Raw genomic sequence first — 56,906 nt, 5'->3', positions numbered from 1 at the left:
GTGTTCGGCTATCATGCGCTGCAACTCGGCCTGCCGCAGCTCGACGCGTTGCGCGAGAACCGCATGCCGTGCCGCGGCCTCGTGCTCGACGCGGCGAGCGGCGCGAGCGCGCCGTACACGTATCCGCGCTGGGCACGTCGTGGCAGCGTAAGCGGCATCAGCAGCGCGGGCAACGCTGGCGACGCTGGCGACGACAACCCCTCGAACGCCGCGCGAGGCGCCCCTGGTCTGCACGCGCCGGCCGGGCGCAGCGCGGTCTGGTGCGACCTGCTCGATCTGCCGTTCGAAGCGCAAAGCGTCGACCTGCTCGTGATGCCGCATACGCTCGAATTCACCAGCGACCCGCATCGGCTGTTGCGCGAAGCCGAACGCGTGCTGGTGCCTGAAGGCCAACTGATCATCCTCGGCTTCAACTCGTTGTCGCTGTGGGGAGTACGGCAGTCGATCGGCAAGATGACAGGCCGCCCGTTCGTGCCCTCCGCCGTCGATCTGATCGCGTTCACGCGCCTGAAGGACTGGATCAAGCTGCTCGGCTTCGACCTTGAACGCGGGCGCTTCGGCTGCTATCGTCCGCCGCTCGCGAGCGATCAATGGCTCGCGCGTTACGGCTTCATGGAAGCCGCCGGCGACCGCTGGTGGCCGATTTTCGGCGCCACCTACATGATCAAGGCGATCAAACGCGTGCGCGGCATGCGTCTCGTCGGGCCGCTCAAAGTGAAAAAGCCCGTGCTCGCGGCAGGCCTCGCGCCCGCCGCCACCCCGAACACACGAAACCACACCGAATGACTCCAGATCACATCGACATCTATACCGACGGCGCCTGCAAGGGCAATCCCGGCCCTGGCGGCTGGGGCGCGTTGCTGCGCTTCGGCAGCCAGGAAAAAGAACTGTTCGGCGGCGAGGCCAACACGACCAACAATCGCATGGAGCTGATGGGCGTGATTTCCGCGCTCGAGGCGTTGAAGCGCCCGTGCAAGGCGATCGTGCACACCGACTCGCAGTACGTACAGAAAGGCATCAGCGAGTGGATTCACGGCTGGAAGAAGAAAGGCTGGGTCACCGCGGCGAAACAGCCGGTCAAGAACGCCGATCTGTGGAAGCGGCTCGATGCGCTCGTCGCGCAACACGAGATTGAATGGCGCTGGGTGCGCGGCCACAATGGCCACCCGGAAAACGAGCGCGCCGATCAGTTGGCCAATCGCGGCGTGGCATCGCTCGCCGAGATGTAAAGAGCGTGCGCGCATCGGCAACACCGCGCGCCGCCCTCCCCGCTTTTTTCCGCAATTTTTTCGAAGCAGGCTAATCCGACATGCGTCAACTGATCCTCGATACCGAAACTACCGGCCTGAACGCCCGCGGCGGCGACCGGATTCTCGAACTCGGTTGCGTCGAGCTCGTGAACCGCCGGCTGACCGGCAACAACCTGCACTTCTATATCAACCCCGAGCGCGACAGCGATCCGGGCGCGCTTGCGGTGCACGGCCTCACCACGGAATTTTTGAGCGATAAGCCGAAGTTCGCGGAGATCATCGACCAGTTCCGCGATTTCATCCAGGACGCGGACCTGATCATCCACAACGCGCCATTCGACATCGGCTTTCTCGACGCCGAGTTCGCGCTGCTCGGTCTGCCGCCAGTGAGCATGCACTGCGGCGAGATTATCGACACGCTCGCGCAAGCCAAGCAGATGTTCCCCGGCAAGCGCAATTCGCTCGATGCGCTGTGCGACCGCTTCGGCATCAGCAATGCGCACCGTACGCTGCACGGCGCGCTGCTCGACTCGGAACTGCTCGCCGAGGTCTATCTGGCGATGACGCGCGGTCAGGAAAGCCTCGTCATCGACATGCTCGGCGAAGCGCAGGCCGGCGGCGATACGCATGCGCCGCGCGTCGCACTCGACTCGCTGGAGCTGGTCGTGATCGCTGCGAGCGATGACGAAAGCACCGCGCACGAAGCCGTACTCGACGATCTCGACAAGGCGCTCAAAGGCGCGAGCGTATGGCGTCTTGAACCCGCGCCGGCAACTGATGAGCAAACTGCTTAAAAAAGACTAGACGAACCCTAAATTCCCTGACATAATTTCGATCTCTTCGGGTGGTTAGCTCAGCGGTAGAGCACTGCCTTCACACGGCAGGGGTCACTGGTTCGATCCCAGTACTACCCACCAGATTCTTGGTGTGTCGATCACCGAAGACAAAAGGGCTTACGCAGCAATGCGTAAGCCCTTTTTCTATTTGCCGGCAAATAACGTCGCGTGCGCCATACGAGATATCGTTGGCTATAGAACCACGTCGTTCCGTAGGTTGGCGAGCGCCCCGCACTATTGCTATATTCGGCAAACGGGCATTCGCCCGGTCCGGCTCCGTCCGGTTTCTCCATCTTGAACCATCTCAGGGAAGCGCCACATGTTTGCAGTGCATCGCGCGCTCCCCCGCATGGTTCCACGACCGCCGGCCCGTCCGCCACGACCGATGCGACCTTGAAGCCGCAGCGTTGTCGCTGATGCGCCGCCGCCTCGGCAGGCGCACCGCGTTCATTCCAGACAGTCCGTTGTTCCGTTGCCGTTGTTTGCCGTCGTATTTTTTCGCGCCTTGCCGCGCGGATTCCGGCATCCGCTGGCTGTCTACCCCTTTTTCGCTTCTGACTGGAATCTCGGCGCGCTCGTGCTTCGCCGGGCCCAAAGCAAATGGCCAACAGAAAACTCGACTTTCGCGGACAAGCCTTCAAGGATGTCCTCGGCTTCACCTTCCGTCACTGGGCGCAACAGCCGGGGCGCATCGTCGTGATCGCGGCGCTCGCGCTGTTCACGGCGGGCGCGGACATCCTGACGCCGGTCTTCGCCGGACGTCTCGTCGACGCGATCGCGGCCGGTCCGGCGTCGTCGGCGCCCGTCTGGCATCACGCGCTCGCGGCCTTCGGCGCGCTCGCCGCGCTCGGCCTCACCGCGACGCTGCTGCGCCAGGGCGTGTACTTCAACATCATCCGCTTCACGCTGAAGATGATGAGCGAGATCGCCGCGCGCGCGTTTCATCGCGTGCAGCGCTTTTCGACCGACTGGCACGCGAACAGCTTCGCCGGCTCGACCGTGCGCAAGATCACGCGCGGCATGTGGGCGCTCGACCTGCTGAATGACACGCTGCTGATCGCGCTGCTGCCATCGCTGGCGATGCTGATCGGCGCGACCCTGCTGCTCGGCTCGCGCTGGCTCATGATGGGCATCGTCGTCGGCATCGGCTCGCTGCTGTATATCGGCGTGACCGTGACGGTGTCGCTGGGCTTCGTCGCGCCGTCCGCGCGTCTCGCGAACGCGTGGGACACACGCATGGGCGGCGCGCTCGCCGATGCGGTCAGCTGCAACGGCGTCGTCAAGGCATTCGGCGCGGAAGCGCGCGAGGAAGCGCGCCTCGCGCACGTGATCGGCAAATGGCGGCAACGCACACGCCGCACGTGGGTGCGCGGCACGCTCAACGGCGGCCTCCAGGGCGGCATGCTGGCCGCGATCCAGGCGGCGATTCTCGGCGTGGCGCTACTGCTGTGGGCACGCGGCGAAGCGAGCGTCGGCGACATCACGTTCGCGCTGACGATGTTCTTCATGCTGCAAGGCTATCTGCGTGACATCGGCATGCACATCCGTAACCTGCAGCGCTCGGTCAACGACATGGAGGAACTGGTGTCGCTCGAGAGTCAGCCGCTCGGCGTCGAGGATCGTCCCGGCGCCGGCGCCATCGCGATCCGCGACGGCGAGATCCGCTTCGAGCAGGTGTCGTTTCACTATGGCGCGCACAGCCGGCCGCTCTACGACGACTTTTCCATCCGCATCGCGGCGGGCGAGCGCGTCGGGCTGGTCGGTCATTCCGGCTCGGGCAAGACGACCTTCATCAAGCTGATCCAGCGCCTTCACGACATTTCGGGCGGGCGGATCACGATCGACGGCCAGGACATCGCGCAGGTCCAGCAAGCGTCGCTGCGCAGCCAGATCGCGATCGTCCAGCAGGAGCCGCTACTGTTTCACCGCTCGCTTGCCGAGAACATCGCGTATGGACGGCCCGGCGCGAGCCGCGCCGACATCGAGCGGGCCGCGCGGCTCGCGAGCGCGCACGACTTCATCGCCGCGCTGCCGAACGGCTACGACACGCTGGTCGGCGAACGCGGCATCAAGCTATCGGGCGGCGAGCGTCAACGCGTCGCGATCGCGCGGGCTTTTCTCGCCGACGCGCCGATCCTGATTCTGGACGAAGCCACGTCGAGCCTCGACAGCGAAAGCGAAGTGCTGATCCAGCGCGCGATGGAGCGGCTGATGCAGGGGCGCACGACGCTGGTGGTCGCGCATCGGCTGTCGACGGTGCGCGCGCTCGACCGGCTCCTCGTGCTCGACAAGGGCAAGGTGATCGAGGAAGGCAGCCACGACGCGCTGATCAAACGCGACAACGGCTTGTACCGTCGCTTGTTCGAGCGTCAGGCGCTGGAGCTGATCAAGGGTCTCGGCGAGCCGGAGCTTGTGCACGAGTCGGCAAAGGTCAAAGCCGACCGGGTCGACGATTCTGGCTTATTGGTCGGCTAGCGCGACGCAGGCATGCACCAGGCTTCACGGCAAACGATGCCACGCCCGGCGCCACCAGCCCTTGGCAATAGAAGACCCGCCGCGCTACACCGCGCCGGCGGGCAACCCGATGCCGCGCGCCATTCCGGTCGCGGCAAACACCATCAGAACCAGCAGCACGGTCTGGATCACGCTGAAATGCGCGTAAGATCGCGCCTTCTTCAGATTCGGCGCCGCGCCGCTGCGGATCGACGCGCGCCAGCGCATCAGGCCGAGCATCGTGGGCACTTCGAGGATCAGGATCAGCACCAGCAACGTCATCTTCACGTGAAAGAGCGGCTGGTGCAGGTAGTAGTCGGCGCCCTTCTCATAGCTACCGAACATGCGCATCAGGCCGGTCACGATCAGCACCAGCGCGGCGATGCCCCAGCCTGAATCGGCGCGGAACACCGAACGCAACGCGGCGGGCACCGACGCGCGACGCAGCGACCACGTGCGTCTGAGAATCGACGCGAGCGCAAAACCATACGCGAGCAGATGAAGGGCGGCAAGCAACCAGCGAACCAGCATGGCGACTCCTGCGTAAGACGCAATATGATCGATGAGTGTCCCACTCGCCCGCCTGCAGGCCGGGCGCCTTGATTGCATTATCGACGAAGCTTCGCTTCGGGATGCGTGCATCGGCCACGCGATGTGACCGATAGCACAAAACATGCAGCGTCAGACCTGGCGCAGCGTCGTGTCGAGCGCGCGGGCGGCGACGCGATCGCCTTCGGTCGTCAGCGCGGCGCGGAAAACGGTCTGCCGGTTATGACCCGCGGCGGCCGGCGAATCCCACAGCAACTCGACCTTCGGACGTACGCCGAACGCGCTGCGCGCAAGCGAGGGCGCCGCGACCGACCCTATCGGCGCCGCTGACGCGCCGGCCTTGCCCGCCGCGCCGAACGCGACCGCGGGCGCCGGCGTCGCGCGCGCATTGGAACCGCTCGCCCAGCGCACCGACAATTCGCGCGCATCGTATTGCCCCACCTTGCGCCGCTCAGCCCACACGACGACGGTGCGGGTCAGCGGATCGAGCGACACCGCATAGCGGCCGATCGCAAAGCGCCGCGCCGCAACATTGGTGCGCCCACAACGGCAGCGGCCGGCAGATCCACAAGACGATCGCATACAGCACCGGCGCCGCGACGAGCCAACCGTTGCTGGCCGCGACCGCCTGCATCGCGCGACGCCAGCCTGCGCTCGCGACGAACGCGCCGACCGACCACAGCGCAAACAGAAACCCGAGGAACGCGAACAGGCGCAGCGCCTGACGCAGCCATTGCGGCAACGGATGGAACGGACGCTCCGCGACGGCGCGCGCGCCCGGCAGGAAGATCAGCAGGAACAGAAAAACGAGGTTGATACATGCCCACGGTGAAGACGCCATCGCGGTCAGCGCGGTGGTCAGCTTCATCTCGGACATCGAGAAAAACCAGCGGGCGGCGAGCACGAGACCGATGGCGCGCAACGTAAAAATCGTTCCGGCGCCGGGCGCGGCGTTCGCGCGCGTCTCTTTCGTTCTCGCCAAGGCATCCTCCTGTCGTCGGCGGCACCGCAGCCCAATTTGCGGCACGGCAATTATAGGGATATTACCGAGACTGGCTCGTTCGCGCCGCGCGGAAACCCGTATTTTCAGTTGTGCACCGACGAAAAACGCAGCGCGCATGCAACAACGCCCCGCCGGCGACGTGCCGGCGGGGCGTTCAGAGCAACGAAGGAAGCGTGCAACGAGTTGCTGCCGACAGCGTTTTATCTACCGCGAAACAACCGCGGCGGAACAATCGCCAATCAGCCCGCGTTGACTTCGCGCAGCACCGTGCGATGTTTGCGACGCAGCAGTTCTTCATAGGTGGCGACGTAGTTCTGCGCCATCACCTTCGACGAGAAGCGCGCCTCGAACGCCTTGCGCACGCCAGCGCGGGGCAGCGTGTGCAGACGTTTGACGGCGGCGACCGCGCTGATTTCGTCCTCGACGACGAAACCCGACATGCCGTTTTCGATCACTTCCGGCACCGAACCGCGATTGAACGCGATCACCGGCGTGCCGCAAGCCATCGCCTCGATCATCACGAGACCGAAGGGCTCCGGCCAGTCGATCGGGAACACCAGTGCGTGCGCATTGCCGAGAAACTCGCGCTTTTCAGCTTCGCCGATTTCGCCGATGTACTCGATGTGCGACAACGACATCAGCGGCTTGATGACTTCTTCGTAGTAGGCACGGTCGGCCTTGTCGATCTTGGCGGCGACCTTGAGCTTCATGCCTGCCTGCCCGGCGATGCGAATCGCCCTGTCAAGCCCCTTCTCCGGCGAGACGCGGCCCAGGAATGCGAGGTAGCCGGGCTCGACGTTGGGAATCGGCTTGAGCACGTCTTCCGGCAAACCGTGATAGACGGTTTGCAGCCAGTGCGCCTGCGGCAGCGGAATGCGCTGGTTGTCCGAGATCGACACGACCGGCACGTCATTGAACGTGTTGAAGATCGGCTGCAGTTCAGGCAGATCGAGACGGCCGTGCAGCGTCGTGACGAACGGCACAGGCTGACGCGCGAACAGCGAGAACGGGTAGTAGTCGATGTGGAAATGCAGCACGTCGAATTCGTCCGCGCGGCGGCGCACTTCTTCGAGCAGCAGCATGTGCGGCGCCATCACGTCGCGGATCGTCGGGTCGAGGCGCAGCGCCTGCGGCCAGAAAACTTCGAGCTTCGCCGAAGTTTGCGAATCACCGCTTGCAAACAGCGTGACGTCGTGGCCCTGCTCGACCAGCGCCTCGGTCAGATAGGACACCACGCGTTCCGTACCACCGTACAGCTTGGGAGGAACCGCCTCGTGCAGCGGAGCGATTTGAGCGATTCGCATATTGACGAACTCCTAGTAAAAAATCAGGCAAAAGTACTGCATTTGGAAAAAGCGACTCGCTTGCTCGCCAGGGCAGTCTGGCCGGAAATGCCGGCGCGGGCCTGATTCTTTTGAGAAATCCTGCGATGGATCGCTTGGTAACGAGCCCGGACAAGTGGATCAGCGACTGGGCATGTGCGAGTAAACGCGCCCGTTGCACCGACGTTGACAAACTGTCAGAAAAATTGCCGGGCTAACGAGCACGCATTATCGATGCCCGGATTGTTGCAGCACCGCAGCATTTCAAAGTCTTTACGTTGTTACAAACGCGAAACACTTTGCAAACCCTTGTTTTCAAAGATAGTTCTACAGTATCCACGAGGTTTCGGGAGGCGCGGCGGTACCGTGTCTGCGAGTTCTCGCCCATCAACGTTGCCGGTAGGAATTGCAAAATTGCCGCAGCGCGGTTGAATGCAATCTGTAATTATATCTCGAAATTTTCCGCAATCTGCCTGAATGGCCCGTCGGCTGGTGTGTTGGGACGACGCAGATCGCGGGGGTCCATCGCGAAATCAATCGCGTCAAAGCCCGGATACACAGGGCGCAATCGCCTTTGCATGTTTACAATGCGAAACATCGGCTTCACGGAGAGCCATGCTTGTCCGTGTGGTCCGCGCATTGCATGCACAACCCGCAACACATCGATCTCAGCTCAATTGGAACACTTGACCATCGCCCAGCGTAACGCCCAGAACGCCAAGCTCGCGAGCTATGCGCACCGGCCACTTGCGTTTCTCTTCCGCTTTATCCGCCGCCATCCGCTCGCGCATGCGATCGTGTTGTGCAGCGTGTTTGCGGCCGTGGGCTGCGCACTCGCTTCGCAGTACGCGATCAAACATCTGATCGACGTGCTCGGCGGCGGCAGGCATCATCCGGGACCGCTGTGGGGCGCGTTCGCGATCCTCGTCGGCCTGATCGCTGCCGACAACCTGTTGTGGCGGATCGGCGGCTGGTTCGCCGCGCACACGTTCGTCGCCGTGACGGGCGATTTGCGGCGCGACCTGTTTCAGTACCTGAGCGGCCACTCGCCGACCTACTACGCCGAAAAGCAGCCCGGCATGCTGGCAAGCCGGATCACCGCGACCTCGAACGCCGTCTACACCGCCGAAAACACCACCGCGTGGAACGTGCTGCCGCCGTGCATCGCGGTGCTCGGCGCGATCGTGATGATCATCGCGGTGAACCCGCTGATGGCCGCCGGCCTGATGCTGTGCTCGGCGATCCTGTCGGTCGTGCTGTACAAGCTCGCGGGCCGCGGTTCCGCGCGTCACCATAATTTCGCGACCAAGGCGGCATCGGTCGACGGCGAGCTTGTCGACGTGATCAGCAATATGGGGCTCGTGCGCGCGTTCGGCATGACGTTCCGCGAACAGCACCGCTTTGCTTCGACGGTCAAGTCGGAAATGGACGCGCGCCAGCAAAGCCTGCTGTACCTGGAAAAGCTGCGTCTGCTGCACGCCGTGGTCACCGCGCTGCTGTCGGCCGGCCTGCTCGGCTGGGCGCTATGGCTGTGGGACCAGGGCCGCGCGACCTCGGGCGACATCGTGCTCGTCAGCTCGCTCGGCTTCACGATCCTGCACGGCACGCGCGATCTCGCCGTCGCGCTCGTCGACGTCACGCAGCACGTCGCGCGACTCGCAGAGGCCGTGCGCACGCTGCTCGAACCGCACGGCATGCCCGATCGCGACGACGCGACCGAACTCGTGCCGCAGGGCGGCCGCGTCACGTTCGACGGCGTCACGTTCGCCTATCCGCGCCGCCGGCCGATTCTCGATCACTTCGACCTCGATATCGAACCGGGTCAGCGCGTCGGGCTGATCGGCAAGTCGGGCGCCGGCAAATCGACCGTGCTCGCGCTGTTGCAGCGCTTCTACGAGACCCAGGGTGGCGCGATCAAGATCGACGGCCAGGACATCGCGTCGATTACCCAGGACAGCCTGCGCCACGCGATTGCGCTGGTGCCCCAGGACATCTCGCTGTTCCATCGCACGGTGTACGAGAACATCGCGTACGGCCGCCCGGACGCGAGCCGCGAGGAAGTGCTCGCTGCCGCGCGCGAGGCGCGTTGCGCGGACTTTATCGAAGCGATGCCGGAAGGCTACGACACGATCGTCGGCGACCGCGGCGTGAAGCTGTCGGGCGGTCAGCGCCAGCGCATCGCAATCGCGCGCGCGATTCTGAAAAACGCGCCGATCCTGCTGCTCGACGAAGCCACGTCCGCGCTCGACAGCGCGTCCGAGGAAGCGATCCAGAAGGCGCTCGACCGCTTGATGGTCGGCCGCACCGTGATCGCGATCGCGCACCGTCTGTCGACGCTGAACAACTTCGACCGGATCATCGTGATGAGCGCCGGCAAGGTCATCGACGACGGCACGCCGGAAGAACTGCGCCAGCGTCCGGGCCTCTATCGCGACCTGCTCTCGAAGCAGTATGGCAAGGGCCAGACGCTGCATATCGGCGGCAAGAAGGTCGACGAACAGCACGTAGCCTGACGCACGCCTGGTCCACGCGCTGCGCATCGCATCGCTTGAAAAAAAGCCGCTCCCTGGAGCGGCTTTTTGCTGTCTGTCTCGCGGCCCGGCTTGGCTTAGCCGGTCACGCTCTCGCGCGCCGCCCTCTTCCGCGCGGCGCGCGCAGCACCCGTGGCCGCGCGCGCTTTCCCGCTTCTGGCGCGCTTCGCGCCCTCGACGCTCTGCAGATCGCGCATGAAGTTATCGCGCCACACCGACACGTTGTTCTCGCGCAGCTGCGCCATCATGTCGCGATAGCGCCCCTGGCGCTCGGCGAGCGGCATGTCGAGCGCCCGCGCGAGCGCTTCGGCCATGCCGTCGATATCGACCGGATTGACGATCAGCGCGCCGTCGAGCTCCTGCGCCGCGCCCGCGAAGCGCGACAGCACCAGCACGCCGGGATTCTCCGGATCCTGCGCCGACACGTATTCCTTCGCAACGAGGTTCATGCCGTCGCGCAACGGCGTCACATAGCCGACGTGCGCGGTACGGAACAGCGCCGCCAGCACCGAGCGCTCGTACTGCTTGTGGATGTATAGGATCGGCGTCCAGTCCAGCTCGGCGAAACGTCCGTTGATCCGTCCCGACTCGCCTTCGAGCTGTAGCCGGATGTCTTGATACGCGTGCAGGTCGGCGCGCGTCGGCGGGGCGATCTGCAGGAACGACACCTTGTTGCGCTGCGCGGCCGTATGCTCGAGCAGGCGCTCGAACGCACGGAACCGCTCGACCAGCCCCTTCGAATAATCGAGCCGGTCGACGCTCATGATCAGCTTGCGCGAATGCAGGGTCGCCTTCATCGTGCGCACCGGCTTGCCGCGTTCGCCCGCCTTCGCGAGCCCGGCGATCTCGTCCGGATAGACGCCGATCGGATACGCAGAGGCGCGCAACGTGCGGCCGAACGCATGCACACTCAGCGGTCCTTTCGCCGACGCGTCGATCGAGCCGCCCCCCTCGTTGATCACGTAGTCGCAGAACGCGCGCAGATCGGGACCGGTCTGGAAGCCGAGCAGGTCGAACGAACACAGCGCCTCGACGAGCTCGCGATGCGGCGGCACCGTCAGCAGCACCTGCGCGGCCGGAAACGGAATGTGCAGAAAAAAACCGATGCGGTTGTTCACGCCTGCCGAGCGCAGCGCCTGAGCGAACGGAATCAGGTGATAGTCGTGCACCCAGATCACGTCGTCTTCGCGCAGGAGCGGCACGAGTTGCTGCGCGAGCCACGCGTTGACGCGGCAGTAGCCTTCGAAGTCGTGCCGGTCGTAATGCAGCAGGTCGGATCGATAGTGGAACGCGGGCCACAGCGTCGCGTTCGAGAAACCACGGTAGTACTGGTCGTAATCGCGCCGCATCAGCGGGACGGTCGCGAAGGTCACCGGACCCCGCTCCTCGAGCTTGATCTGCGGCTGGCCGGAGGTCAGCACGTCGCCGCTCCAGCCGAACCACATGCCGCCGGTCTCCTTCAGCGCGTCGTACACGCCGACCGCCAGACCGCCCGCCGCCGGACCGCCCTCCGAAATAGGCGCCACCCGGTTCGAAACAATGATCAGTCGGCTCATGAAGCGCGATTCCCGATGCAGTATGTTGTTTTCGTTGAACGGGGCCGCCGGCGTCATGCGCCGCGCGCCGCCGCGACGATGGTTTCGAGCCAGTCGAGCAGTGACGACACCGATTCGACGCGCGTGTGCGCCATCGTTTCGCCCGCGCCGACCTTGATCGACAGACCGCCGCGCTCGTTGACGACCGCGAAGCCCTTCTCGTCGGTCAGATCGTCGCCGGCGAATATCGGCGTGCGGCCGGTGAACGGCAGCTCGTCGAGGAACGCGCGCGTCGCGCGGCCCTTGTCGACGTCCTTCGGCTTGATCTCGTAGACCATCTTGCCGGGCTGCAGCACGTAAGAAGCGGGGTAATCGGCGACGAGCCGCTCGGTCGCCTCGCGCGCGACCGGCTCGCGGTCCGGCGCGTTGCGGTAGTGCAGCGCGAGCGCCGCGCCCTTGATCTCGAGCAGCATGCCCGGATGTTCGTTGACGACCTGCGCGAGCACCTGCTCCATGCGCAACAGGCGCTCGTCGTGAAAGCCGATGCGCTGCGTGTCGCCATTCGCATCGCGCCGCTCGGCGCCGTGCAGACCCGCGACCGGCAGATCGGGCATGCCGAGAAAACTGTCGATGCTGTCGATGCCGCGCCCCGACACCACCGCGACCGCGCCATTCGTCAGACTGCGCAGTTCGCGCAGCAGGTCGATCACGCGCGGCTGCACCAGCACGCCGTCCGGTGTGGGGGCGAGTTCGACGAGCGTGCCATCGAAGTCGAAGAAAAATGCCGTCTCGCTCGGAGACAGAACAGCCGGAAGTGCTTGCATCGCCTGGGTTCGCCTTTCAGCCATCTATGGCCGGAAAAGTGTGCGCATCTTACCGCGCATCCGTCAATTTTTCGAGAAAGTAAGCTGGGACTCAAGCCCGATGGGCGATCTATCATCCGCTTCTGTCGATTGCGTTCAAAAGCGCAACGATCGGGCTTCAACCGGCTTTCAGCAAGCTGCGTCAAATTGACTCGCAAATCGTGCGCCCGGCGCGCTGCGCGACGCTGGCGCCAATTTTGCGCTACAGTCGCTGCCACGCGGACCGTCGGTGTGATGGACATCGTTGCATGCTCTCAATCAATCGCGTGTCGCGCGCGAATCTTGCGCGGCATGATCGGGCGGCGGTGCGGCCCCCTGCTCCATCGATTCGCGTTGCCTGCTCTTCAATCGAGTCATTGAACCCTGCTTTGTTCCCGATCCTGCCACCCCAGCGCCAGCGGCCGAACCGGTCCCGCTCACGACCCAAGCGACTCACGCACCGCTTGATGCACGGGTTGGCACGCCGGCTTGCGGCGGCAACTGCGCTGGGCACGCTGGTCGCGCTCGCCGCGCTGACCGGTTGCACACAGCGCGCCGAGCCGTGGCAGTTGACCAACGTGACCGGCCACCTGCCGGATCTGGACTTCACCTTGACCGACGACACCGGCCGTCCCGTCAACGCCGCGTCGTTCAGGGGCCGCACGTCGCTGGTTTACTTCGGCTACACGCATTGCCCGGACGTCTGTCCCGAAACGATGGGCCGTCTGATGCAGGTGCTCGGCAAGCTCGGTCCCGATGCGCAGAAAGTGCGCATTCTGTTCATCACCGTCGATCCCGCGCGCGACACGCCGCAGGCCTTGCACGACTATGTCGGCGCGTTCGACGCACAGCACGCCGAAGGGCTGAGCGGCACCGACTGGCAGATCGAGTCGCTGGCCAAGCGTTATCGTGTCGCTTATCAGATGGAAAAGCGCGACCCGAACGGCAACTACGAGGTCACGCACAGCTCCGCCGTCTATGTGTTCGACAGCCGGGGCCGCGCGCGCCTGCTCGCCACCGATCACGACACGCCCGATGCGATCGCGCAGGACCTGCGCCGCATCATCGATGACCCATCCTGATTCTTCTTTGATCCCACTCCATTCCATCATGACGATCAAGCTCAAACCAATCGCTTCCCTCGCCTGCGCGCTCGCGCTGTCACTCGGCGCCGCGTCGGCCGCGCAAGCGGCCGATGCTCACGCGATCAGCATCAAGGACGCGTGGGTGCGCTGGCTGCCGAACAACCTGCCCGCGGCCGGCTATGCGACGCTCGTCAACGCGAGCGACAAGCCGATCGACCTCGTCGATGTATCGAGCGACGACTACGGCGATGCGATGCTGCATCAAACCGTATCGAACGGTTCGACGCAGAAGATGGTGATGGTCGACAAGCTGACGGTGCCCGCGCATGGCCAGGTCGCGATCGCGCCGGGCGGCTATCACGTGATGCTCGAGGACGCGAAGCACAAGGTCGCGCCGGGCGACACCGTGCGTCTGACGCTGAAGTTCTCCGACGGCGAAACAGTGAGCGCGCCGTTCGCGGTCAAGTCGCCGGGCCAGACCAGGTAAGCGGCACGACGGGCCGCCGCCACCGCACGCGCCATCGCCATGAACCTGCTCTACTGGCTCGATCCCTGGGAGTTTTCGCCGACCGTCGTGATCGCGTTGCTGATCCCCGCGATCCTGTTCGTGCGCGGCGCGCGCAAGGCGCGGCTGTCGTTCGCGCGGCGTCTGTCATTCTGGCTCGGACTGGTCGCGCTGTATGTCGTGCTGCATACGCGGCTCGATTATTTCTTCGAGCATGAATTCTTCATGCATCGCTTGCAGCATCTGGTGCTGCATCATCTCGGGCCGTTCTTCATTGCGCTGTCGTATCCGGGCGCGGCGTTGCGCGCGGGAATTCCGTTGCGCTGGCGACAGCGCTTCGTGCGGCCCGCGCTGCAAACACCGCTCGTGCGCACGGCGCTCGACGTCGTCATGCACCCGGTCGTCGCGCTCACGCTATTCGTCGGGCTGATCTATTTCTGGCTGCTGTCGCCGATCCATTTCGTCGCGATGCTCGACTGGCGGCTCTATCGCGTAATGAACTGGAGCATGGCGATCGACGGCCTGCTGTTCTGGTGGCTCGTACTCGATCCGCGTCCGGCGCCGCCCGCGCGTCTGTCTCCGGGCAAGCGCGTGCTCGTCGTGATCGCGGCGATTCCGCCGCAGATCGTTCTCGGCGCATTCATCTTTTTTACGACGCACGAGTTGTATCCGATCTACTCGATCTGCGGCCGGGCGTTCACGTGGCTGAGCCCGATGCGCGATCAGCAGATCGGCGGGCTCCTGCTATGGATTCCGGGTTCGATGATGAGCGTGGTCGGCGCGCTGATCGCGCTGCGCCACTGGATGCGGCTGTCGTCTCGCGGACGCCTGCGCGCCGAGCGGCATGCAAAAGCGGCGCGCGGGCTCACGCATGCGGCGTCGACGACCACGAACGTGCCCCGCTGACCCGTTCGCGTTCACAGCGCGCGCATCCACACATGCGGGATGCCGTCTTCGTCGTGAACCTCCGAGACCGGCTCGAAGCCGAACGCACCGTAAAAGCCTTGCAGATGCGCCTGCGCGTGCAGACGGATCGGCGTATCGGGCCACTGCGCACGGATTTGCGCGAGCGAGCGTTCGAGCATCGCCTTGCCGAGACAGATGCCGCGAAACGGCGCGGTCGTCAACACCCGGCCGATGCGCACATCGGCATCCGCCGCATCGGGCAACAACACGCGCAGATAGCCGGCCAACGGCGGCCGCGCCGCACCGTCGCCGGTGCCATACGCAAGCAGATGCCAGGCTTCGACGTCGAGCCCATCGATATCGCCATACACGCAGTTCTGTTCGACGACGAACACCGCGCTGCGGGCGGCCAGCATCTCATAGACTTCGACGCTCGTGAGGTTCCCGAACGGCTTCCAGCGCCATTCGAGCTGGGCGAGCCGCGCGGCGGCGGTGTGTTGCGGTTCAGTCATCGGTAGCTTTCAGGGTCAATGCGCGACAGCGCGGGCAACGATCCGCAATTATGCCGCGCGCCTCGTCATCGAGCATGCGCAGGCCTGGCATCCGGGCGGTCGACACGGCTGTATTCAGTCGCGAAAGCCGCGCACGCGTTCAGAACACCGCTTGCACGGGTCGCGCGAGACAGTCGGGGAGATTGCCGGGGCCGCATAGATGCAGCGCGCCGACGACCACCAGCGTGCGCTCGCGAACGTCCAGCAACTCGCTCAGCCGCGCGGCCCACGCGCGATTGCGCACGTCGAGAATCGCCTGACGGATGCCGGCCAGATTGAACATCGGCGCTTCGACGGCGATTTGCTGTATCGCGTGCAGATCGCCCTCCAGCCACGCCGCGTGCATCCGTTCGAGCGTGCGCTGCGGTTCGCCGCGGTCGGCCATCAGCATGTCGAGCGCCGCGGCAATGGCTTCGAGCGGAATCGATTCGAGCGCGACTGCGACGTCCCGCGCGGACTCGAGATAGCGATACGGCTTCGCCTGCGCGAGCGCCGAGCGCAACATGCGCGGCTCGACACCCTCGACGACCTGCTGCAGCAGCGTCGGCGCGACGATCAGCGCGGCCCACGGACGCAGTGTTTCAAGCGGCGCGAGCAGGCCATCGGTCGGCCACAGCGCCTGCAGTTGCGTCCAGGCTTCGTCGCGCATCCGGGGCCGCAGTTGCGCGGCGTCGGGGTGTGCGTCGGCTTTGAGAAACGGCAGGATCGTTGCTGGGTCGGACTCGAATACGAGCGCGTCGGCCCAGTCATAGGCTTCGGCGACCCATGGCGGCGTTCGACGGCTCGTCGCGGGAAACAGATGCATCGAGCCGAGCAGGCGGACCTGAGTGCCGGTGAGTTGGAAATACATGCGGCTTCAATGAAAACGGGCGATGACAGTGGTGCGATTCTATCGCCCGGCCTGGATAAGGCGCGCCGGCGTGCGTTGCCCTTCCCGTGCGCGCGCCGGACACGCCGTTGAGCGGAATGCGCTGCCCCAATGAATGCGCGAACGCATCAAACGCCTGAACCCGATTATTGCCCGCTCTTTTTAAACGACTCGAGTTCGGTCGTATAGCGCTCGTTTCTCACGCCATTGCTGCCGTAATACTCTTCCACCGATTTCACCCAACGGCCGACTTCCGGCACATACCAAAACGCTTTTATACGTGCGTCCCGTCGCCTGAACAGGACCGAGTTTCTGCGCATGCGTGATCATCGCGGTGTCGCCGTGCTCGACCTGGGTGGCTTGCGTGACCGTCTGCCGCGGCTCGAGTTGCGCGACCCAGTCGCCTTCGGCTTCGATCTTGATCGCCTGGAATTTGCCGGCGGGCACTTCGACGGTTTCCGTTCCGACCACCCGATACTGCGAGTTCCACTTCTGCGAAGCGAATACCCGGTTCGGATGCTGCCCGGCGTATTCGACCGTCCAGCTCTTACCCGGCGACAACGGAAACGCGAACGGCCGGTTCACGACTGTATCGGTGCCGTTCACGCTGCGCTCGCGGCTCCGGTCCGCTCCGGCGATCACTTCGCGTGGCGCCTGCGTCGAACCCGAGATCTTCGATTCGAAATAGATGTGCGATGGCGTCGCCCGCAGCACCGTCACCTGCTCGTGCGTCTGGTTCCAGCCCGATGGCCCTCTCTCGCTGGTCGATGTATATGTCCGGCGGTACGCCGCAAGAGAACTACTGCTTCCTGAACACCGCTGCCGTGCAGTCGATTAAATCCGCGCTCAATTTCTGATCGATTCGGAGGAACGTCTGCGGCACGCAGTCGGATCGACCGCTCCGCTCACCTTGATGACGACGATCGACAAGGCTGGCGAAGAGAGGAACAGAAAAACGAAAAGCCCCGACAAGTCGGGGCTTTCGCTTTACATCAAAGACTGGAGGCGCGAGCCGGAGTCGAACCGGCCTAAACGGCTTTGCAGGCCGCTGCATAACCGCTTTGCTATCGCGCCACAAGCGGACTGGAACCTGGACACGGGTTCGCAGATTTATCTGGTGATAACCAGAAGAACCGAAGCTCTGGAAGTTCAGAACGAGCGGCCTTCCAAACAAAAAGGGAAGCGCTGCTTCCCCTGATGTATGGAGCGGGAGACGAGGCTCGAACTCGCGACCTCAACCTTGGCAAGGTTGCGCTCTACCAACTGAGCTACTCCCGCATTGAACTGCTTCACCGCGCTGCCTTTTTTACTTCGCCAAACAACGCGATGCTTCGAATACTGGAGCGGGAAACGAGGCTCGAACTCGCGACCTCAACCTTGGCAAGGTTGCGCTCTACCAACTGAGCTATTCCCGCGTTGTGCTGCATTTACCGCTAGTGCTTTACTGCGTCTCCGGTGTTTCACGTTGCGTGCATCGGAGAAACGAGATTATGGAGAATCGACTGAAACGTGTCAACCCCTTTGCCCGTCTGCTTTAAAGAAAATATTTCTCTCATAGTAGTGCGGGGTTCGAACACACTTTTGCGCCCCCCGTGCTCTTCTATTCACACCGTCACGCAATGCCGCCGCGCTCGCGAATCTGCGGCCACGCGAGCTTCATGTAGTACAGCATCGACCAGATCGTCAGGAACGCAGCCAGATAGATCAGCCACAGGCCCCACACGCGCGTGTCGACCGTCACGCCGCCACCGAGCGGCAGCGGGCCATAGAACAGCAGCATCGGAATCGCGACCATCTGGCAAGCGGTCTTGAACTTGCCGAGCGAGTTCACCGCGACGCTCTTCGACGCACCGATCTGCGCCATCCATTCGCGCAGGGCCGAGATCGCGATTTCACGTCCGACGATCACGAGCGCGATCGCGGAATCGATCCGCGTGAGTTGCACGAGCACGAGCAGCGCCGCGGTCACCATCAGCTTGTCGGCGACCGGATCGAGAAACGCGCCGAATGCCGAGGTCTGATTCCATTTGCGGGCCAGAAAGCCGTCGAACCAGTCGGTGAGCGCCGCCAGGATGAAGATCGTCGCGGCCGCGAGATTGCGGTGCGCGGGGCTCATCATCATGTCGGGCAAATAGAACACACCGACGACGAGCGGAATCAGCACGATCCGCAGCCAGGTCAGGAATATCGGGAAATTAAACGGCATGGGGCAGGCGCAGCGTCTGACGAGTGAGTTGCAATTGTGCCGTGTCACAGGGCCTGCCACAAGCAAGCGCGCCCAGGCATGGCCGCGCGGGGGCGGCAAGCGAGCCGCCCCCGCGCGTGGTTCGCAGCCAGCGCATCCGCAGCGCGACGCCGCGGGTCCGACGAACCGTCGTTCCGATCACGGCGCGGCGCGGCCCGCCAATTCAATGCAGTTGCCGGTAGATCTGCTCGGCGAGCGCCTGCGAAATGCCTTCGACGCTCGCGAGATCCTCGACGCTCGCGGCCACCACGCCGCGCAAGCCGCCAAAGCGCGCCAGCAGGCGCTGACGCCGCTTCGCCCCTACGCCTTCGAGTTCTTCGAGCCGCGAGGTCTGGCGCGTCTTGCCGCGTTTGGCGCGCATGCCGGTGATCGCGAAACGATGCGCTTCGTCGCGGATCTGCGCGACCAGCATCAGCGCGGCGCTTTCCTTGCCGAGTTCGAGCGGCGTGCGGCCGTCCGCGAAAATCAGCGTCTCGAGACCGACCTTGCGCCCCTCGCCCTTCGCGACGCCGACGAGCATGCCAGTATCGAGCCCCAACTCCGTGAACACCTGCCGCGCGATCTCCACCTGCCCCTTGCCGCCGTCGATCAGCACGATGGTCGGCAGCACGCCGCCGGCCGCGGCCGGCTCGGCGGCATCGGCGGCGAGCGCGGGATCGGCGGCCGCGTCACTTTGCGATTCGGCGGCTTCGTCGCTCGCATTCGCGGCGGCCTGCGCGACCATCTTTTCGTAGCGGCGCGTGAGCACCTGGCGCATCGCCGCGTAATCGTCACCGGGCGTGATGCCGGCGATGTTGTAGCGGCGATACTCGGACGACTGCATCTTGTGGTGGTGAAAGACGACGCAGGACGCCTGCGTCGCCTCGCCCATCGTGTGACTGATGTCGAAGCATTCGATGCGCAGATGCGCGAGGTCGTCGCACTCCATGCCGAGCGTGTCGGTCAACGCGCGCGTGCGCGCCTGCTGCGAGCCCTGCTCGGAGAGCAGGCGCGCGAGCGCGAGCCGCGCGTTCTGCTCGGCCATCGCGAGCCACGCGCGCCGCTGTCCTTGCGGTTGACGCAGTACGGTCACCTTGTGGCCCGCCTGCTCGATCAGCACGTCGACGAGTTCGCGCGCCGGCGCGTGGCTGACCACCAGCACCGGCGGCACGCGATTGCCGAGGTAATGCTGCGCGATGAACGCTTCGAGCACTTCGGATTCGATGCCGCCTGGCGCGCGGCTTTTGCGGCGCTTCGCCGCGGGGCCGGACTCTGCGTTCCCGTCGGTGCCTTCGTCCGCGCCTTCGTCGCTGACGGCGTCCGGGGTCGCTTCGGCAACCTCGTCGATCGCGTCTTCTTCACTACCATCGGCGTCCTCGTCTTCCGACGGCATGTCCTGAGCGATCGCGAGCGCATCGGCCGAGGCGCTCGCCGCCGCGGCCGATGGCGCGACCGCTCGCGCATCCGCCGATGCATCGTCCTGATCGCCGTCTTCTTCGAGCCCGCCTTCCTCCGCCGTCAACGCGCTCTCCACGTGCGTGGGAAAGTACGCCTTGTCGCCGAGATGTCGTCCGCCGCGCACCATTGCGAGATTCACGCACACGCGGCCGCCCAGCGCGACTACCGCGAGAATGTCGACGTCGCTGTCGCTGCCGACTTCGATTGCCTGCTGATGCAGCACCGTCGACAGCGAACTCATCTGGTTGCGCACCGCCGCGGCCTGCTCGAACTTCAGCTCGCTCGCGAACGCATGCATCTTCTGCTCGAGCTCCTTCATCACCTCGCCCTGACGGCCGAGCAGAAAGCGCGACGCGTTGGCGACGTCGCGCGCGTAATCCTCCTCGCTGATGTTCGCGACGCACGGCGCCGTGCAACGGCCGATCTGATGCAGCAGACACGGCCGCGTGCGGTTGTTGAACACCGAGTCTTCGCAGGTGCGCAGCTGGAACACGCGCTGCAGGATCTGGATGCTCTCGCGCACCGCCCAGGCGCTCGGGAACGGGCCGAAGTACTGGTTCTTGCGATCGACCGAGCCGCGGTAATAGGCCATGCGCGGAAACTTGTGGCCGGTCAGCTTCAGATAGGGATACGACTTGTCGTCGCGAAACAGGATGTTGTAACGCGGCGTGAGCGCCTTGATCAGATTGTTTTCGAGCAGCAGCGCCTCGGCCTCGGAACGCGTGACCGTGGTCTCGATGCGCGCGATGCGCGTGACCATCATCGCGATACGCGGCGACAGCTGCGTCTTCGTGAAGTAGCTCGATACGCGCTTCTTCAGATCGCGCGCCTTGCCGACGTAGAGCACCGCGCCACTCGTGTCGTAATAGCGGTAGACGCCGGGCAGATGCGGCAGTTGGGCGAGCACTGTTTTCGGCTCGAAGGTGTCGGGGGCGTCGCTGGCTTCGGGTTCGGTCATGCGGGATCGATTGGGGTGGGACTGTCTCGCGCTGCCTCGCCGCTTGCACCGCTCGCACCGATTGCACCGATTGCACCGCCGGGTGCCCGGCATCGTGCACCGGGGGTCATGTCGCGTGTCGTCGATGCGGCCCGCATGGCGGACAAAGGGCGCGCGCGATCGCGAGCGAGGCTTTAGAATCGCCAGTTTAGAACATTCCGCGTTCGTTCGAACCCGCTCCGTTCGCCGGAGTCACCGAGCCAGCCGAGCCGCCATGTCCTCCGTCGCGCCCGATTCCGGATCACCCGCCGCCCCTGCCAACCCGATCGCCTGCGATATCTTCTGCGCGGTGATCGACAACTTCGGCGACATCGGCGTGTGCTGGCGCCTTGCGCGCCAACTCGCGCGCGAGCACGACTGGCAGGTGCGCGTGTTCGTCGACGATCTGCATGCGTTCAGGAGGCTGTGCCCGTCGCTCGAGCTTGAGCGTGCGCGGCAGACGCTCGACGGCATCGTCGTCGAGCATTGGCACGAGCCGTCCCATGTTGGCGATACGCTCGAAGTCGCCGACGTCGTGATCGAGGCGTTCGGCTGCGAACTGCCGCCCGTCTATATCGCGGCGATGGCAGAGCGAACGAGCGTGCCGCTCTGGTTCAACCTCGAATATCTGAGCGCCGAGGACTGGATCGCCGATTTTCATCTGCGGCCGTCGCCGCATCCGCGCTACGCACTCAGCAAGACCTTCTTTTTCCCCGGACTCGGCCCCGGCACCGGTGGCGTCCTGAAGGAGCGCGATCTCGACGCGGCGCGCGCCGCGTTCGAAGCATCGCCCGCCGCGCGCACCGACTGGTGGCGCAACGTCACGGGCCACGCGCCGCCGCCCGCCGACGCGACGGTCGTGTCGCTGTTCGCCTACGAAAACCCGGCCGTCGACAGCCTGCTCGAACAATGGCGCGACAACGCAAGCCCGATCGTGCTGCTGGTGCCCGAAGGACGCATTTCCGGCGCGCTGGCGCGCTTTTTCGGCCTACCGTCGTTTGCAGCGGGCACCCATGCGACGCTCGGCAACCTCAGCGCGCACGCGCTCGCGTTCACCGAACAGCCTGGCTACGACGCACTGCTCTGGGCGAGCGACGTCAATTTCGTACGCGGCGAGGACTCGTTCGTGCGCGCGCAGTGGGCCGCCAAGCCGTTCGTCTGGCACATCTACCCGCAGGCCGACGACGCCCATCTGCCAAAGCTCGACGCCGCACTTGCGCACTACACCCGCACGCTCCCAACTGACGCGCGCACCGCGCTCGAGCGCTTCTGGCACGCGTGGAACGGCGCTGGTCAGCCGGACTGGGCGGAATTCCAGCGCCACTATCCGGCCCTGAAACGGCGCGCCGCTGGCTGGGCGGTCGAACTCGCGCAAGTCGGCGATCTCGCCGGAAATCTGACCTCGTTCGCAAAAACTCAGTTAAAATAAGCGGTTATCCAACGGCCGACGACGCAAGCGCGGCCCGATTAGACCAACTACCCCATGGTCAGCCCCGTCTGACCGGTCCCCTCGAAAAACACAGCACGCGTCCCAATCTTCCGGTCGGGCACGCGAATGTCAAAAAAGGGACGTATGTTTGGGCGTGTTGCAGATCGGCGCCACTCGTGTACACGCCCGAACAGGGTAAAAATCAGGTAACGGACAGGTGGAACGCCGAGGCATCACGCCCCCGGGTTTTCGCCGCGAGCCGGTCCCGTTTCACGCATCCGGGCTGCGCGGCCGCTTCCCGCGGCGCGCGGCAGGCGGTGGGCGAAACGCCGAAGCCGCTTGCGCCGTATGCCGTTGAGCAACAGTTAAGCTATTTATCTCGTACAGGACAGTTTTATGAAGACCGCACAGGAACTCCGCACCGGCAACGTCGTGATGATCGGCGCAGACGCAATGGTCGTGCAAAAGGCCGAATACAACAAATCGGGCCGTAACTCCGCCGTCGTCAAGATGAAGTTCAAGAACCTGCTGACCGGCGCAGGCATGGAAACCGTGTACAAGGCGGACGACAAGTTCGACGTCGTCGTGCTCGAGCGCAAGGAAGTGACGTACTCGTACTTCGCCGACCCGATGTACGTGTTCATGGACGCCGACTACAACCAGTACGAAGTCGAAGCCGAAATGATGGGCGACGCGATGCACTACCTCGAAGACGGCATGGCTTGCGAAGTCGTGTTCTACAACGAGAAGGCGATCTCGGTCGAACTGCCGACCACGCTGGTTCGCGAAATCATCTACACGGAACCGGCCGTCAAGGGCGATACGTCGTCGGGCAAGGTGCTGAAGAACGCCAAGCTGAACACCGGCTTCGAACTGCAAGTGCCGCTCTTCTGCAACATCGGCGACAAGATCGAAATCGACACGCGTACGCACGAGTACCGCAGCCGCGCCTAAGCGCCCGCCTACGTCACCCCGCCAGCGCCGGCGCCCTGCCGGCCTGCACAAAACGCGCTCAATTTTTGGGCGCTTTTTCTTTTCTGTCGCACCGTGTATGGTTTAGGAAAACTTTACCGGCAAATTTCTCAAAATTACCATCGCGACATCCGGATTTCGCGTTGGGCGCGCGGCAGCCCTTGATCGATTTCGTCCACGCTCTTTGGCACGATCTCTGCTAGGTGGAGAGAGTTACGCGAGTATCGCTCATTTTCCACTCCTGGGAGAGGCACCATGAACAACGACATCGCTGAAGGTAAATGGAGACAGATGATCGGCAAGGCGAAGACCGCATGGGGCGAACTGACGGACGACGAGTTGACCAAGGCCGAAGGCCGGGCCGACAAGCTCGCTGGTCTGATTCAGGAACGCTATGGCAAAACCCGTGAACAGGCGGAACTCGAAGTGCGCCGGTTTTTCGATAGCAACCGGGATTTCTGACAGGACCAGTGAAGGAACTACAGGCGCCGGCCCGCGTGACTCAAGGCGCAGTGCCGGCGGCTGTCGTTTTTTCATCGCCCAAGGACCGTTCGTTTAGCCCTGTCATCGAGCCCCCAGAGTCCGCGGTGCGCGCCATCAGCGTTGGCGGCGCACCGGGCATTCAACCCATTCATAAAATTGCGCTCGCCATGCCACACGCCCTGATTGTTGAAGACGATCCCAATAGCCTGTCCGGTCTGTCGGCAATCCTCGCCGCCGACGGCTTTTCAGTCGACACCGCGACCACGCTCGCCGAGGCCCGCGGCGCATTGACGCGCTTCATCCCTGACGTCGTGCTCGTCGACCTGAATCTGCCGGACGGCAGCGGCCTCGATCTGTTGCAGCATCTGCCCGCGCATCCGCCGGGCGGCGCGCTTCCGGTGATCGTGATGACCGGCAATGCGACCGTCGAGAGTGCGATCGAGGGCTTGCGGCACGGTATCTGGGACTATCTGCTGAAGCCGGTCAACATTCCGCGCCTGCGCAGCCTGCTCGCGCGCATTCCGCGGCCTTATGAGCTGACCGAGGAGGTCCAGGCGCTGCGCGCGGCGCTGCGTCAGCTTGGGCGCTTCGGCTCGATGCTCGGTCGCAGCGGCGCCATTCAGCACGTGTACGACACGATCGAGCGTCTCGCGCCGACAGAAGCCGCGGTGCTGATCTCCGGCGAGGCTGGCACCGGCAAGCAGATCGCCGCGCGCACGCTGCACGACATGAGCCGCCGCCGCAAAGGCCCGTTCGTCACGTTCGATTGCCGCGGCGCGACCGCGGGCGGGCTCAATCGCTCGCTCGACAGCATGCTGTTCGGTCACGAACGCGGAGCGTTCGGCGGCGCCGAGCAGCGCGAGCCGGGCCTCTTCGAACAGGCGAGCGGCGGCACGTTGTTCATCAACGAAATGACCGAGCTGCCGCGCACGCAGCAGGAAGCGCTGTTGCGCGCGCTCGATTCGCAGACCTTCATGCGCGTGGGCGGTACCAGCCAGATCGTGACCGACTTCCGGCTCATCGCGTCGACGCGCAAGTCGCCGCGCGCGGCGGTCGCGGACGGCTCGCTGCATCAGGACCTCGCGCTGCGCCTCGAAGCCGCCGCGGTCATGCTGCCGCCGCTGCGCGAGCGTGGTGAAGATCCGCTGCTGATTGCGCAGGCAGCCGTCGACGAACTGAATGTGGAAGCGACCGCGCGCGGTACGGCCGAGGTCGCGAAGCAGGCGGCGCCGAATTTCCTGCGCGAATGCCTCGCGTACGACTGGCCGGGCAACGTGCGCGAACTGCAGGAGCGCGTGCGGCGCGCTTATCAGGCATCGGGCGACGTGATCGAGTCGTTGCGCGCCGACGAAGCCAGCACGGCGAACGGCCGCGATCTGAACGGCAGTCGCGTGCAGGTGACCGTCGGTACGCCCCTCGCGGACGTCGAAGAAATGCTGATTCGCGCAACGCTCGACGCGGTCGGCGGCACGCGGCATCGCGCGGCGTCGTTGCTGGGAATCAGCCCGAAGACGCTGTACAACAAGTTGCAGCGCATGCGCTTGAACTGAGCGATCGGATCGCGCGTGCTGCGGTTGTCAAGCAAAGCTTGACGGCGGCTCGCACCGTTCGAAGCTGATAAAAAATGGCGCCTTGAATTGCTTCAAGGCGCCATTTCCTTTTATGCAAACGTACTGCGCAGCAGCCTCTGCGCTTCGGCGTACCGTGGCTCGGCCATCAGCTTGCTCCATGTGAGCGCTTTACCGCGCGGCCGCATGCGCTTCAGCCGCCGCGGCGATTCCCTCGACGGCTTGACGCGCAGCGCGTCGAGCACCTTCTCCGCTTCGTCCGGCTGGTTGCAGATCAGCACCATGTCGCAGCCGGCCTCCAGGGCCGCTTGCGCACCTTCGGTCAGCGTGCCGCCCTGGCGCGCGGCTTCCATCGACAGATCGTCGCTGAAGATCGCGCCTTCGAAGCCAAGCTTGCCGCGCAGGATGTCCTGCAACCAGATGCGCGAGAAGCCGGCCGGCTTCGCATCGACCCGCGGATAGACGACGTGCGCGGGCAGCACCGCGCCAAGCGACAGACCGAGCCAGTCGTACGGCGCGACGTCGTTGCCGAGGATTTCTTCGATCGGGCGTTCGTCGACGGGCATCGCGACGTGCGAATCTGCCTGCGCGAATCCGTGCCCTGGAAAATGCTTGCCGCAATTGCTCATGCCGGCGAGCGCGAGGCCGTGGTTCAAACTCTTCGCGAGCAGCGCGACCACGCGCGCATCGCGATGGAACGCGCGATCGCCGATCACCTGCGAGTGTCCATAGTCGAGGTCGAGCACCGGCGTGAAGCTCATGTCGATACCGCACGCGCGCAGTTCCGCGGCGAGGATATAGCCGACCGCGGTCGTCACCTTGGTCGCGTGCAGCACGTCCTGGTCCCACAGCGCGCCGAGCTTACCCATCGACGGCAGCACCGTGAAGCCGTCGGTGCGAAAGCGCTGCACGCGGCCGCCTTCGTGATCGACGGCGATCAGCAGATCCGGGCGAATCGCGCGGATGGCATCGGTCAGCCCGACCAGTTGCGCGCGGCTCTCGTAGTGGCGCGCGAACAGGATCACGCCGCCGGTCATCGGGTGAGCGAGACGCCTTTTGTCATCGCGGTTCAGCGTTTTGCCGACCACGTCGAGCATCACCGGTCCGGGTGTGGTTTTCATCGAATTCCGCTGGAAAACTGTGAGACAACACAAACGCGACCGCCAGCGGCCGCGCTCAACCTTTTCATTCTGTGGCGGAACGGGCGGACGAAGCCCGCGACGCCGACGCCGCCAACGAAGCTTCCGTATCGCCCGGCCGCTGCGTCTCCGCGATCACGAACGACACCGCGTAGTCGCGCTCGTCGCTGATCGTCACGCGCGCCGTGATGCCGCGCGCGTCGAGCCAGTCGGCCAGCTCGCCAGAGGCGACCACCATCGGCTCGCCGCTCGGCCGGTTCAGCGTTTGCAGCGCGCGCCAGCTCATCGGCCAGTGCATGCCGAGGCCGATTGCCTTCGAGAACGCCTCTTTTGCCGAGAAGCGCGTCGCGAGAAACGCGAGACCGCGCGCCGCCGAACGGGCGTGGCGCGCGTGGTACACGCGTAGTTCGTCGGGACCGAGCACCTTCTCCGCGAAACGGCCATTGGTGCGAGTCATCACCGCTGCTACGCGGCTGACCTGAACGATGTCGGTGCCGATTCCGTAGATTGCCATGCGTGCGTCCGTCGCCAGGTTGCGTTACGCGCGCGCGCCGAGACGCGCGGCGACCATGATCGCCTTCATCTCGCGCACCGCGTTGTCCCAGCCCGCGAAGATCGCGTGCGCGACGATCGCATGGCCGATGTTGAGTTCGACGATGCCGTCGATCGCCGCGATCTGCTGCACGTTCGTGTAGTGCAGGCCGTGGCCCGCGTTCACTTTGAGGCCGAGCGTCGCGCCGAATTCGACTGCTCGCACGATGCGCTCGTATTCGCGCTGCTGTTCCGCGGGATCATGAGCTTCCGCGTAACGGCCTGTGTGCAGCTCGATCACCGGCGCGCCGGCTTCGTGCGCGGCGCGAATCTGCGTCTCCTCGGGGTCGATGAAGAGCGACACGCGCGAGCTCGCGTCCGCCAGTTGCTTGCATGCGGCGCGCACCGCCTCGAACTGTCCGGCGACGTCGAGACCGCCTTCGGTCGTCAGCTCCTCGCGCTTTTCCGGCACGAGGCAGACGTCGTGCGGTTGCACTGCGCACGCGATGTCGAGCATTTCCGGCGTGACCGCGCATTCGAGATTCATGCGCGTTTTCAGCAGCGGACGCAGCTTGCGAACATCCGCATCGATGATGTGCCGGCGGTCTTCGCGTAGATGCAGCGTGATCGCGTCGGCGCCGGCTTCTTCGGCCATCAGCGCGGCGCGGATCGGATCGGGATAGGACGTGCCACGCGCGTTGCGCAGCGTGGCGACGTGGTCGATGTTCACGCCGAGATCGATCGCGGTCGGCGAAGTCAGGAAGAAGCTCATAGGTTCTGCAGGTCGATCAGGATCTGGCGGGTGGCAAGCGGCGCGCCGCCGAGATAGGTGTTGAGCAGGAAGCGCATCAGCGTTTTGCTTTGCGCGACGGTCTGCGCTCGATGGTAATCGTCCTTTTCCATATCGAGCAAGGTTTGTCCCGTCACTACCGGCCACTGCGCGGGCCATTCGTCCGATGCCTCGCGTACCCCGCGCTCGGGATCGAACACGTAGCGGCCGTCGGCGAGCACCGCTTTGCGTGCGACCGTGCGGTCGAGCGCCATCGCGTAACCGGTCTCGCGTAGCAGCACGCGTTCGAACGAGCGCAGCACCTGCACCGGCGGCTCATCGTGCGCGAGCCGCGTCAGCGTGACGACGTAGTGATGGAACAACTGAGGATGCGGGTCTTCGCGCGCGCAGAAACGCACCAGCAGTTCGTTGACGTAGAAACCGCACAGCAACGCGTCGCCGGTCAGCGGCAGCATGCCGCCGACCCATTCGGCGCCGGTCAGCGTGCGCATTTCGGACTTGCCCGACCACGCGAGCGACAGCGGCTGGAACGTTTGCAGCACGCCGCGCAGCGCGGAGTGCGGGCGCTTCGCGCCCTTTGCGACCAGCGCGAGACGGCCGTGATCGCGCGACAGCACGTCGATGATCAGGCTGGTCTCGCGATACGGATAGCTATGCAGCACGAACGCGGGCTGCTCGGTGATCCGATATTCGGATGTGGAGGTGCGCGGCACGCGGCGCGCCGGCGTTTTGCGTGGCTCGCCATCGTCGGCGGGTGCGCCTTTCGCGCTTTTTGGGCTTTTTGCGTCGGCCGACGATTTCCTCGCGCTACGCGCGGGCCGAGACGGTTCGTGCTCCGGCTGATCCGAAGCCTCGTCTGAATTGAGCGTCATCCACGCGTCATTCGTACCCATACGCACGAAGCCCGGCTTCATTGTCGGCCCAGCCGCTCTTCACCTTGACGAAGGTTTCGAGGTACACCGGCCCGTCGAACAGCTTTGCCATGTCGAGGCGAGCCTCGGTGCTGATCTGCTTCAGCTTCGCGCCCTTCTGGCCGATGATCATCGCCTTGTGCATGTCGCGATCGACGAGGATCGTCGCGAAGATACGGCGCAGCCGCCCTTCGGTTTCGAACTTCTCGATCAGCACGGTGCTCGTGTACGGCAGCTCGTCGCCGGTCCAGCGGAAGACTTTCTCGCGCAGGATTTCGGCGGCAAGGAAGCGCTCGCTGCGATCGGTCAGGTCGTCCTCGCCGTAGATCGGCTCGCCTTCCGGCAGGAACGGCTTGACGGTGGCCATCAGACGTTTGATGTCGTCGGAATTTTTCGCCGACAGCGGCACGATCTCGTTGAACTCGCGCAGCGTGCTCATCTGCTGCATGAACGGGAACAGCGAGTCTTTATCCGACACGCGATCGAGCTTGTTCGCGATCAGCAGCGTCGGGACCTTCGCCGGGATCAGATCGAGTACCTTCTGGTCGTCAGGGCCGAAGCGGCCTGCTTCGATGACGAACAGGATCGCGTCGACCGAGGTCAGCGTCGACGTAACGGCGCGATTCAGCGAGCGGTTCAGGGCGCCGCTGTGTTTGGTCTGAAAACCGGGCGTGTCGACGAAGATGTACTGGGCGTCTTCGAGCGTATTGATGCCGGTAATGCGATGGCGCGTGGTCTGCGCCTTGCGCGACGTGATGCTGACTTTCTGGCCGACCAGCGCGTTCATCAGCGTGGACTTGCCGACATTCGGGCGGCCGACGATCGCGACCATGCCGCAGCGAAAACCAGTGGGAGTGGGAGCGTTCATATTCGGACTACGGCAGGTTCAGTTCGGCGCGCGCGACGCGCACGCCGATGGCAATCAATGGCCCGCATCGGCGACGCGCGTTTGCACCGCGTCGGCGACGCCGGGTTCGTGTTCGGCAGGTGCCGGGGGCACCGAGACAACCGACGCGGGCGCGGCGGTCACGCTCGACGCAGCAGTCCCCGGCGCGGCCTCGCGGCTGCGCTGACGGTCTGTGCCGCGAGCGTGTGACGGCGTGTCGGCTTTGAGGTCGGGGGTTTGGTCCGCTGCGGGTTTTTCGGCCGGCTTGTCGACAGGTTTCTCGCCCGCGTGGATCGAAACCTTGTCGGCCCTCTCCGTCTTTTCGGACTTTTCGGCGCGCTCCGGCTTGTCCTGTCCGCTGTACTCCACATGCGCGGCACGAATTACAGCCAACGGCGCACCGGCGGGACCCGGCGCGGCACGCTCGGCCGCCGGTCTTTCAGCGGCTGATTTTTCCACGAAAGGTTTGTCGGCGTGCCCTTCCAGCGCGACAGCCGCGCGCCCTTCACCGCGCGCGCTCTTGCGATCCGGTGTGCGCAAATCCAGTGCGGCCTGTACGCCGGTCACGCCCGGCACGATTTCCTGCAGGGCATTTTTCGCGGCACGCGCGCCCTTCGAGCGCTTCGGCTTCGCGACCACGGCAGGCGCCGCGGCCATCACTTCGTCGAGCGCCTTCTTTGCGGCCGCCTGCTCCGCCGCGCGACGGCTCGCGCCGGAGCCAGACACCTTGACGTCCAGCTTCGGCACCGTACATTCCACTTCGAACTGCTGATTGTGCGCCGCACCATGCGTGGCGACGACCGTATAAGTAGGCAACGCGATCTTGTGGCCCTGCAGATACTCCTGCAGCAGCGTCTTCGCGTCCTTGCCAAGCGTGCGCGGGTCGATATGGTCGAGAATCGGTACGTAAAGGCGCTTGATGACCGTCTGCGCAGCCTCGAATCCGCCGTCCAGAAATATCGCACCGAGCACCGCCTCGAGCGTATCCGCGAGGATCGACGGGCGGCGGAAGCCGCCGCTGCGCAACTCGCCCTCGCCGAGGCGCAGGCCCTCCGAAATATTGAGTGCCTGAGCAATCTCGTAGAGGGACTGCTGTTTGACCAGATTGGCGCGCACGCGAGACAGGTCGCCTTCGTCGAGTTTGCCGAAACGTTGGAACAAAAGCGCAGCCACCGCGCAATTCAGAACGGAGTCGCCGAGAAATTCGAGCCGTTCGTTATGCGTGGAGCTATGACTGCGGTGTGTTAGAGCCTGGCGCAGCAATTCCGCATTGCGAAATTCGTAGCGCAAACGGCTTTCCAACGGAGATAGGGGCATGGGCAGAGTATAACGCGGGCGCCTGACCCGGCGGAAACACGGGGCGCCAGCGGAAAAAGCGTGGTGAAACGACGTTACCGCGAGTTCTTAAAGTAGCATGACAGCACGCCGCGACCGAGATAACCGGGTGCCGGTTATTCGCGCGGCGTGTGAGAAGCGCTCATGAAGCGATCAATGCACGCGACTCACTGGAAAGGGCCGATGCGCCGCAGATCGCTGAAGTTCATCCAGATGAAAAATGCGCGGCCGACGATATTGCGTTCAGGCGCAAAACCCCAGTACCGGCTATCCGCGCTGTTGTCGCGGTTATCGCCCATCATGAACAAATTGCCCGGCGGCACTTTGCAGATCACGCCACGCGCGTTGTACTGGCAGTTGTCGCGATACGGATAATCTTCCGCACCAACGATGAACGGCGGCACCGCCGGATTATTCAGAATCGCGTTCTTGCGGCCGTCGATATCTTCCTCGAACTGCTTCGCATAACCGAGACGCTCTTCGTCGAGATAATCGGGCAACGGCGTTTCAGGCACCGGCTTGCCGTTGATCGTGAGTTTCTTGTCCTGATACTCGATCACGTCGCCGGGCAGACCAATGACGCGCTTGATGTAGTCGACCGATTCGTCTTTCGGATAACGGAACACCACCACGTCGCCGCGATGGACCGGACTGCCCTGCGTGATCCTCGTGTTGGTAATCGGCAAACGTAGACCATATTCGAATTTATTGACGAGGATGAAGTCGCCCACCAGCAGCGTCGGCACCATGGAGCCCGATGGGATCTTGAACGGCTCGATCACGAACGAGCGCACGACGAACACCACCAGAATCACCGGAAAAAAGCTCGCCGTATATTCGAGCCACCACGGCTGACGCAGCTTGTCGTCGCGCAGACGCGCGCGCGTTTGCGCGGCGTTTTCATCGGCGAAACGCTCGCCGATGCGTGCCTGCTGACTATCGAATTCGGCGACTGCGGCTTCCGCCTCGCGGCGCCGTTTCGGCAGGAAAACCAGTTTGTCCGCGACCCATGCGACACCCGTCAAAACGACGAGCACAAAAAGAATCAACGCAAAATTCATAGGGTTCCGTCATTCAACTTATTTGTCTTCGACACGCAGAATAGCGAGGAAAGCCTCTTGCGGGATTTCAACCGAGCCCACCTGCTTCATTCGCTTCTTGCCCGCCTTCTGCTTTTCAAGCAGCTTCTTCTTACGCGTGATATCACCGCCGTAGCATTTTGCCAGCACGTTCTTACGCAACGCTTTAATGTTTTCGCGCGCAATAATGTTCGAACCGATCGTGGCTTGAACCGCTACGTCGTACATCTGACGCGGAATCAGCTCGCGCATTTTCGCCGCCACTTCGCGGCCGCGGTACTGGCTTTGCGAACGGTGCACGATAACCGACAGCGCATCGACCTTGTCGCCGTTGATCAGCATGTCGACCTTCACGACGTCCGACGCGCGGTATTCCTTGAACTCGTAATCCATCGACGCATAACCGCGCGAAATCGACTTCAGACGGTCGAAGAAATCGAGCACGACTTCACCCATCGGAATTTCGTACGTAAGCTGAACCTGACGACCGTGATACTGCATGTTGATCTGGTTGCCGCGCTTCTGCGTACACAACGTGATCACCGCGCCGACGTAGTCTTGCGGCATGTACAGGTTCACGGTGACGATCGGCTCGCGCACTTCCTCGATCTTCGACGGCTCCGGCATCTTGGCCGGATTCTCGACCATCAGGGTCGTGCCGTCGCGCTGCAGGACTTCGTAGACCACGGTCGGCGCCGTCGTGATCAGGTCCATGTCGAACTCACGTTCGAGACGTTCCTGCACGATTTCCATGTGCAACAAACCGAGGAAGCCGCAGCGGAAACCGAAACCGAGCGCCTGCGACACTTCCGGTTCGTACTGCAGCGACGCGTCGTTCAGCTTCAGCTTTTCGAGCGAATCGCGCAGCGCGTCGTACTGATTCGCTTCGACCGGATACAGACCCGCGAACACCTGCGGCTTCACTTCCTTGAAACCCGGCAGCGGCACGGCCGCCGGCTGGTTCACGAGCGTAACCGTGTCGCCGACCTTCGCCGCCGCGAGTTCCTTGATGCCGGCGATGATGAAGCCCACCTGCCCCGCCGACAGTGATTCGAGATCCTTCGACTTCGGCGTGAACACGCCGATATGTTCAACCGGATACTGCGCGCCGGTTGCCATCAGCCGGATCTTGTCCTTCGGACGCAGCGCGCCGTTGACGATGCGCACCAGCATCACGACGCCGACGTAGTTGTCGAACCACGAGTCGATGATGAGAGCCTGCAGCGGCGCTTGCGGATCGCCCTTCGGCGGCGGCACTTTCGCGATCAGCGCTTCGAGCACGTCTTCGACGCCGAGGCCCGTTTTCGCGCTGCAATGCGTCGCGTCGGTCGCGTCGATGCCGATCACGTCCTCGATCTCGGCGATCGCGTTTTCGGGGTTCGCCGCCGGCAGATCGATCTTGTTCAACACCGGCACCACTTCGACGCCGAGTTCGATGGCCGTGTAGCAATTGGCGACGGTTTGCGCCTCCACACCCTGGCTCGCGTCGACGACGAGCAGCGCGCCTTCGCACGCGGACAGCGAGCGGCTGACTTCGTACGAGAAGTCGACGTGCCCCGGGGTGTCGATCATGTTCAGGTTGTAGAGCTGCCCATCGCGCGCGCGATACGACAACGCGGCGGTTTGCGCCTTGATGGTAATGCCGCGCTCGCGCTCGAGATCCATCGAGTCGAGCACCTGAGCTTCCATCTCGCGGTCGGACAAACCACCACAAATCTGGATGATGCGATCGGCGAGCGTCGACTTGCCATGGTCGATGTGCGCGATGATCGAGAAGTTACGAATATGATCCATTCAGTGCCGATCAAGCGAAAAGGCGCGCCCCGGACAATAGCGGAGCACGCCTTGTAAGTAGGTGAAAATCTTATCTATTTTAGCCGAAAAGCCCATCGGCCGGCGCATCTTGCGAAGCGCAGGCCTCAAGACGGCGTAGAGGATGCGAGAAAATTACCGCGCGCATCGCAGTGAGCCGCGGCAAAAATGCGCATGGATCGCGCGAAACCAGATGCCGCGCGGGTGTGTATCAGGATGCCGCCGCGACACGCGACGCATGTGCAGCCAATGCTGCCCGCACGGGCGCTTCGTCGAGATGGTAGTGGCACAGTTCGACGCCATCGCAAACCAGCACCGGCACCAACTCGTTGTAACGCGCTTCGAGCAACGGATCGCTGTCGACGTCGATCACCGCCAGCTGCGCTCCGAACTCGGCCAGCATTGGCTCGAGCGCAGCGCGCATGTCCTCGCACAGATGGCACCACGCGCGCCCATAGAGCGTGAGCGATGCCGTCTTCGTCATTTCTGCGCGCTGCGCGGACGAATCGGCACGAACTGCGTGTTGTCGCCGCGACGAACCAGCAACGCGACCATCTTCTGCGAATCGAGGTGTGAAGTCAGCTCGTCGAACTGTTTCGCGCTCGTCACATCCGTATCGCCAACCCGCAGGATGATGTCGCCCTTTTGGAGCCCGACACGCGCGGCCGGACCGTCGACCGCATCGATCTGCACGCCGTTCTGAATCTTCAGCGCTTTCTGCTGATCGGCGGGAATGTCGCTGACCGCGATGCCGAGCGCGTTGGTCGCGCGCTGCTTCGGCGCTTGCGGCTTCTTCTGATCCGCCTTCGCGACCTTGTCCGGCTGCATTTCTGCGATCGTGACCGGCAGTTCGCGCGTTTGACCCTTGCGCCAGATCGTGATCGACGTCTTCGTGCCCGGCTTCGTATCGCCGACCATGCGCGGCAGGTCCGTCGCCGTGTCGACCGAATGACCGTTGAACTTCAGGATGATGTCGCCCGGCTGCACGCCGGCCTTATCGGCGGGTCCGCCCGGCTCCACGCTGCTGACAAGCGCGCCCTGCGCCTTCGGCAAACCGAGCGACTCGGCGACGTCCTTCGTCACTTCACCAATCGCCACCGCGATGCGGCCGCGCACCACCTTGCCCGAACTCTTCAGCTGATCGGCCACGCGCATCGCCTCGTCGATCGGAATCGCGAACGAAATGCCCATGAACCCGCCGGTGCGGCTATAGATCTGCGAATTGATGCCGATCACCTCGCCCTGCATGTTGATCAGCGGACCGCCCGAATTGCCCGGATTGACGGCCACATCAGTCTGGATGAACGGCAGGTAGTCGCCGGTATCGCGCCCCTTCGCGCTGACGATACCGGCAGTCACCGTGTTTTCGAGACCGAACGGCGAACCGATCGCGACGACCCATTCGCCGACGCGCACCTTGTTCGAGTCGCCGATCGTGATGGTCGGCAGGTTCGACGCGTTGATCTTCACGACCGCGACGTCGGTACGGTCGTCGACGCCGATCAGCTTCGCCTTGAATTCGCGCTTGTCGGTCAGCGTCACGTAGATCGTGTCCGCGTCGTCGATGACGTGCGCGTTGGTCATCACGTAGCCGTCCGCCGACAGGATGAAGCCCGAGCCTACCCCGCTGTTCTGTTCGGCGTCCGAGTTGTCCGGTGAATCCGGGCTGCCGCCACTACCGCCGCCGCCGCCGTTATCACCCCCGTGCGGCGATTGCGGTGACTGCGGCAACGGAATCCCGAAGAAGCGCCGGAAGAACTCCGACATGTCGCCGTCGTCCATACCCGGCGGCAGGCCGCCGCGGGAACTACCGTTCGACACGCGCGTTGTCGTGCGAATGTTGACGACCGCCGGGCCAACCTTGTCGACGAGGTCGGTGAAGTCGGGCAGGTTGGCAGCGGGAGCCGCCGATGCCATATGCGGCACAAGCGGCAAACACGCTGCCACCACTACGGCCGCGAGGAATTTGCGCACCGAGAAAGTCGTCATATCGTAGCAAGCCGAGGGATTTCAGGATTCGGAAGGGTTACTTCGGAGCTTTGTATTCTATGGCAGACGCGAACTGCTGCAATGTGGTTTGGGGCACTTCACCGAGCAGGGTAATCCAGAAGTCGCCCTGACGCTTGACCAGTACGTGCGTCGCGCCGCTATCGCCCGTGCCTTCCTTACGCGTATTTTTCTCGACGGGCTCGACGAACACCGAAATCGCTGCGAGGCCGTCGGAAAACACGGCCTGGTCGACCGGGATCGGAGGCTGCCCCGCCTCGCGCGACGCCATCGGACGACGCAACTGGCGGATCATATGGAAGCCCGGTACCGACGGCATGATTTGCCAACCCTGCGCGGCCATGTCGACCGGCTCGACTGGCGGACGCACTACCGTCCAGCCCGTGAGATTGCGGATGCCGTTGACGATGCCCGTCTTGTCGACCGGCACGCCGATGCGGACCTGCGAAAACGACAACTGCTCGAGCACCTGACCGCTCGGGTCGAGCGTCTGCGCGCGCAACAGCAGACCGGACTTTTTGTCTGCCCACAGCTTGTACGCGAAGCGGTACGCGTCTTTCGGATCGAGTTCCATCACGAGGCTGTCGACGCCCGCGACGCGGTCGTCGTCAAGCATCTTCGGCTCGTAGACGGACAGCACCTGCTCGCCGTTCACCGACAGCAGCGCAGGGAATGAGTCCTTGTTCTGCCGTTTTTCGAAGACCACGATATGCCGCTCCGGCAAGAACGTGTACATGTCGTCGTTGTGACGCAGCATTTTGCGCGGCTTGCCGTCGAGGCTTTCGAGCTGCTCGAACTCGCCGTCCGTACGCGTGGAGTAATGTGCGATGTGCGACGTCTGCACGAAACTGCCGCGCTGATAGACGAACGCGCCCTCGTAGTTCTGCTGCTGGGCGGCCTGATGGATGCGATCGAGCAGTTCCGCGGCCGTGCGACGGGCGACGGCAGGATCGTCTTGTGCGAAGACCCGCGGTGCAGCGGACAACAACACGGCTGCGCAGAACAGAAATGCTGGCAACCGCCCCCAGATAGTCGTTATATTGAACCGCGGAGTCTGCATCAAACTATTGGCCCTGCGTGGAGACTGAGGCAGCGCGAATCACCGGCATCGAGCCTGCCATCGCCGGTTGTTGCGCGAATTGCTGATGAGCTTCGAGGTACTGATCGAGGCTCGCGTCGCGAATGATGTTGGAGTCTTGCGCGGGCACCGAGGCCATGGCGACACGCTGCACCGCGTCGCCGTGCGATTGGAGCGAAGCGAGCTGCGCACCCGGACCACCCGGCACGCCCTGCAGCTGCGGCACGACGATCCAGGTCAACGTAGCGGCCGCGGCAGCGACGGCAAGAGCCGGCACGACTCTCCGGCGCAGCCCGAGCAGGCGGCGCGCGACCGATGCAGACGCGGCGGCGGGCGCCAGCACATGCGGCTCGCTTTCAAGACGCGCGGCAAACCCGCTCAGAAAGGCACCGCTCCGTGCGGGGCTGACTGCCAGATCGTCGGAACGTAGCGCGTCGCCGATCAGGTGGTAGCTCGACCAGGCAGCGCGATCATCGCCGCCCAGCTCCGCAAGAAACTTGTCCAGATTCAGATGCTCTTCGCCGAACAACTCACCGTCGACGAAAGCGGACAGACGCTCGCCGTGCGAGCCTGCTTGCGATTGCATCGAGACCGACCCCATGATGCTCTCCATCTTCCAAATACCCCGTAGTGACACCACTAATCCAGATATTGCACCGCTGCCCCGCCAAGCCAGCTGGACGTTCGGAAACGTCTACCAACGCTTGCCTTCGGGTGTGTCAAGCAACGGTCGCAATTTTGCCGCAATGGCTTCGCGAGCGCGGAAAATTCGTGATCTGACTGTGCCAATCGGGCAACCCATCATCTCGGCGATTTCCTCGTAACTCAAACCCTCAATTTCTCGGAGAGTAATGGCGGTGCGCAATTCTTCCGGTAAAACCGCCATCGCAGCATTGACCGTCTCTGCGATCTGCTTGCTCATCAACATCGACTCAGGTGTGTTGATATCCCTTAGTTGGTCGGCATCGGAGAAAGTTTCAGCTTCTTCAGCATCCGCTTCGGTCGAGGTCGGCGCGCGCCGGCCCTGGGTGGCAAGGTAGTTCTTCGCGGTATTGACCGCAATCCGGTACAACCACGTATAAAACGCCGACTCGCCGCGAAACTGCGGCAACGCGCGATACGCCTTGATAAAAGCGTCTTGCGCGACGTCTTCGACTTCGGCGGGGTCCCGCACGAGACGCGAGATCAGCCGGAGAATCTTGCGGTGGTATTTGGAGACCAGAAGCTCGAACGCGGCCTTGTCGCCCTTCTGGACGCGCTCGACCAGCACCTGATCAATTTCTTTTTCGCTCACCTGATAAATCCGTTAACTATAGGGCGCATGGCGGGGGACCATTGTAGCGTCCCCCTCGTGAGGGCACGTTACTACGGTAACAGCGGTTACAGTCGTTACAGTCAGGCGCCGGCCGCACGCCGGCCCAGCACGGAAAGTTCGCGGAAAACAGTGGACGGCAGCGCGTCCGCGGCGAGCAGCAGGGAGCGCCTGCGACCCGTCGGTGCGCGCATGAGGCCGCGCCTTCGACCACCCTCGGGATCGAGCTCAAGCACCAGCAAACGGCCGCTCCACTGCGCGCAACCGACCATGCGGCCCCGCGCGAGCAACTCACCCGCGTGGTTCCAGGCGGAAATCTCGCCCATCGCGACATGCAGCGCGATGGCCTGCGCCGCGTCATGCCTCGCCGCGCAGAGCATGAGCAGTGCTGCGACGGCGAGCGTCAACGGAGCGGCCTGCCAAGCGCCCACTCGCGGCGCGAGACAGGTATAAACGGCTAACGTCGCAATCAGCACGAACGCTCCCACCGCGGCACGCATTGCGATAGAGCGACGCAGCGTGATCCGCTGCGCTGCCCTACCCAATGTTGCCGGTGCGGGGGAAAGCGCCGGCGAAGCCGGCGTCGTGAACCGACGCGTCACCCGAGATCAGGCGATCCGGCGCGCTTGAACACCAGCGTGCCGTTCGTGCCCCCGAACCCGAACGAGTTCTTCAGCGCGACGTCGATCTTCATTTCCCGCGCGGTGTTCGCGCAGTAATCGAGATCACAGGCCGGGTCCTGGTTGAAAATATTGATGGTCGGAGGCGACACCTGGTGATGCACGGCGAGCACCGTGAACACCGACTCCAGACCGCCAGCGCCGCCCAGCAGGTGACCCGTCATCGACTTGGTCGAGTTGACGACCATGTTCTTCGCGTGGTCGCCGAACGCCCGCTTGATGCCGGTCGTTTCCGCCAGATCGCCGAGTGGCGTGGACGTGCCGTGCGCGTTCAGGTAGCTCACCTGATCGCCGTTGATGCCTGCGTTCTTTAGCGCTGCGAGCATGCAGCGGCGTGCGCCGTCACCGTCTTCGAGCGGCGCCGTCATGTGATACGCGTCGCCGCTCATGCCGTAGCCGCCGATTTCCGCGTAGATCTTTGCGCCACGCGCCTTCGCGTGCTCGTATTCTTCGAGCACCATTACGCCGGCGCCTTCTCCTAGCACGAAGCCGTCGCGGTCCTTGTCCCACGGACGGCTCGCGGTAGCCGGATCGTCATTGCGTTGCGACAGCGCGCGCGCCGCCGCAAAGCCGCCGATACCGAGCGGCGACACGGTCGATTCCGCGCCGCCCGCGATCATCACGTCGGCGTCGCCATATTCGATCAGGCGCGAAGCTTCGCCGATGCAGTGCAGACCGGTCGTACACGCGGTAACGATCGACAGATTCGGACCCTTGATGCCGAACTTGATCGACAGGTGGCCGGAGATCATGTTGATGATCGAAGCCGGCACGAAGAATGGCGAAATGCGACGCGGGCCGCGATTGAGCAATTCGGTTTGGGTGATTTCGATCATCGGCAGACCGCCGATGCCCGAACCGACCACCACGCCAATGCGCTCCGAATTCTCGTCGGTGACTTCGAGGCCGCTGTCCTGCATCGCCTGGATGCCCGCAGCCACGCCGTAATGGATGAAGGTATCCATGTGGCGCGCTTCCTTACCGGGGATGTAGTCCTCGATATTGAAGCCCTTCACCTCGCCGGCGAAACGAGTCGAGAAGTTCGACGCATCGAACTTCGTGATATTGGCAATCCCAGACTTGCCGGCGACCAGATTGGCCCAGCCATCGGCAACATTATTGCCAACAGGCGAAATCAGCCCCAGGCCTGTAACAACAACACGACGGCGGCTCACGGTAACCCCTTTTTCATAGATGACAAAAAGCAAAAGCCACAGCGGCCACAGGAATCGCCCTGTGTGCCCTGTGGCTGTTTAAGTCGGCAATCGCGCGGAAAGTTGCGCTGTCAACATCGCTGGCTCCTGCGTGGCAAGCGGTGCGACGTATGGTGTGCCAATGGACACGCCCGATAGCGTCGACCCTGCTGGCGCCGGCAAGCGGCACGGCAGGGCGTCATGCGCGGCCCGTGCAGAAACGCAGGCGCGAATGACCTTAGGCCTTGACGTTTGCGCGAGCGTAGTCGATCGCTTGCTGAACGGTGGTGATCTTCTCGGCTTCTTCATCTGGAATTTCCATGCCGAATTCGTCTTCGAGGGCCATCACGAGTTCAACGGTGTCGAGCGAGTCGGCGCCGAGATCGTTCACGAACGACGCTTCGTTCTTGATTTCCGCTTCCGCAACGCCCAGTTGTTCCGCGACGATCTTCTTGACGCGCTGTTCGATATTGTCCATTACCCCTCCAAGGGAAAAGAAGTTCAAAAATACAGGTGCGCGCATTTTATCAGGTTTGACCCGGCAAAAAAGCGGCGCATCGGGTTCCTGTCAACGCATGCGCCTCGTGCTTTCCGCAAACGCATCAAGGCGCGGATAGTAACCGAAATTGGTTACTGCATATACATGCCGCCGTTCACGTGCAGCGTCGTGCCGGTGATGTAGCCCGCTTGCGGCGACGCGAGGAACGCGACCGCGTGCGCGATGTCTTCCGGGCTGCCGAGACGGCCGAGCGGAATCTGCGTTTTCAGCGCGGTCTGCTGCTCTTCGGGCAGCGCCTTCGTCATGTCGGTATCGATGAAACCAGGTGCCACGCAATTGACCGTGATGCCGCGGCTGCCGATCTCGCGCGCGAGTGCGCGCGTCATGCCCGCGACGCCGGCCTTCGCGGCCGCGTAGTTGATCTGCCCCGGGTTGCCGGCCGAGCCGACCACCGACGTGATATTGATGATCCGACCGCCCTTCGCTTTCATCATCGGGCGCAGCACCGCACGCGACAGACGGAACACCGACTTCAGGTTGGTGTCGACCACGGCGTCCCAGTCGTCGTCCTTCATGCGCATCGCCAGTTGATCCTGCGTGATGCCGGCGTTGTTCACCAGCACGTTCAGCGTGCCGAATTCCTTGACGGTGCCGTCGATCAGCGCTTCGGCCGCGGCCGCGTCGTTGACGTCGAGCACCGCGCCGCGGCCGTTCACGCCCGCCGCCTTGAACGCTTCGGTGATCGCCGTCGCGCCGCTTTCGCTCGTCGCGGTGCCGATCACCGTCGCGCCCTGACGCGCGAGTTCCATCGCGATCGCACGGCCGATGCCGCGCGATGCGCCCGTCACGATTGCGATCTGCTTGTCGAGAGTCTTTTCCATCTGTCAGTCCGGATGCCCTTCAAATAGGGCTCATTGATTCTTGTTGATTCGTCTGTCGAGGGATGCCGCGCCAGCGCGGCATTGCTCTGTCGATACCCGTTCGCGAATGCGCGCTCAGTCTGCCGTCACGAGCTTCAGCGTTTCTTCGAGCGACGCCGGATCGAACACCGACGCGCCGACGAAATTGCCGTCGATGCGCCTGGTCAAACCCGCAAGGACCTTGCCCGGGCCGCATTCGATCACGTGCGTGACGCCCTGCGCTGCCATTGCCTGTACGCATTCGACCCAGCGCACCGCACCAGCTGCCTGGCGCACGAGCGCGTCCTTGATTTTGGCCGGCTCGTTGACCACGGCGACGTCGACGTTGTTGATGACGGGAATCGACGGCACCTGCACGTCGATGCTCGCGAGGTATTCGCGCAATTGATCCGACGCCGGCTTGAGCAGCGACGAGTGGAACGGCGCCGACACCGGCAGCGGTAGCGCGCGCTTCGCGCCCTTCGCCTTCGCGACTTCGCAGGCTTTCTCGACCGCGGCTTTGTGGCCCGCGATCACGACTTGCGCCGGCGCATTGAAATTGACCGCTTCGACGACGCCCGCCGCCGACGCTTCCGCGCAGACCGCGCGCACCGTGTCGTCGTCGAGGCCGAGAATCGCGGCCATGCCGCCGTCGCCCACCGGTACCGCGGTTTGCATCGCCTGCGCACGGAAACGCACCAGCGGCACCGCGTCGCGGAACGCAAGCGCGCCGGCCGCGACGAGCGCCGTGTATTCGCCAAGGCTATGGCCGGCGACGAGCGCCGGCGCCGGGCCGCCCGCCTGCTGCCACGCGCGATAGATAGCGTAGGCCGCGGTCAGCATGACCGGCTGGGTATTGGTGGTGAGATTGAGATCTTCGGCGGGGCCTTCGGCGATCAGCTTGCCGAGGTCCTGGTTGAGTGCGTCGGAGGCTTCCTGAACCGTCTCACGCACGATCGCGTAATCGGCGAATGCGTTGAGCATGCCGACCGCCTGCGAACCCTGCCCAGGAAAAACGAACGCGAATTTCATATCGTCCCCAAAATCTGTTTAATCGGATGTGGCGGCCGGCCGCGACTGCCAGATGGCGCGCGGTGTTATTCCGGCCGCACGGGCGCCGCCAGCGACGCCCCGGAATGCGTCGTCCCGCTCAGTAGCGGATGACCGACGCGCCCCACGTGAAGCCGCCGCCGACGCCTTCGATCAGCACGTTATGGCCGCGCTTGATGCGGCCGTCGCGCACCGCGACGTCGAGTGCAAGCGGAATGGACGCCGCCGACGTATTGCCGTGCTCGCCCACCGTGACGACCATGCGCTCCTGCGGCAGGCCGAGCTTGCGGCAGGTGCTTTGCATGATGCGGATGTTGGCCTGATGCGGAATCAGCCAGTCGATCTGCTCGGGCTTCAGATCGGCTTTTTCCAATGCTTCGATCGCGACCTTCTCGAGCACGTTGACGGCAAGCTTGAACACCGCCTGACCGTCCATGTGCAGAAAGGCGCTGCCGGCGACCACGCCGCCATTCACGTTGCCCGGCGTGCACAGAATGTTCGAATGGCTGCCGTCCGCGTGCAGCGCGCTCGAAAGCACGCCCGGTGCGTCGGACGCTTGCAGGATCACTGCGCCGGCGCCGTCGCCGAACAGCACGCAGGTGGTGCGGTCGTTGAAATCGAGAATGCGCGAGAAAGTTTCCGCGCCGACCACGAGCGCCGTGCGATGCTGGCCGCTGCGAATCAGGGCGTCCACCGTCGCCACCGCATAGGCGAAGCCGGAGCAGACCGCCTGTATGTCGAACGCGGCACCGTGATTCTTGATCCTGAGCTTGTTCTGCAGCAGGCAGGCGGTGCTCGGGAACACGAAGTCCGGCGTGGAGGTGGCGACGACGATCAGGTCGATGGACTGCGGATCGACGTCCGCCGCTTCGATCGCTCGCTGCGAGGCGATCAACGCGAGGTCGCTGGTCGTGACGTCCGGCTCGGCGAAGTGACGCGCATGGATGCCCGTGCGCGCGACGATCCATTCGTCGCTCGTTTCAACGCCTTGCCTGGCGAGACGCTCAGCCAGATCCTGATTGGTGACGCGGTTGGGCGGCAGACAGCTGCCGGTGCCCAGCACGCGGGAGTAGATTGTGGATTGAGCCATTATGCCTTCGAGGATTGCGCAGCGTAGGGCTCGGCCGGCTGGCCTGCGATCGGGCTTGCGTGACCCGCACCGCTTGCGTCGCGCGCCGCCTGTTCGAGAGAACTCGCGTTCTCTTCCATCGCTCGCGCAAGGCGCTCCAGCACGCCGTTTTTGACGGCATCATACCCGCGTTTGATAGCCCACTCAAACGCGTAGGCATCGGCTGAACCGTGGCTTTTGATCACGAGACCGCGCAAGCCGAGCAGCGCGGCGCCGTTGTATTGCCGATGATCGACGCGTTTCTTGAAGCGCATCAATACCGGCAGCGCGAGCACCGCCATCACCTTGGTCAGCCACGAACGGCCGAACTCTTCCTTGATGATGTTGGACAGCATCTGCGCGAGACCTTCCGACGTCTTCAGCGCGACATTGCCGACAAAGCCATCGCAGACGATCACGTCGACGGTGCCCTTGTAGATGTCGTCGCCTTCGACATTGCCATGAAAGTTGAGTGTACTCGCACGCAGCAGTTCGCCGGCGCGCTTGATGATGTCGTTGCCCTTGATGACTTCTTCGCCGATGTTGAGCAGGCCGATGGTGGGCCGCTCTTTTCCTTCGAGCGCGGACACGAGCGCGTGCCCCATCTCGGCGAACTGCAGCAGATGCTGCGGCTCGCAGTCGACGTTGGCGCCCAGGTCGAGCATCATCGTATAGCCGGTGGGATTAGGCAGGGCAAACGCGATGGCCGGGCGTTCGATGCCCGACAGCGTCTTCAGCACATAGCGCGAGACCGCCATCAACGCGCCGGTATTGCCGGCGGAAATGCAGGCTTGCGCCTCGCCTTCCTTGACGCGGTTCAGCGCCACGCGCATCGACGAATCTTTTTTCTTGCGCAGCGCGACCTCGACCGGGTCGTCCATCGCGACGACCTCGGTAGCAGGTACGACGGTCAGCGCCGGCAGATCCTGAGCCTTGAGCTTCTTCAGCTGCGCACGAATCGCACTTTCAATGCCGACGAGCAGCAACTGCGCGTCGGGATGCGAACGAACGAAGTTGACGGCAGCGGGAACGGTCACGGACGGGCCGTGGTCGCCTCCCATGCAATCTATCGTGAGCTTTACTGTCATGGAGTGCGACGAATTTCAGACACAAAAAAGCGGCAGTTGAATGCCGCCTTTTTGCCGAACCGGGAAAATGTCAAGCGAGCCGATCGCTACGCGAAACGCCACAGGGCGCATCGCAGTCAACGATTAGTCGTTCTTCGTCTTGACGACTTTCTTGCCGCGATAGTAGCCGTTCGGGCTAATGTGGTGACGTAGATGCACTTCGCCCGTGCTCGGCTCGACGGCCAGCGGCGCTGCCGTCAGGAAATCGTGCGAACGGTGCATGCCGCGCTTCGACGGCGACTTCTTGTTTTGTTGAACTGCCATGACTAAAACTCCAAAAAATTTTCCGAATTCTAACACAGCCCGACACGGACTTAACCACTGGCCGAATGGCCAATGCGCCCGCATCGCGCCCCCTGCAACTGTTTAGCGCTTCTTGCCGCCCGGTTCGTCGCGTTTCAGACTTTCGAGCGCCGCGAACGGATTGCGCCGCTCGCTGGACTGGTCCGGCTTGCTGGCATCGCCAGCTTCTTCCTGCGCGGCTTCGTCGCCCTCGCCTTCGCTACCGTCCGTGCCCGAGACAAGGCTCTCGTGCACTTCGGGACAGACCTCGTGTTTGGGCACGAGCGGCAAGGAAAGCAGCAACTCTTCTTCGATCAAGTCGATGAGATCGAACTGGCGCGAACCGACGACCACCTCGACTTCATCCTCGTCCAGCGGAAACTCTTCGGCTTCCGCCTCCGTATTGACGATCCGGTAAGTTGCATCGACGTTGAACGCCTGCGAATACGGCGTCAAGCACCGCTGGCATTCGAGCCACGCGGCACCGTGAATCGCCAGCCGCAGATAAGGCTGGGAACCTTCGGTGCCATCGTCCTGCAATTCCGGCTGCGTCGTCCCTTCGGCCTGCCATGTGAACGCGGTGTCGCGATCTGGCGCTTCCGCCGGGACTTCGTTTAACATGCGCGGCAGTTGCGAGACGCGCACGACACCCGCGGCCTGACGCCCGCTCCGCGCAAATTCGAACAGATCGAGTTCATGCGGGTCGGACAGACCTGCAGGTTTGCCAGGATGTTGAGTCATGTGCGCTCCTGCGTCGGCAAGCATGTTGCCGGGGTGATTCGCGAAGGATGATCAGATCCGCCGCGAAGATAATCCGGTGTGCGGGGCAGTCAGTGGGGCCCGCGGCCGTTGCGTTCACCCTGCCGAACTTTCTTCAACCTTCCGACTGCCGAAAGCCGCTGAACGCGCCGAGACCCTTCAAGTGCAAGCATACCGTGAAAAGCCCGAAATCATATCCGTTTTGTCTTTTCGAGTCAAACACTTAGGCCGTAAGTACGGGAGCCTCGCGCGACCCCGTACGACCCGCCGCTCCCGTTGCCCGCAAACTATGCCTGAATCCTCCAAACGCCCGCCACGCCTGATTCTGGCGTCGAGTTCGCGGTATCGCCGCGAGTTGCTCGAACGCCTGCGCGTGCCGTTCGACGTCGTCGTGCCTGCGATCGACGAAACCCCGCTCGCCGCCGAAACGCCCGAAGCCACTGCGCTGCGCCTCGCCGAAGCCAAAGCGCGTGCGGTCGCCCAAGGCCTCGCCGCCGACGAACATGCGCTCGTGATCGGCTCCGACCAGGTCGCCACGTACGACGGCCTGCAGATCGGCAAACCCGGCACGCACGACAGGGCGCTCGCGCAATTGCAGGCGATGCGCGGCCGCGACGTGTTGTTCCACAGCGCGCTGTGTCTGTTCGACAGCGCGACGGACAGCGCGCAAACGATCGACGTGATCACCCGCGTGCGCTTTCGCGATCTGCCGGACGCGGCGCTCGACGCCTACCTGCACGCTGAAACACCGTACGACGTGGCCGGCAGCGCCAAATCCGAAGGGCTTGGCATCGCGCTGCTGGAGGCCATCCATTCCGACGACCCGACCGCGCTCGTCGGCCTGCCGCTCATCGCGCTGTCGCACATGCTGCTCGCGGCCAACTACCCGCTTTTGGGGGCCCGATGACCGGTACGCTCTACCTCATTCCCAACACGCTCGGCGAAGGCGACGCAAGCGCGCTCGATCTGGTGCTGCCCGCGCCCGTACGCGCCCGCGCGGCGTTGCTGCACTATTACATTGGCGAAAACGCCAAAACCACGCGCGCGTTCCTGAAGAAAGTCGGCCCCGATCGGCCGATTCAAGAAATCGAGATTCGCGAACTGAACGTCAATACGCCGGCCGGCGAAATCGACAAGCTGCTCGCGCCGCTACTGTCGGGCACCGATGCGGGCCTCGTCTCCGAGGCTGGCTGCCCTGCAGTCGCGGACCCGGGCGCGCTGCTGGTGCGACGCGCGCACGAGCGCGGCGTAAAGGTCGTGCCGCTGGTCGGGCCGAGTTCGATTCTGCTCGCGCTGATGGCATCGGGGCTGAACGGCCAAAGCTTCGCGTTTCACGGCTACCTGCCCGTCGACGTCACCGAGCGCGCCAAACGTCTGCGCGATCTCGAGCAGCAGTCGCGCAAGGGCAAGCAAACACAGATCTTCATCGAAACGCCGTACCGGAATCGCGCGCTGCTCGATACCTTGCTCGCGACCTGCGCGCCGTCGACGCTGGTCTGCGTGGCGGTCGATCTGACGCTGCCGAGCGAAGTGATCGCAAGCCGTAGCGTCGCCGACTGGAAAAAGAAGGCGGAGATCGACCTGCATAAGCGGCCGGCGATTTTTCTGATTCTGGCGGCCTGAACGTAGGCGCCAGCCAGGCAGTTGAGGGCGACCTGGGCCCGAAACTCACAACGCAAAGTCCGCGCGATCGGCCAAAACCGACCGCGCGGGCGTCTTTTTAAAACTGTGGATTCAACGCAGATTCATTTTCGCGCCGAGCGCCATCGCCCGAACCGCGCCGAGCGCCATCGCCCGAACCGCGCCGGCGCCGACGGCCGCGCCGAATTTGCGGGCAACGCGATCCGTAATGCTCTCTTTCACCGTGTAATCGATGATATCCGGCGCCTTGAAGATCTCCCGCGCGACGTAATCTGCATCGCCAAAACCGTCCGCGAGTCCAAGTTCGACGCTCTTCTGCCCCGTCCAGAATAGACCCGAGAACATGTCCGATGTCTCATGCAGACGCTTGCCGCGCCCTTGACGCACCGCGTCGATGAACTGCGCGTGGATCTGATCGAGCATAACCTGCGCATGTTCGTCCATCTTCGGCGTTTCGGGTGAAAACGGATCAAAAAAGCCTTTGTTCTCACCCGATGTGTGCAGTCGGCGCTGAATCCCCAACTTGTCCATCAGGCCGGTGAAACCAAAGCTGTCCATCAGCACGCCAATCGAACCGACGATACTCGCCTTGTCGACATAGATCTTCTCCGCCGCCGCGGCCGCGTAGTAGCCGCCGGACGCGCATATGTCGCCGACAACGACGTACAGCGGAATAGACGGATATTTGCCGCGCAATCGCCGAATTTCGCTGTTGATAATGCCCGCTTGCACTGGACTGCCGCCCGGGCTGTTGCAATAAAGAATCACGCCGGCTGTATCGGAATCTTCAAACGCGGAATCGAGTGCAGTGTTGATATCTTCGGCGTTCGCACTCGCATCCGTTGCGATCTCGCCATCAAGCGAAACCATTGCCGTATGACGGCCAGTCGTGGCGACCCGCTCGCCCGAGAGGTTCAGCGCACCCCATACCGCCAGTGCGAGCACTGCGAGGAACACGAAGCGGAAGAAAATCCGCCAACGTCGCGCGGCGCGTTGCTCGTTGATCGCGGCGAGCGCGATGCGCTCGAGCGCGGCCCTTTCCCAGCCGGGCTGGTCGGCGGATGCACGGGAGCCGCCTCCCGAGGCAGGGTTCTTTTCGGGGGTCAAATTGTCGGACATGCGGGCAGTTGAAAAATGGAAGAGGAAATCAGCGCGTGACCGGCAGCAAATCGCCGTCAGGCAGCCAGAATACCGCACGGCCCTCGAGCGTATCGCGTTCCTCGACCTGCACGGGACGCAATCTGCCCCCGCGACACGGACCACCGACGCATTTGCCAGTATCCGGCGCGTAAATCGCGCCATGTGTCGCGCACATCAAGTATAAGCCGGACGATTCGAAGAACTGCCCTTCTTGCCAGTCGAGCTCCATCGGCACATGAGCGCAACGGTTCAAATAGCCGTAGGCGCAGCCATCATAGCGGACGAAAAACACTACGGCATCCTGCCCGCCGAGCCGCGCGTCGCGCCGGATGCCGTCGCCACCGTCGACCAGCTCGTCGGCCGCGCAAATGCGCACTGCCTGCGCAGCCGCGGCAGTAGCAGTATCCACGCCGTCGGCGCTCATGCGTTCTCCCGCAGCCAACCGGACAGATCGCTGATGCTCGACGCCACGAACTTCGGTGACATCGCATTCAGCGAATTCGCCGGATGCGCGCCATAAGTCACGCCCAATGCCCGCCACGCCGGCGTTGAGCGCCATCTGCAGATCGTGTGTCGTATCGCCGATCATGACCGTGCGCGCCGTATCCTGCCCCAATTCGCGGGTGAGCTCGTGCAGCATGGCCGGATGCGGTTTCGAGAAGGTTTCGTCAGCGCAGCGCGTGCCGTCGAACAGGCTCGTCAGGCGCGCCTGGTCAAGCGCGCGATTGAGCCCGACGCGGCTCTTGCCGGTCGCGACCGCGAGCAGATAGCCGACCTCGCGCAACTCCTGGAGCATCTCGCGCACGCCGGGGAACAGCTCGGTAGTCTGGTCTTTTACAAGAAAATGAAAGCGGTAACGCTCAGAAAGCCGCGGGTAGTCGGCCGGATCGAGCGTCGGCGCGGCAATCTGCAGCGCGTCGCGCAGGCCGAGGCCGATGACGTAGCTCGCGGCTTCGTCCGCGGGAACCGGCAGGCGGAGATCGCGGCACGCCGCCTGGATGCTGCGCGTGATATGCGCGGTGGAATCCATCAGCGTGCCATCCCAGTCAAACACGATCAGATCGAATTGCTCTCTAGCCATGCAAGGTCGTCTCCGGGTTGAACCCAGTGCGTAGTTCGTTGAGTTGTTCTATAAAGCCGCGGCAGTCGGCAGGCAGCGGTGCCTCCAGCTGCAGCGGCGCGCCCGTCGCAGGATGCGTGAGCTTGAGCCGGTAAGCGTGCAGAAACATCCGCTTGATGCCGGGCTTCGCGTTGGCGCGCGCAAGCGCCTTGTTCAGCGCGAAATCGCCATATTTGGCGTCACCGACGATCGGTAGTGCCAGATGCTGCAGATGCACGCGAATCTGGTGCGTACGCCCCGTCTTCAGTTCCGCCTCAAGCAGCGCATACTCCGACCAGCGCTCGACCAGATTGAAGATCGTGTGCGAAGCGAGGCCATCGGCCTGCACGCGCACGCGGCGCTCGCCGTCGGCGGTCAGGTACTTGTGAAGTGGCTCCTTTACCGCGCGGCGGCGACCCCAGTCGCTCGCCCATTCGCCGTGCACGCACGCGTAGTAGCGCTTGTCCATGCGGTTATCGCGAATCTGCTCGTGCAGATTGACGAGCGCCGCGCGCTTCTTCGCGAGCATCAGGATGCCCGAGGTCTCTCGATCCAGTCGATGCACGAGTTCCAGGAATTTCGCCTGCGGCCGCGCCTCGCGCATCTGCTCGATCACACCGAACGCGACACCGCTGCCCCCGTGGACCGCAACGCCGGCCGGCTTGTCGATCACGAGCAGATGCTCGTCTTCGAACAGGATGTGAAAGTCCGGCGCGGGGACGGGCACGCGGGCTGCGGCCTGATTCGGCTGCGCGACGCGGATCGGCGGCACACGCACCAGATCGCCCAGTTCGAGCCGGTACTGCGCGTCGATCCGGCCCTTGTTCACGCGCACTTCACCGCTGCGCAGGATGCGATAAATATGGCTTTTCGGCACGCCCTTGCAGACGCGCAGCAGGAAATTGTCGATGCGCTGACCAGCCGAGCGGTCGTCGATTTCGATCAGCGAAACCTGGTCGCTTGAAACCGAGTCTTCGACCGCGCCTGCAACCGATCTCTGGGATGTTTTGCCTAACTCTTTCATTCTGAATATAATTTGCCCAGCAGTCCGCGACGGCCGGCGCAGTGTCCGGAATGCGGCGGATTGCGCGAGCGCAAGCGATAAACCGTTATTTTACTTGCGCCGGGGTCTGGTTGCTCGCCCTGAAAATGAGATGCAACAAGTTGCACGCACGAAGTCAGCTCCCGGCAGGGACGGCGCCCGCAGGCGCGTTCGGTCAAGGTCGGCTTCGACGGTAACGGAATTTTGGTAAAAAAGAATTTAGCTTTCAGCTTCGTGATCCGGGTGGTATGACGCCCAGCTGGACGAAGCTGCAAGTCGCGAAAATACGGCGTGCGCCCAAGGCGTCTTGTAGAAAGTACAAGACATGGCGACGTCAAAAGAAGGCGAGACACCCCCAGCAGGAAAAGACGCGCCGCCTGCGCGAACTTCCCGTTGCGGCATGACCGCGGACTTCGGCCCTTCGCTCGCGCGCCCATTTGGCGCGCCGGCTTCAGAGGGCGAAGACTTATGAAGGTCTGCTGGCTAAACGCGGCGTGTCAGGCCATGATTTGAAGCCGTGTTCGCATGTGCCCTGCGGCACCGTGCCCTTTTTTATCGGGCTGTGCCCTCTCAGGCAATTCTCCCGCCATCTTTCCCGCTCCAGCGTGTTTGTGAAAACACAATAAGACGCGGCACGCCTACTCTCCCCGCTCTCGCGACTGACAACCGCGCAGCTGGGCCGGCGAGGCCGCTCTGGAGTCGTTCAATGAAACGAATGTTGTTCAACGCGACGCAGCAGGAAGAGCTGCGCGTCGCCATCGTCGATGGGCAAAAACTCATCGACATCGATATCGAAACCGCCGGTCGCGAACAGCGCAAAGGCAATATTTACAAGGGCATCATCACGCGCATCGAGCCGTCGCTCGAGGCCTGCTTCGTCAACTACGGCGAAGACCGTCACGGCTTCCTGCCGTTCAAGGAAGTCGCCCGCCAGTACTTCCGCGATGGCGTCGACATGCGTTCCGCACGCATCCAGGACGCATTGAAGGAAGGTCAGGAACTGATCGTCCAGGTCGAAAAGGAAGAACGCGGCAACAAGGGCGCAGCCCTGACCACGTTCATCTCGCTCGCCGGCCGCTATCTGGTGCTGATGCCGAACAACCCGCGCGGCGGCGGCGTGTCGCGCCGGATCGAAGGCGACGACCGTCAGGAACTGCGCGAAACCATGGCGCAGCTGCAACTGCCGGAAGGCATGAGCATCATCGCGCGCACGGCCGGCATCGGCCGCAGCGCCGAAGAGCTGCAGTGGGACCTGAACTACCTGATGCAGCTGTGGCGCGCAATCGAAGCCGCGTCGCAAAGTGGCACGGCCGGCCAGCCGATGCTGATCTATCTCGAATCGAGCCTCGTGATCCGCGCGATTCGCGACTACTTCCAGCCCGATATCGGCGAAATCCTGATCGACACGACCGAAATCCATGACCAGGCCCGCGCCTTCATGGACATCGTGATGCCGGACAACGTCGGCAAGGTAAAGCGCTACCACGACGACGTGCCGCTCTTCTCGCGCTTCCAGATCGAGCACCAGATCGAAACCGCGTACTCGCGCACCGTGCCGCTGCCGTCGGGCGGCGCGATCGTCATCGACCACACCGAAGCGCTCGTCGCGATCGACGTGAACTCGGCGCGCGCCACCAAAGGCGCGGACATCGAGGAAACGGCCGCGCGCACGAACCTCGAAGCCGCCGACGAAGTCGCTCGCCAGCTGCGTCTGCGCGACCTGGGCGGCCTGATCGTGATCGACTTCATCGACATGGAATCGGCCAAGAGCCAGCGCGAAGTCGAACAGCGCCTGAAAGACGCGCTGAAGCACGACCGCGCCCGCGTCCAGATGGGCAAGATCTCGCGCTTCGGCCTCATGGAGCTGTCGCGTCAGCGTCTGCGTCCGGCGCTGTCGGAAGGCAGCCACGTCACGTGTCCGCGCTGTAACGGCACGGGCCACATCCGCGATACCGAATCGTCCGCGCTGCAAGTGCTGCGGATCATTCAGGAAGAAGCGATGAAGGAAAACACCGCGGCGATCCACTGCCAGGTGCCGGTCGAAGTGACCGCCTTCCTGTTGAACGAGAAGCGCGCCGAAATCAACAAGATCGAGTCGCGTTTCAAGGTCAACGTCGTGCTGATCCCGAACAAGCACCTCGACACGCCGCACTACAAGCTCGAGCGTCTGCGTCACGACGACGCGCGCCTCGACGAGCCGCGCGCATCGTGGAAGATGGCCGAAGAAGCGGCCCGCGAACTCGAATCGGAAACCGGCTACAGCAAGCGCGCTGAGGAAGTGAAGCCGAAGCAGGAAGCGGCGGTCAAGGGCATCACGCCCGAGAAGCCGGCTCCGAGCGCGCCGGCCCGCCCGGCGGCTATCCCCGCTCCGGTCGCGGTGACGCCGGCCAGTGGCGGCTTCATCGGCTGGCTGAAGAATCTGTTCGGCATGCAGCCGGCTGCTCCGGCGCCCGCCGCGCCGGCCACCACCGACAAGCAGGCCCGTCCGCAACGCGGTGAACGCACCGAGCGCGGTGAGCGCACGGGCGAGCGCGGCGGCGATCGCAACCGCAATCGCCGTGGCGGCGCAGGCGGTCGCGACGCGGCAGCGCGTGGCGAAGGCGTGACCGGCGGCCGTCAGGCGCAAGGTCAGCAGCCGTCGCCGCGTCGCGAGGAACGCGAAGGCCGCGAGGCACGCGAGGGCCGCGAACCGCGCGCGCCGCGTGAGCAACGCGAACCGCGTGAGGCCCGTGAAGGCCGTGAACTGCGTGAGGCTCGCGAGCCGCGTGAAGCGCGTGAACCGCGCGAGGCTCGCGAACGCGACACCCGCGGCGCCGAGCGCGCGGAAGCCGTCGAGGGCACGGCACGCGGTGAGCGTCGCGAGCGTGGCGAGCGCGCTGAACGCGTCGAGCGTGGCGAGCGTCGCAAGCCGCAGGCGGAAGCCGCCTCGGCGCTGACGCAAACCGACACGCAAGCTGCCGACGAACTGGCGCGCAACCGCGCCGCAGCGGGTGAAAACGGCGTGCCGGTCGATCAGGAAACAGTCGCACGTGACGGCGAAGAGCGTCGTCGTCGCCGCCGCGGCCGTCGTGGTGGTCGTCGCGAGCGTGAAGAGGACGTGAATGGCAATCTCGCGGCGGATGTCGCGGAAGCCGAAGGCGACAACGTTGCCGCCAGCGACGAAACGCCGGTGCGCACCCAGCAGCCGGTCGAGCACACGCCTGCAGCCAGCGAAGCGAAGGAAGTGACCCCGGTCGAAGTGGTGGTCGCCGCCGTCGCAACGGAAAGCGCCGTCGTGGCCGAACTGCATGCGGCAGCCGAAACGCCGGCTCTCGCCGCGGAAAATGCCGCGAAGACCGAAAAGGTCGTGCCGGTCGAAGAGGCCCCGGCAGCGTCGATCGAACCCTTGGCGGCGGAGCCGGCTATCGAAGCGCCAGCGCAGGCAGAGCAAGCCGCGTCGGCCGCGAGCGAACCGGTTACACCGGCCGCTTCGGTCGAACCCGCCGCGCATGCCGAATCCCCGGCAGTCGAGCCGACCCTGGAAGTGCAGCCGACCGTCCCGACCGAACCGCGAGCCGTCCCGGCTGCGCTCGACACCGCGGCTCCGGCCACGATCGTCGAGGCACCGGCAGCCGTGCCGGCACCGCAGGCCGAAATCGTCGAGCCGCAACCGGTCGTCGCAACGGAACCGGCCGTGGTCGAACCGGCGCCCGTCGCCGCGGCCCCGCAGCCGGCCCCCGTCCGCAGCGCAGCCCCCGCCGCCGCATCGGCCGACGCCTTGCAGCCGATCCTCGAGCAGGCTGGCCTGATCTGGGTTAACACCGACGCCGACAAGCTGCGTGCCGCGCAGGAAGCGGCGGCGCAAACGGTCAAGCCGCCGCGCGTGATCCGTGAGCGCAAGGCGCTGCCGCCAGACGACCACACGCCGATGCAACAGGTCGAAACGATCAAGCATCCGCAGTAAGCCGCGTCGTTGTTCGTGAAAAAGCCCGCCCTTTCCGGCGGGCTTTAATGAGATGGTCAGCCTGACCGAAACAGCCCGATCGGCTTACGCTGATCGGGCTGTTTCCTTATGGGAGATCGTCATGGACACCATCTCGTTGATTGGAATCGATCTTGGCAAGCATTGCTTTCACCTGCACGCACAGTCCGCATCGGGCCACATGGTGTTGCGCAAGAAGCTGACGCGCAACCAGATGTTCACACTGCTTGCCCGTGTTCCGAGCTGCACGGTGGTCATGGAAGCCTGTGCCGGCGCTCACTGGGTCGCCCGTCGCCTCCAGGAACTTGGGCACCACCCGAAGCTGATATCCCCGCAGTTCGTCAAACCTTTCGTGCAAGGCAACAAGAATGACTTCGCCGACGCGCAAGCGATCTGCGAGGCCGCGTCACGTCCCAGCATGCGGTTCGTCAGTCCGCGCAACGAGGTGCAGCAGACGATCTCAGCGCTGCATCGGGTACGCGAAGCGCTGGTGCGCGACCGTACCGGCACGGTCAACCAGATTCATGCCTTTCTACTCGAGTTCGGCGTGAGCCTGCCCAAGGGGATGGGCGTCATCCGCCGACTTCCTGCCGTGCTGGCCTCGCATGATCTGCCGCCGCGACTAGTCGCGCTGCTCGAGCGTCTGCAGGCACATTTCAAGTACCTCGACGAACAAGTCGCGCAACTCGAAAGCGAATTGATCCGGCAACTGCGGGAGGACGAACGCAGCCAGCGCCTGTTGGAAATTCCCGGCATCGGCCCAATCACGGCCAGCGTGCTGGCAACCGAATTGGGCGACGCCCACCAGTTCGCTTGCGCTCGCCAGTTCGCCGCATCCATCGGGCTGGTTCCACGCCAATACAGTACCGGCGGCAAGCCCACGCTGCTGGGAATCAGCAAGCGCGGCGATAAGAATTTGAGGCGACTGTTAGTCCAGTGCGCGAGAGCGCTCATGCTGCACATCGAGCGGCACGCCGATCGCCTGGGGGCCTGGGTCCGCGACCTGCTGGCCCGACGGCATTCCAACGTGGTCGCTTGTGCGTTGGCCAACAAATTGGCGAGGATCGCCTGGGCCATCCTCGCCCGCGGAACACACTACCAAAGTGCTCAGGCTGTGGCCGCAGCCTGACTGTGCGCCGCCTACGTTACTCCTTCTGACCCAAGTCACTTCCTGGTTTTGCGACGCGAGATACGTGAAGACATAAACGGCTCAACGGCCGAGCAAGCAACCTGGCAAAGCAAATAGTATTCCGATACTGCGGCTTTTTTAAGGTTTGCCCGGCGCGGCTCTCATCATGGGGCGGGAACCTGTTCCCACAACGACCCCGGATAGATTTGCGCAAGCCCAATTTACGTCAACACCACCTCGCTTGCAAAAGTCAGGCTGACCATAGATGCAAAAGTCAGGCTGACCATAGATTTCTTTAGGCGGTCATTTGTCGCCGCGAGCCGCGCCGCTCCGCTCCCCGTATACCCCGACAACGTCCGTCGCGCATCTGCCGCCACCGGCATTTCCGATAGAATCAAATCATCCCCGTCCGTTAAAGCACCTGACGAAGCATTTCATGTCACGACGCATCATCCCTGTTGCCGATCTCAGCGCGGCGCCGGTCATCACCGGCCCAGTGCAGACACCTAGCGGCGTGCTGCACGATGCGCTCGCGCGTCCGCTGCACGATCTGCGCATCTCGGTGACGGACCGCTGCAACTTCCGCTGCGTGTATTGCATGCCGCGCGCAGTGTTCGACAAGGACTATGCTTTCCTGCCGCACAGCGCGTTGTTGAGTTTCGAGGAGATCGAGCGGCTCGCGCAGTTGTTCGTCGCGCATGGCGTCGAGAAAATTCGCCTGACCGGCGGCGAGCCGTTACTGCGCAAAAACCTCGAATTCCTGGTCGACCGGCTCGCCCGGTTGACCACGCCTGCGGGCCGTCCGCTCGATCTCACGCTGACCACCAACGGCTCGCTGCTCGCGCGCAAGGCGCGCAGCCTGAAGGACGCCGGCCTCACGCGCGTGACCGTCAGCCTCGATGCGCTCGACGACGCGCTGTTCCGCCGCATGAACGACGCCGACTTCGCGGTCGCCGACGTGCTCGATGGCATCGCCGCCGCGCAAGCGGCCGGGCTCGCGCCGGTCAAAGTCAACATGGTCGTCAAACGCG

51 protein-coding genes, 4 tRNA genes and 2 pseudogenes (2 of these 57 running past the window's edge) are annotated in these 56,906 nt (G+C 63.8%); 18 read left to right on the top strand and 39 right to left on the bottom strand.

Annotated features, from left to right (window positions below):
* The 5 genes from OKW30_RS05140 to OKW30_RS05120 all read left to right on the top strand — a co-directional run.
* A protein-coding gene (locus OKW30_RS05140) for a class I SAM-dependent methyltransferase (protein WP_187627997.1) crosses the window boundary here: on the top strand, positions 1-786 show its 3' portion. Its footprint begins 105 nt before the window's first position; only the last 786 of its 891 coding nucleotides appear in the window; its start codon lies beyond the left edge, outside the window; it ends in the stop codon at positions 784-786.
* On the top strand, positions 783-1,229 hold the full coding sequence (gene rnhA / locus OKW30_RS05135; protein ID WP_184028269.1) for a ribonuclease HI: 447 nt from the start codon (positions 783-785) through the stop codon (positions 1,227-1,229). The genes OKW30_RS05140 and rnhA overlap by 4 nt, the downstream gene beginning before the upstream one ends.
* 80 nt (positions 1,230-1,309) lie before the next feature.
* Positions 1,310-2,044 (top strand): DNA polymerase III subunit epsilon, encoded by a 735-nt coding sequence (gene dnaQ, locus OKW30_RS05130; RefSeq protein ID WP_184071651.1) that lies wholly within the window; start codon positions 1,310-1,312, stop codon positions 2,042-2,044.
* A gap of 48 nt (positions 2,045-2,092) precedes the next feature.
* Positions 2,093-2,167, top strand: a tRNA-Val gene (locus tag OKW30_RS05125).
* 519 nt (positions 2,168-2,686) lie between these two features.
* A complete protein-coding gene (locus OKW30_RS05120; protein ID WP_429346163.1) occupies positions 2,687-4,561 on the top strand; it encodes an ABC transporter ATP-binding protein in 1,875 nt (624 codons plus the stop codon).
* Between the two features lie 84 nt (positions 4,562-4,645).
* Here OKW30_RS05120 and OKW30_RS05115 read toward each other — a convergent pair whose 3' ends face one another.
* The 3 genes and pseudogenes from OKW30_RS05115 to OKW30_RS05105 all read right to left on the bottom strand — a co-directional run bounded on the left by OKW30_RS05115 (position 4,646) and on the right by OKW30_RS05105 (position 7,435).
* Positions 4,646-5,110: a DUF2214 family protein gene (locus tag OKW30_RS05115; RefSeq protein ID WP_184071647.1), complete on the bottom strand. Its 465-nt coding sequence runs from the start codon at positions 5,108-5,110 to the stop codon at positions 4,646-4,648.
* 150 nt (positions 5,111-5,260) lie between these two features.
* Positions 5,261-6,110 (bottom strand): annotated as a pseudogene (locus tag OKW30_RS05110) (hypothetical protein).
* A gap of 260 nt (positions 6,111-6,370) precedes the next feature.
* Positions 6,371-7,435 (bottom strand): glycosyltransferase family 4 protein, encoded by a 1,065-nt coding sequence (locus OKW30_RS05105; protein WP_429346162.1) that lies wholly within the window; start codon positions 7,433-7,435, stop codon positions 6,371-6,373.
* A gap of 695 nt (positions 7,436-8,130) precedes the next feature.
* Between OKW30_RS05105 and OKW30_RS05100 the strand changes: the two genes are divergently transcribed.
* Positions 8,131-9,966 (top strand): ABC transporter ATP-binding protein, encoded by a 1,836-nt coding sequence (locus OKW30_RS05100; protein WP_184071643.1) that lies wholly within the window; start codon positions 8,131-8,133, stop codon positions 9,964-9,966.
* Between the two features lie 95 nt (positions 9,967-10,061).
* Here the strand turns inward: OKW30_RS05100 and otsA are convergent, their stop codons facing one another.
* Positions 10,062-11,540: an alpha,alpha-trehalose-phosphate synthase (UDP-forming) gene (otsA, locus tag OKW30_RS05095; RefSeq protein ID WP_429346161.1), complete on the bottom strand. Its 1,479-nt coding sequence runs from the start codon at positions 11,538-11,540 to the stop codon at positions 10,062-10,064.
* Between the two features lie 53 nt (positions 11,541-11,593).
* The gene (gene otsB, locus OKW30_RS05090) at positions 11,594-12,343 is read right to left on the bottom strand and encodes a trehalose-phosphatase (RefSeq protein ID WP_090801136.1); all 750 of its coding nucleotides are present in this window, start codon (positions 12,341-12,343) and stop codon (positions 11,594-11,596) included.
* Positions 12,344-12,828: 485 nt separating this feature from the next.
* Between otsB and OKW30_RS05085 the strand changes: the two genes are divergently transcribed.
* From OKW30_RS05085 to OKW30_RS05075, 3 genes are read left to right on the top strand one after another with little or no spacing between them, the layout of a single operon-like run.
* A complete protein-coding gene (locus tag OKW30_RS05085) occupies positions 12,829-13,443 on the top strand; it encodes an SCO family protein (RefSeq protein ID WP_429346160.1) in 615 nt (204 codons plus the stop codon).
* 28 nt (positions 13,444-13,471) lie between these two features.
* Positions 13,472-13,933: a copper chaperone PCu(A)C gene (locus tag OKW30_RS05080; RefSeq protein WP_429346159.1), complete on the top strand. Its 462-nt coding sequence runs from the start codon at positions 13,472-13,474 to the stop codon at positions 13,931-13,933.
* A 39-nt stretch (positions 13,934-13,972) separates the two neighbouring features.
* The gene (locus OKW30_RS05075; protein WP_184071635.1) at positions 13,973-14,857 is read left to right on the top strand and encodes a cytochrome c oxidase assembly protein; all 885 of its coding nucleotides are present in this window, start codon (positions 13,973-13,975) and stop codon (positions 14,855-14,857) included.
* 11 nt (positions 14,858-14,868) lie between these two features.
* Here OKW30_RS05075 and OKW30_RS05070 read toward each other — a convergent pair whose 3' ends face one another.
* The 8 genes from OKW30_RS05070 to uvrC form a co-directional block, all read right to left on the bottom strand.
* Positions 14,869-15,369 carry a GNAT family N-acetyltransferase gene (locus OKW30_RS05070; RefSeq protein WP_429346158.1) on the bottom strand — a complete coding sequence of 167 codons (501 nt, stop codon included), beginning with the start codon at positions 15,367-15,369 and terminating at the stop codon, positions 14,869-14,871.
* Positions 15,370-15,508: 139 nt separating this feature from the next.
* Positions 15,509-16,258 carry a TraB/GumN family protein gene (locus OKW30_RS05065; RefSeq protein WP_429346157.1) on the bottom strand — a complete coding sequence of 250 codons (750 nt, stop codon included), beginning with the start codon at positions 16,256-16,258 and terminating at the stop codon, positions 15,509-15,511.
* A 180-nt stretch (positions 16,259-16,438) separates the two neighbouring features.
* On the bottom strand, positions 16,439-16,996 hold the full coding sequence (locus OKW30_RS05060) for a hypothetical protein (RefSeq protein ID WP_260336590.1): 558 nt from the start codon (positions 16,994-16,996) through the stop codon (positions 16,439-16,441).
* A gap of 280 nt (positions 16,997-17,276) precedes the next feature.
* Positions 17,277-17,350, bottom strand: a tRNA-Cys gene (locus tag OKW30_RS05055).
* A 128-nt stretch (positions 17,351-17,478) separates the two neighbouring features.
* Positions 17,479-17,554: transfer RNA gene (locus tag OKW30_RS05050), tRNA-Gly, on the bottom strand.
* Positions 17,555-17,615: 61 nt separating this feature from the next.
* Positions 17,616-17,691: transfer RNA gene (locus OKW30_RS05045), tRNA-Gly, on the bottom strand.
* A gap of 197 nt (positions 17,692-17,888) precedes the next feature.
* On the bottom strand, positions 17,889-18,482 hold the full coding sequence (pgsA, locus tag OKW30_RS05040) for a CDP-diacylglycerol--glycerol-3-phosphate 3-phosphatidyltransferase (RefSeq protein ID WP_062127799.1): 594 nt from the start codon (positions 18,480-18,482) through the stop codon (positions 17,889-17,891).
* 202 nt (positions 18,483-18,684) lie between these two features.
* Positions 18,685-20,916: an excinuclease ABC subunit UvrC gene (gene uvrC / locus OKW30_RS05035; protein ID WP_429346156.1), complete on the bottom strand. Its 2,232-nt coding sequence runs from the start codon at positions 20,914-20,916 to the stop codon at positions 18,685-18,687.
* A gap of 253 nt (positions 20,917-21,169) precedes the next feature.
* Here uvrC and earP point away from each other — a divergent pair, with 253 nt between their 5' ends.
* From earP to OKW30_RS05015, 4 genes are all read left to right on the top strand, one after another.
* Entirely contained in the window at positions 21,170-22,363 is a 1,194-nt protein-coding gene (gene earP, locus OKW30_RS05030; RefSeq protein ID WP_429346155.1) for an elongation factor P maturation arginine rhamnosyltransferase EarP, read from the top strand.
* A gap of 396 nt (positions 22,364-22,759) precedes the next feature.
* On the top strand, positions 22,760-23,317 hold the full coding sequence (gene efp / locus OKW30_RS05025) for an elongation factor P (protein WP_008919334.1): 558 nt from the start codon (positions 22,760-22,762) through the stop codon (positions 23,315-23,317).
* 273 nt (positions 23,318-23,590) lie between these two features.
* Positions 23,591-23,797: a CsbD family protein gene (locus tag OKW30_RS05020; RefSeq protein WP_090801149.1), complete on the top strand. Its 207-nt coding sequence runs from the start codon at positions 23,591-23,593 to the stop codon at positions 23,795-23,797.
* A gap of 188 nt (positions 23,798-23,985) precedes the next feature.
* The gene (locus OKW30_RS05015; RefSeq protein ID WP_184071624.1) at positions 23,986-25,368 is read left to right on the top strand and encodes a sigma-54-dependent transcriptional regulator; all 1,383 of its coding nucleotides are present in this window, start codon (positions 23,986-23,988) and stop codon (positions 25,366-25,368) included.
* Positions 25,369-25,478: 110 nt separating this feature from the next.
* On the opposite strand, the gene nagZ is transcribed toward OKW30_RS05015, so the two are convergent.
* The 22 genes from nagZ to OKW30_RS04905 all read right to left on the bottom strand — a co-directional run bounded on the left by nagZ (position 25,479) and on the right by OKW30_RS04905 (position 45,845).
* On the bottom strand, positions 25,479-26,507 hold the full coding sequence (gene nagZ / locus OKW30_RS05010) for a beta-N-acetylhexosaminidase (protein ID WP_429346154.1): 1,029 nt from the start codon (positions 26,505-26,507) through the stop codon (positions 25,479-25,481).
* Between the two features lie 64 nt (positions 26,508-26,571).
* Positions 26,572-27,039 carry a holo-ACP synthase gene (gene acpS / locus OKW30_RS05005; RefSeq protein ID WP_184071620.1) on the bottom strand — a complete coding sequence of 156 codons (468 nt, stop codon included), beginning with the start codon at positions 27,037-27,039 and terminating at the stop codon, positions 26,572-26,574.
* A 24-nt stretch (positions 27,040-27,063) separates the two neighbouring features.
* Positions 27,064-27,828, bottom strand: coding sequence for a pyridoxine 5'-phosphate synthase (pdxJ, locus tag OKW30_RS05000; RefSeq protein WP_429346153.1), 765 nt, complete (start codon positions 27,826-27,828; stop codon positions 27,064-27,066).
* Complete coding sequence (gene recO, locus OKW30_RS04995; RefSeq protein WP_429346152.1) at positions 27,825-28,739, bottom strand: DNA repair protein RecO; 915 nt, start codon at positions 28,737-28,739, stop codon at positions 27,825-27,827. The genes pdxJ and recO overlap by 4 nt, the downstream gene beginning before the upstream one ends.
* A complete protein-coding gene (era, locus tag OKW30_RS04990) occupies positions 28,726-29,625 on the bottom strand; it encodes a GTPase Era (RefSeq protein ID WP_026225953.1) in 900 nt (299 codons plus the stop codon). Before era ends, recO begins: the two co-directional genes overlap by 14 nt.
* 54 nt (positions 29,626-29,679) lie before the next feature.
* The gene (gene rnc, locus OKW30_RS04985) at positions 29,680-30,960 is read right to left on the bottom strand and encodes a ribonuclease III (RefSeq protein ID WP_429346151.1); all 1,281 of its coding nucleotides are present in this window, start codon (positions 30,958-30,960) and stop codon (positions 29,680-29,682) included.
* A gap of 185 nt (positions 30,961-31,145) precedes the next feature.
* Positions 31,146-32,039: a signal peptidase I gene (gene lepB, locus OKW30_RS04980; protein ID WP_429346150.1), complete on the bottom strand. Its 894-nt coding sequence runs from the start codon at positions 32,037-32,039 to the stop codon at positions 31,146-31,148.
* An 18-nt stretch (positions 32,040-32,057) separates the two neighbouring features.
* Positions 32,058-33,851 (bottom strand): translation elongation factor 4, encoded by a 1,794-nt coding sequence (gene lepA / locus OKW30_RS04975; protein ID WP_429346149.1) that lies wholly within the window; start codon positions 33,849-33,851, stop codon positions 32,058-32,060.
* Positions 33,852-34,080: 229 nt separating this feature from the next.
* The gene (locus OKW30_RS04970) at positions 34,081-34,353 is read right to left on the bottom strand and encodes a glutaredoxin family protein (RefSeq protein ID WP_184061411.1); all 273 of its coding nucleotides are present in this window, start codon (positions 34,351-34,353) and stop codon (positions 34,081-34,083) included.
* Positions 34,350-35,858 carry a DegQ family serine endoprotease gene (locus OKW30_RS04965; RefSeq protein ID WP_187627979.1) on the bottom strand — a complete coding sequence of 503 codons (1,509 nt, stop codon included), beginning with the start codon at positions 35,856-35,858 and terminating at the stop codon, positions 34,350-34,352. Before OKW30_RS04965 ends, OKW30_RS04970 begins: the two co-directional genes overlap by 4 nt.
* A gap of 37 nt (positions 35,859-35,895) precedes the next feature.
* Entirely contained in the window at positions 35,896-36,936 is a 1,041-nt protein-coding gene (locus tag OKW30_RS04960; RefSeq protein WP_429346148.1) for a MucB/RseB C-terminal domain-containing protein, read from the bottom strand.
* A 4-nt stretch (positions 36,937-36,940) separates the two neighbouring features.
* Positions 36,941-37,555: a sigma-E factor negative regulatory protein gene (locus tag OKW30_RS04955; RefSeq protein ID WP_184071604.1), complete on the bottom strand. Its 615-nt coding sequence runs from the start codon at positions 37,553-37,555 to the stop codon at positions 36,941-36,943.
* A gap of 93 nt (positions 37,556-37,648) precedes the next feature.
* Positions 37,649-38,248, bottom strand: coding sequence for an RNA polymerase sigma factor RpoE (gene rpoE / locus OKW30_RS04950; protein WP_006051939.1), 600 nt, complete (start codon positions 38,246-38,248; stop codon positions 37,649-37,651).
* 101 nt (positions 38,249-38,349) lie between these two features.
* The gene (locus OKW30_RS04945) at positions 38,350-38,742 is read right to left on the bottom strand and encodes a hypothetical protein (protein ID WP_409259013.1); all 393 of its coding nucleotides are present in this window, start codon (positions 38,740-38,742) and stop codon (positions 38,350-38,352) included.
* Positions 38,743-38,864: 122 nt separating this feature from the next.
* Positions 38,865-40,121 carry a beta-ketoacyl-ACP synthase II gene (fabF, locus tag OKW30_RS04940; protein WP_184028047.1) on the bottom strand — a complete coding sequence of 419 codons (1,257 nt, stop codon included), beginning with the start codon at positions 40,119-40,121 and terminating at the stop codon, positions 38,865-38,867.
* A gap of 256 nt (positions 40,122-40,377) precedes the next feature.
* On the bottom strand, positions 40,378-40,617 hold the full coding sequence (acpP, locus tag OKW30_RS04935) for an acyl carrier protein (protein ID WP_004197638.1): 240 nt from the start codon (positions 40,615-40,617) through the stop codon (positions 40,378-40,380).
* 152 nt (positions 40,618-40,769) lie between these two features.
* Positions 40,770-41,519, bottom strand: coding sequence for a 3-oxoacyl-ACP reductase FabG (gene fabG / locus OKW30_RS04930; protein ID WP_429346147.1), 750 nt, complete (start codon positions 41,517-41,519; stop codon positions 40,770-40,772).
* 114 nt (positions 41,520-41,633) lie between these two features.
* Positions 41,634-42,569, bottom strand: a complete 936-nt coding sequence (fabD, locus tag OKW30_RS04925; RefSeq protein ID WP_429346146.1) for an ACP S-malonyltransferase — start codon at positions 42,567-42,569, stop codon at positions 41,634-41,636.
* Positions 42,570-42,687: 118 nt separating this feature from the next.
* Positions 42,688-43,677: a beta-ketoacyl-ACP synthase III gene (locus tag OKW30_RS04920; protein ID WP_184071600.1), complete on the bottom strand. Its 990-nt coding sequence runs from the start codon at positions 43,675-43,677 to the stop codon at positions 42,688-42,690.
* On the bottom strand, positions 43,677-44,783 hold the full coding sequence (gene plsX, locus OKW30_RS04915) for a phosphate acyltransferase PlsX (protein ID WP_090801179.1): 1,107 nt from the start codon (positions 44,781-44,783) through the stop codon (positions 43,677-43,679). The genes OKW30_RS04920 and plsX overlap by 1 nt, the downstream gene beginning before the upstream one ends.
* Positions 44,784-44,906: 123 nt before the next feature.
* The gene (gene rpmF / locus OKW30_RS04910) at positions 44,907-45,086 is read right to left on the bottom strand and encodes a 50S ribosomal protein L32 (RefSeq protein WP_006401275.1); all 180 of its coding nucleotides are present in this window, start codon (positions 45,084-45,086) and stop codon (positions 44,907-44,909) included.
* Positions 45,087-45,188: 102 nt separating this feature from the next.
* Positions 45,189-45,845 carry a DUF177 domain-containing protein gene (locus OKW30_RS04905; protein WP_187627976.1) on the bottom strand — a complete coding sequence of 219 codons (657 nt, stop codon included), beginning with the start codon at positions 45,843-45,845 and terminating at the stop codon, positions 45,189-45,191.
* A gap of 307 nt (positions 45,846-46,152) precedes the next feature.
* On the opposite strand from OKW30_RS04905, the gene OKW30_RS04900 reads away from it, so the two are divergent.
* Positions 46,153-46,770 (top strand): Maf-like protein, encoded by a 618-nt coding sequence (locus OKW30_RS04900; protein WP_184027985.1) that lies wholly within the window; start codon positions 46,153-46,155, stop codon positions 46,768-46,770.
* Positions 46,767-47,486, top strand: a complete 720-nt coding sequence (locus tag OKW30_RS04895; RefSeq protein ID WP_429346145.1) for an SAM-dependent methyltransferase — start codon at positions 46,767-46,769, stop codon at positions 47,484-47,486. Before OKW30_RS04900 ends, OKW30_RS04895 begins: the two co-directional genes overlap by 4 nt.
* Positions 47,487-47,597: 111 nt before the next feature.
* On the opposite strand, the gene OKW30_RS04890 is transcribed toward OKW30_RS04895, so the two are convergent.
* From OKW30_RS04890 to OKW30_RS04875, 4 genes and pseudogenes are all read right to left on the bottom strand, one after another.
* Positions 47,598-48,623, bottom strand: a complete 1,026-nt coding sequence (locus OKW30_RS04890; RefSeq protein WP_429346144.1) for a S49 family peptidase — start codon at positions 48,621-48,623, stop codon at positions 47,598-47,600.
* 28 nt (positions 48,624-48,651) lie between these two features.
* Positions 48,652-49,068: a Rieske (2Fe-2S) protein gene (locus tag OKW30_RS04885; RefSeq protein ID WP_184071593.1), complete on the bottom strand. Its 417-nt coding sequence runs from the start codon at positions 49,066-49,068 to the stop codon at positions 48,652-48,654.
* Positions 49,065-49,725 (bottom strand): annotated as a pseudogene (locus tag OKW30_RS04880) (HAD-IA family hydrolase). Before OKW30_RS04880 ends, OKW30_RS04885 begins: the two are co-directional and overlap by 4 nt.
* Complete coding sequence (locus tag OKW30_RS04875; protein WP_184071589.1) at positions 49,718-50,767, bottom strand: RluA family pseudouridine synthase; 1,050 nt, start codon at positions 50,765-50,767, stop codon at positions 49,718-49,720. Before OKW30_RS04875 ends, OKW30_RS04880 begins: the two are co-directional and overlap by 8 nt.
* A gap of 724 nt (positions 50,768-51,491) precedes the next feature.
* Between OKW30_RS04875 and OKW30_RS04870 the strand changes: the two genes are divergently transcribed.
* The 3 genes from OKW30_RS04870 to moaA form a co-directional block, all read left to right on the top strand.
* Positions 51,492-54,728 (top strand): Rne/Rng family ribonuclease, encoded by a 3,237-nt coding sequence (locus tag OKW30_RS04870; RefSeq protein WP_429346143.1) that lies wholly within the window; start codon positions 51,492-51,494, stop codon positions 54,726-54,728.
* A gap of 121 nt (positions 54,729-54,849) precedes the next feature.
* Entirely contained in the window at positions 54,850-55,875 is a 1,026-nt protein-coding gene (locus tag OKW30_RS04865) for an IS110 family transposase (RefSeq protein ID WP_184074570.1), read from the top strand.
* Positions 55,876-56,311: 436 nt separating this feature from the next.
* A protein-coding gene (moaA, locus tag OKW30_RS04860) for a GTP 3',8-cyclase MoaA (RefSeq protein WP_429346142.1) crosses the window boundary here: on the top strand, positions 56,312-56,906 show its 5' portion. 515 nt of this gene lie beyond the right edge of the window; 595 of the gene's 1,110 nt are visible here — the first part of the coding sequence; it begins with the start codon at positions 56,312-56,314; the stop codon falls past the right edge of the window.

Origin of the sequence: Paraburkholderia sp. Clong3 (assembly GCF_050436485.1) — a bacterium.
Classification (GTDB): Bacteria; Pseudomonadota; Gammaproteobacteria; order Burkholderiales; family Burkholderiaceae; genus Paraburkholderia; species Paraburkholderia tuberum.
The sequence above is the reverse complement of the archived record's forward strand: the minus strand, read 5'-3'. Positions and strand labels throughout refer to the sequence as shown.

Excerpts from the sequence above, each read along its gene's own strand:
- rnhA (WP_184028269.1), top strand. The coding sequence starts at position 783 with ATGACTCCAGATCACATCGACATCTATACCGACGGCGCCTGCAAGGGC.
- dnaQ (WP_184071651.1), top strand. The coding sequence starts at position 1,310 with ATGCGTCAACTGATCCTCGATACCGAAACTACCGGCCTGAACGCCCGC.
- OKW30_RS05120 (WP_429346163.1), top strand. The coding sequence starts at position 2,687 with ATGGCCAACAGAAAACTCGACTTTCGCGGACAAGCCTTCAAGGATGTC.
- OKW30_RS05115 (WP_184071647.1), bottom strand. The coding sequence starts at position 5,110 with ATGCTGGTTCGCTGGTTGCTTGCCGCCCTTCATCTGCTCGCGTATGGT.
- OKW30_RS05105 (WP_429346162.1), bottom strand. The coding sequence starts at position 7,435 with ATGCGAATCGCTCAAATCGCTCCGCTGCACGAGGCGGTTCCTCCCAAG.
- otsA (WP_429346161.1), bottom strand. The coding sequence starts at position 11,540 with ATGAGCCGACTGATCATTGTTTCGAACCGGGTGGCGCCTATTTCGGAG.
- otsB (WP_090801136.1), bottom strand. The coding sequence starts at position 12,343 with ATGCAAGCACTTCCGGCTGTTCTGTCTCCGAGCGAGACGGCATTTTTC.
- OKW30_RS05085 (WP_429346160.1), top strand. The coding sequence starts at position 12,829 with ATGCACGGGTTGGCACGCCGGCTTGCGGCGGCAACTGCGCTGGGCACG.
- OKW30_RS05080 (WP_429346159.1), top strand. The coding sequence starts at position 13,472 with ATGACGATCAAGCTCAAACCAATCGCTTCCCTCGCCTGCGCGCTCGCG.
- OKW30_RS05075 (WP_184071635.1), top strand. The coding sequence starts at position 13,973 with ATGAACCTGCTCTACTGGCTCGATCCCTGGGAGTTTTCGCCGACCGTC.
- OKW30_RS05070 (WP_429346158.1), bottom strand. The coding sequence starts at position 15,369 with ATGACTGAACCGCAACACACCGCCGCCGCGCGGCTCGCCCAGCTCGAA.
- OKW30_RS05065 (WP_429346157.1), bottom strand. The coding sequence starts at position 16,258 with ATGTATTTCCAACTCACCGGCACTCAGGTCCGCCTGCTCGGCTCGATG.
- pgsA (WP_062127799.1), bottom strand. The coding sequence starts at position 18,482 with ATGCCGTTTAATTTCCCGATATTCCTGACCTGGCTGCGGATCGTGCTG.
- uvrC (WP_429346156.1), bottom strand. The coding sequence starts at position 20,916 with ATGACCGAACCCGAAGCCAGCGACGCCCCCGACACCTTCGAGCCGAAA.
- earP (WP_429346155.1), top strand. The coding sequence starts at position 21,170 with ATGTCCTCCGTCGCGCCCGATTCCGGATCACCCGCCGCCCCTGCCAAC.
- efp (WP_008919334.1), top strand. The coding sequence starts at position 22,760 with ATGAAGACCGCACAGGAACTCCGCACCGGCAACGTCGTGATGATCGGC.
- OKW30_RS05020 (WP_090801149.1), top strand. The coding sequence starts at position 23,591 with ATGAACAACGACATCGCTGAAGGTAAATGGAGACAGATGATCGGCAAG.
- OKW30_RS05015 (WP_184071624.1), top strand. The coding sequence starts at position 23,986 with ATGCCACACGCCCTGATTGTTGAAGACGATCCCAATAGCCTGTCCGGT.
- nagZ (WP_429346154.1), bottom strand. The coding sequence starts at position 26,507 with ATGAAAACCACACCCGGACCGGTGATGCTCGACGTGGTCGGCAAAACG.
- acpS (WP_184071620.1), bottom strand. The coding sequence starts at position 27,039 with ATGGCAATCTACGGAATCGGCACCGACATCGTTCAGGTCAGCCGCGTA.
- pdxJ (WP_429346153.1), bottom strand. The coding sequence starts at position 27,828 with ATGAGCTTCTTCCTGACTTCGCCGACCGCGATCGATCTCGGCGTGAAC.
- recO (WP_429346152.1), bottom strand. The coding sequence starts at position 28,739 with ATGGGTACGAATGACGCGTGGATGACGCTCAATTCAGACGAGGCTTCG.
- era (WP_026225953.1), bottom strand. The coding sequence starts at position 29,625 with ATGAACGCTCCCACTCCCACTGGTTTTCGCTGCGGCATGGTCGCGATC.
- rnc (WP_429346151.1), bottom strand. The coding sequence starts at position 30,960 with ATGCCCCTATCTCCGTTGGAAAGCCGTTTGCGCTACGAATTTCGCAAT.
- lepB (WP_429346150.1), bottom strand. The coding sequence starts at position 32,039 with ATGAATTTTGCGTTGATTCTTTTTGTGCTCGTCGTTTTGACGGGTGTC.
- lepA (WP_429346149.1), bottom strand. The coding sequence starts at position 33,851 with ATGGATCATATTCGTAACTTCTCGATCATCGCGCACATCGACCATGGC.
- OKW30_RS04970 (WP_184061411.1), bottom strand. The coding sequence starts at position 34,353 with ATGACGAAGACGGCATCGCTCACGCTCTATGGGCGCGCGTGGTGCCAT.
- OKW30_RS04965 (WP_187627979.1), bottom strand. The coding sequence starts at position 35,858 with ATGACGACTTTCTCGGTGCGCAAATTCCTCGCGGCCGTAGTGGTGGCA.
- OKW30_RS04960 (WP_429346148.1), bottom strand. The coding sequence starts at position 36,936 with ATGCAGACTCCGCGGTTCAATATAACGACTATCTGGGGGCGGTTGCCA.
- OKW30_RS04955 (WP_184071604.1), bottom strand. The coding sequence starts at position 37,555 with ATGGGGTCGGTCTCGATGCAATCGCAAGCAGGCTCGCACGGCGAGCGT.
- acpP (WP_004197638.1), bottom strand. The coding sequence starts at position 40,617 with ATGGACAATATCGAACAGCGCGTCAAGAAGATCGTCGCGGAACAACTG.
- fabG (WP_429346147.1), bottom strand. The coding sequence starts at position 41,519 with ATGGAAAAGACTCTCGACAAGCAGATCGCAATCGTGACGGGCGCATCG.
- fabD (WP_429346146.1), bottom strand. The coding sequence starts at position 42,569 with ATGAAATTCGCGTTCGTTTTTCCTGGGCAGGGTTCGCAGGCGGTCGGC.
- OKW30_RS04920 (WP_184071600.1), bottom strand. The coding sequence starts at position 43,677 with ATGGCTCAATCCACAATCTACTCCCGCGTGCTGGGCACCGGCAGCTGT.
- plsX (WP_090801179.1), bottom strand. The coding sequence starts at position 44,783 with ATGACAGTAAAGCTCACGATAGATTGCATGGGAGGCGACCACGGCCCG.
- rpmF (WP_006401275.1), bottom strand. The coding sequence starts at position 45,086 with ATGGCAGTTCAACAAAACAAGAAGTCGCCGTCGAAGCGCGGCATGCAC.
- OKW30_RS04905 (WP_187627976.1), bottom strand. The coding sequence starts at position 45,845 with ATGACTCAACATCCTGGCAAACCTGCAGGTCTGTCCGACCCGCATGAA.
- OKW30_RS04900 (WP_184027985.1), top strand. The coding sequence starts at position 46,153 with ATGCCTGAATCCTCCAAACGCCCGCCACGCCTGATTCTGGCGTCGAGT.
- OKW30_RS04895 (WP_429346145.1), top strand. The coding sequence starts at position 46,767 with ATGACCGGTACGCTCTACCTCATTCCCAACACGCTCGGCGAAGGCGAC.
- OKW30_RS04890 (WP_429346144.1), bottom strand. The coding sequence starts at position 48,623 with ATGTCCGACAATTTGACCCCCGAAAAGAACCCTGCCTCGGGAGGCGGC.
- OKW30_RS04885 (WP_184071593.1), bottom strand. The coding sequence starts at position 49,068 with ATGAGCGCCGACGGCGTGGATACTGCTACTGCCGCGGCTGCGCAGGCA.
- OKW30_RS04875 (WP_184071589.1), bottom strand. The coding sequence starts at position 50,767 with ATGAAAGAGTTAGGCAAAACATCCCAGAGATCGGTTGCAGGCGCGGTC.
- OKW30_RS04870 (WP_429346143.1), top strand. The coding sequence starts at position 51,492 with ATGAAACGAATGTTGTTCAACGCGACGCAGCAGGAAGAGCTGCGCGTC.
- OKW30_RS04865 (WP_184074570.1), top strand. The coding sequence starts at position 54,850 with ATGGACACCATCTCGTTGATTGGAATCGATCTTGGCAAGCATTGCTTT.